The organism is Bacteroides sp. AF39-11AC (genome assembly GCF_003474285.1).
Taxonomy (GTDB): domain Bacteria; phylum Bacteroidota; class Bacteroidia; order Bacteroidales; family Bacteroidaceae; genus Bacteroides.
Genome location: NZ_QROH01000003.1, coordinates 288,358 through 346,028, shown reverse-complemented (window position 1 = coordinate 346,028; position 57,671 = coordinate 288,358). Strand labels below are relative to the sequence as shown.

Below are 57,671 nucleotides of genomic sequence, written 5' to 3'. Positions count from 1 at the left end.
CGTTATCAGTGGAGAACCATTGTTTCCTTCCTGCGCTTTTAGTTGGTGGATGTGACAGAAATTCGTAGAAGGTTTAAAATCTTTCGGAATACGGAATTTCCATTCCAAGCGTTGCCATTCGTCCCAGTTTCCATTCAATTTATACCAAGCAGCAGTTGTTTGTGTTTTCATTTCATTACGTTGACGGTCTTCCAATTTTCCGCGATCACCATCAAGTATCTCTGCATTGGCATGAATGATAAATTTAAAAACATATTGTTGTATGATTTTGTCGTATACAACCTCACAATGTATACCGTCATTGTGATCTTTGTCAGATGAATTGGGGTGTTCAGAATAATCCCAGCCGTAAGAACGCATATACTTATGAATCTCAGAATATTTTTTTCCAACTAATTGTTCCGCAGCCTGCATAGTTCCTTGCAATGTGTAATTGTTAGGTTCAGGCTCTGGAGTAGGGTCTGGCTTTGGAGCTGGAATAGACTGATCCGTATCTGGCTTATGATTCTCTTCTTTGGAACAAGCACTTATTCCGTATACGGCAATACAAAGTACGCACAACATCAGAAATAAATTAATATGTTTCATAGTTTTATCATTTATAAGATGTGACATTATCTTTTTAATAAATACTCATACCGACAAGGAACCCCCTTATCTGTTATCCCTTCAATAACTACAGTATAATAACTTGGCCGATCAGCAGTATAAAAATGAACATTGGCATTACCATTTTCATCAGTAAAAAGTTTTGGTTGCCAATAAATAGTAGTACGATTATCCGATACAGAAGATTGGCGTTCAATATCAGTTGTATATTTAGGACTATAAAAAGACTTATATCGATTGAAGCCAAGCAGGAAAGCTGTATCTCCCTGGGAAGTACTGGGAATTGCTAAATTACCGGTACGAGAGGTTAATACAATACATCCTCCGGAAATATTTTGAGATCCATCTTTCATTTTTTGAAGCTGCCTGTCAACTTCCAGTTCTTCCAATTCTTCTAAAGTAGCACCGCTTTCAAATGCCTCATTATATGCTGCCTCCAAATATTTCAGATTTTGAGTGATATTGACAGCTGCATCAATTTCCGGATCTATTTTATGTACACCAATAATATCTGCTGCATCGATAAGAGAAAGCACATTAAAGCCAACAGTCCTGTTATCTAACATAAAGCGTGCGGTACGGCCATAATCTATTTTTTCTTTCGGACGTAATGTATTTCGGTTATTTACATCATTAGACATTAAATGTTCTGGACGTTGAGAATATTTAGGATTAATATAGGGTCGATTATCGATAATTCGAAATCCTGGAACTTTCTTTACCAGATCAAGTGCTGTGCGTGCATCTTGTTGAGATAACATTTCTTCATCGTCCATTTTAAAAGAAGAAAAACGATCTTTCACCAGAGTTCTGGCATTGATTATGACTTCCGGAAGCCGTAACATTAAAACACCATCTTCTTTTACAAAGGGAGATTGCATCTCCTCAATATATTCAGTTTGGTGCTGATACTTTGTATTTATATAAGGGTGGGCATTAGTCGCTTCTGGAAAATAATCCCGGTCTATTTGAACATTGGCACGGAATATTTTTCCTTTCTCTATTACTTGTGCTTCCACTCTGGCTGTGTCTGCATAACTTAACTTATCAACAAGAAATACTCCATTACGATCTGTATATATTGAAGGATAAGGGCGCTTATTGACAAACACATTCACATGTTTTCCTGCAAGTGGCTTGTTGCGGATATCCAATACCTTACCGGAAACAAACTGTCCGACTTCCATAAAATACTGCGGATTCGTCTGCTGTTCTTTTAAAAGATCTTCCACATTAAATCGGCTCCAACCCTGTGTCAACATTAAATTATCCAGGCAAGCTTTTAGTCGCTGGGAATTATTTTTAAAATAATACCCAGGCGTTTCAATATATCCTTTTAAATCAGATGTTAACAGTAGATTAGAAAGAATGTTATCTCCTATCGAATCACATCCAATTGCATAATTATCAGTAACACTTAATGAAAAATTGCCTTTTATGGGTTGTCCTGACAGATCAGATAAATGAATGTCGAGAGAAACCGGAGAACGTGGACCATAAGATGATTTATCAGGAGTCAGTTTCCAAACAGAATTATTTTCCCGGCGAACGAAAGCAAGACGTTCACTATGCGGAAGATAGTTTCCATCCAATAGTGTAAGAGTCAGTATGCCTTCCGGAACGGATTGTAAACTGATAGCTCCTTGTTCTTTTTCGATAGGTTGTATAAATAGAAGAAATCCACGAATATGAGCTACTAAATACAAATTCTCTGAAAGCTTTTTCTGAGGAGTATGTAATATTGTATAGTGTATAACTCCATTACGTTCAGTAATAGATAAAGCAAGTCTATTCGCTTCTGGTTCCGGTAATGAGAATTCTTTTTTTATACCTTCTGTTGTACTAACAATTGCCTTATATTTTTCACCCATTGAAACTGGTAGCATAAAACTACCCATACCGGCATAGACACTCTTAAAATGAGTTATGGTATCGCCATTACTATTTAAAATGTCACCTGCTATCTCTACAGAATTCCCATTTATATCTATAGCTTTTATACCTATTTTTTGAGTACAACCTCCTATCAGGTTACCTCCTTCCGGAAAGAAATCAACTTGATAATCAAAAGCATCAGGAACGTAGAACGTATGCTTATATTTTAATTGTTTGTCTTCCAGTACAACATAGATATATTGTTCTATTTCTTCTTTTTCCGGAATGTCTATCTGTATTTCTCCATTTTTATTAGTTTGTTGCTGCCGAAATTTATTTTCATGTGTTTTAGTACGAACCATATAATGTACATAATTGCCTGCATAGACGCCATTGTCAGGCCTTTTGAATGTAATAATTGCCGTACGCCTTTTACCTTTCTGATCATATCGAATTTCGGGATACATAAAAGATGATTGCGAAGCTAATATTTTTAGATTCTTAGAAAAGTAAAAAGAAGAATCTTCATTTAGCATCCAATGAGTATATGCACGAAGATAATAATCACCCGCCTCCAATGTTTTAGGTAAGGTGAGATAATTTGCAAAGAGACCTTTATCTTGCTGAATTTTGATACGTTGCAAGACTTTATCTTTGCGATTTATAAGTTCTACATATACATAGTGGCTTCCATTTCCTGAAAAATGAGTAATGGCATTCACCAAATATGCTTTCAACCAAATAGTATCTCCTACAAAATAATATGGTTTATCTGTATGCAGATATACTTTTTCTTGCGGCAGATTGGTGATTTGCTTAAATGAACGAGCTACTTTATTCATATAAACAGTATCAATTTGCTGGGCATTGCATGTAAATATGCTAACAAAAAATATCACCCATATAGTTAGGAGATAACGTATTCGGCTGTTCCTCATAGTGGATATGTATTATGCTATTTTTTAATTGTAGTGATAACAATGACACCATTAGCTCCTTTCATGCCATAAGCTGCACCATCTTTCTGAATTTCCACTTTATCAATATCATTGATTGAGACTACTCCATCAACTTCACTGCTACTTTCATACAAAGTACCGTCTACAACAAATAAAGGTTCGTTATCCAAATCGAATGAACTTCCACCTCTGATTGTTATTTTATCTCCGTTTACAGTTACTCCCGGAATAGCTCCACCTTTGAATAAATCATAAATATTATTAGCTGATAGCTTCTGAATTTGCTCATGAGTCAGTACGTTGGAATTATAACTGGCACGAAGTATTTTGGTATATTCCCTTTTTTCGTCTTTTTGACCATCAAATAATATAAAGAATTTCTTCTCTATTTTAAGAGAAGCTTGTGACATTTTACCAATTGGAATAACAGCTTCCTCTTTTTTTGATATAGACACAACCAATGTATCTGTAGGTTTTAAACCGGAAAAGGAGAATACTCCCATTTCGTCAGTCTTCACACTCTCTGTAGTATTTTTCTTCCAAACCTTCATTCCTTTCAGAGGTCGTTGTTTAGCATTAACAATAACTCCTCTAAAATCTTGCCCTAGGGCAGTTAGTATAAACAGAGATGTACACAATGCGAGAAATAATCGTTTTTTCATAATCGTAAGAATTAAAAAAGTACCTTAGGGGTATAATGACTCCTAAGATACTTTTTGATTAATGAATATTATTTTAAAATACCAGTATTTGAAGCATAAGCATCATCAATATATAATACTGGAATTTCTTTTCCACCATTACCATTAGGAAGATAAAGTTCCCAGTTATTAATGGACATACGGCCTTCACAAGCATTTATACTACGGGCATTACTTAAAATGGTACTCTTCAAGACTTCCTGACCTGCTACATGGACAATGAGTGCCTCACTTTCGTCTACAGACATAGAAACTGTCTGATAAAGCTTAGCTGTAAATGTATTCATCGTATTCAGGTTATGATATTCGTTATACGTAGTTTTTTTACCTTCTGTAGATGTATATTGTACTATTAACTGTACGTTGTAATCGGAAGTTCCTTCCACCGTTACATCATCATTAGGTACGGCAGGATAAACCTCTCCACTTTTCAGTTTTCCCGGATACCACAATAAACGAATCTGATTAATATAAGCACCATTATTAGAAGCGTCAGAACTCAAATTCCAGCGATACTCCAACATAGGTTTGCCTGTCTTGGTTCCAACTTTAATCTCTTGCAGATTAGGAACATTAGATTCAAAACCGAGTTTCATACGAGTGCTAAACGGAGTATATAATGTATTATCACCAAAAGCACGACGCACATACCGATTCACTTCTGCTGCTGAATTAACTTTGGCCTGTAGATACTGGTTACCATCAGCTTCTTTCTTTAATGTACCGGTAGTATTACTTTGTAGAGACAAGGAATGAGGAGTTTTCTCAAACTTATCAAAGTAGTAACTGGAAACATACATTTTATGAGAACGCACTTGAGTTTCACCACCGATACTTGCACGACAAGTAATCGTATAAGTACCTGGAATACTCGGTGCCTTCCATGTCATTTCATTTAAACCTTGAGGCTGAGTCAATGTACCTGCATCACAATCCCACTCATAGTTAGTATGCCATAAGTCACTGGAGCGTACACACATCCATACTTTCACTTTCTGGTTACAATAGAACTCATCTCCATCTGCACTCAATGAGTCTATTTCGATAAAATCATCATCGCCGCAGCTTGCAAAGGAGAAAGCGCAAAGTAGGACAAGGAAAAATTGATAAATATATTTCATAATCGTAATCTTTTTAGGTTATTTCATATTCAATTGTTCTTTAGTAGGACGGTCCAACCAACTATCCAATACATGCATATATGATCCGTCAGAGTTGTACAAATTAGAAGTACGTGGTTTAATCGAAGATTTGTAATGACCATCAAAGTTGTTAAACACAATGTTAGGATTACGGTCTTTCAATAAATACATGTTTACTTTAGCTGTATCCGCAGGGGCTATTGTTTCAAACCAGGTAGGTTCTGCCGGCAGATTAGTAAAGGTATACTTACCTTGTACAATATGGTAAAGCAAAAACTCTTTTACTTGCTCTTTCGGATAAGCAGTCATACTTATGGGCGCATAAGATACCATTTCTCCAGTCTCATCATCGATATAAGTCAATTTATGAGTTTGAAAGTAACTTAAATCAGTGCTTGTTTCAGAATTAAAAGCTGTATTTGTAGGCAATAAGTAGGTAACGCCACTACGCTTAAATTCATTTTCAACTCCTGCATATAGAATAGCCTCTCCCAATAAAGAAAATATATCTGTGCGAGATTGAATAAATTCAAAAGCAGACATATCTATTTTATTACTGGGCATGCCTTCATTATAATCATAGTCATATGAATCTTGATAATCCAGTCCCAACAATTCACAGCTGATGAATAGGAAAGGAAGTACCAATAAGGCTAATGTTATTTTATAATATTTTAGTTTCATTATTCGCTTCATTTAAATAGTTCATAATTAACGTTCGGTATAGGGTGCATTTTGATCACCAACAAGTGCTTTATTGGACTCAAACTCACCATAGTAAATAGGCCAATATTTAGTACCTTCATGACCAAAACCAGTAACTGTTACATTAGCAGCTTCCTGACGTGCAGAATAGATAGGATCCATCACCTCTATTAAACGTCCTGTGCGCATCAAGTCGAACCAGCGATAACCTTCTCCAAAAAGCTCCAATTGTCTTTCATGCAAAATAAGGTTTTCCACTTCATTCGTATTATTGACACTGGAAACTTCTAACTTGGCATCTTTCAAATAGCCCACACGACTACGAATATCGTTGACAATACTTAATGCTTCATCTCCTCTATTTAATTTGTTCAAAGCCTCTGCACGAAGTAACATGATATTCGCCATACGCATCATTACCAATGCAAATTCGCTATCCGTTGTATTTTTGATTGCAAAGTATGATTTATATACTTGGTTAGCAGAATCATATTCACGTTCTGGATCAATATCACTATACTTGATGCATTTATTTACACTTTCTACACCGGCTGTATAACTGGCGTAAGTTAAAGGTACACGAGAAGCTTTATAGTATACTTTGACAGTATCAATTGTATTCCAGAAACGGGCATCAGAACCTTCGCCAGAACGTAAGCGATCAATGAATTCGTCAAAAATAGGTTGTGACATTCTATAACCATTATTGGTATTACTAGCACCCAAAAGTTGAGGCCAACCTCCAAGAGCACCATCTGTTTCATAATTCCATGCCATAGCAAAAACTACTTCTTTGGAACCTGAGGGATTGGTAAAGATGTTCTTCCATTCAACTTCTCCATTCGATAATGTCAGAGTCTTATGATCTATGAAATGATCTGAAGCTTTCAATGCCTCCTGATATTCATTGTACCACATGTATACTTCTGTCAATAAAGCATACATTGCATCTTTTCCTAAATAGAATTTGTCACTTGTATCAGAAATATTGAAATATCCAATAGCACTTTCTATATCAGACAATATTTGTTCTTTTACTTTCTCCAAAGAGGAACGGGGAACAGCTATGTTATTTAAAGAACCATCCCATGGCTCTGTTATGATAGGCATTTTACCCCAAGCACGGGTTCCCCAGAAATACAAGTAAGCGCGCATTGCATAGCATTGTCCAATATATGGGGCATATTCAGACTCCAGGATATTGGGAATAGTTGGATATTTCTGAATACCAATATTACATCTGGAGATACAAGTATAGAAAGGCTCCCAACTGGTATCTGAAATATTAGACATCAAAGCATTCATATAAATCTTTGAATCTTCATAAGTCGTACCTGTTACATTATCAGAACGAACATCACCGAAAAGTACTTGTCTTTTCGAAAGAGCACTTTGAAATGCATCATATATACCCGCATTCCAGTTTTTCATTTCAGCTTTGTCTTTGAAATAACTTGATGGAGATAAGTCTGATAAAGGTGACCGGTCCAAAAAGCTTTCACAACTTGTTAAAGCTAAAAGGCTTGCAAAAGCTAAAATAATATATTTCTTCATTTTCTTATCCTTTTAATTAAAATCCAACATTAAATCCGATACCAAATTCACGCTTGCGAGGATACTTGGAACTGTCCTTACCAGGTGTCAAAACACCGCCACTTAATTCAGGATCATAACCGGTATAATTTGTCCAAGTCAATAAGTTATTACCATAAATATATGCTTGTACAGAACGAAGCGGAGTCTTATTTAAAAATCTTTGATTTACATTATAACTTAAACGAACGGATTGTAAACGAATAAAAGTTGCATCTTCCAGGAATTGGTCACTCAAACTCATAGAATGATTATTGGTTTTACGTTGTCTGGAATTCAGTGCATACCAACCCGTAATCTCACCTGGATATTTCCATCCTTGCATAATATATTCAGGAGTCTGTTTATGAGTATTACCTCCCCATGAGCAATAGTAACGTTTCAAGTCATTCCAAACTTGACCGCCCCAACTAACATAGAAATTAAATGAAAGAGAGAAATCTTTGTAAGTAAGAGTATTTCCCCAAGAACCAAACCAATCCGGGGTAGCTTTACCTAATTCTGTCTGGTCATTAGAGTTAATTACATTATCCAATTCACCATTTTCGTTAGGCTTATTATACCATATGACATCACCACCGCCAGCTATCACACCATTCACCGTCATTTGAGCGACTTTACCAGTATATTCACTGCCATCAGAATTTAAATATTTCTCTAATGTCGGTTGACCATTCAAACCGATAATGACATTACCATCACCATCACGTTTAAAGACAGGAGTTAAACGAGTCTTATAGTCTTGAGTCCATGCATTGCTCGCATCATACTCATATACGCCCAAATTCTTGTAACCATAGAATAAACCTGCAGGTTTTCCTGCTGCAATCAACCAGGCACTGTTGATATAATCTTCACGAGCTAAATCCAGGATTTTATTATCATTTTTCCACCAGTTAACTGTTGTACTCCAACTAAAATCCCGTGTTCTGACCGGAGTGGTGGTGAGAGATAATTCAACACCTTTATTCTCAATACTTGCCAAGTTTACACGCATCTTATCATAACCGGTAGTACTTGGAAGATTATAATCAGAAAGCAGATCACTTGTTTTCTTTATATAATAATCAGCTACAAACATGATACGTCCATTTAAGAAGCTCAAATCCAAACCGATATTTGTCTGCTTGGTTTGTTCCCATTTCAAATCCGGATTACCATACTTAGATGCAGGGACTATACCTCCTACTGAATTATAATATTGAGAACCTGCGGTATAAACAGTCTGAGATTCATAACGACCAATCTTATCATTACCGGTAATACCATAACTGGCACGAACTTTTGCATCTGTAAGAACATTATTTGACCAACGCATAAATGGTTCATCCGAAATACGCCATGCAGCAGAAACTGATGGGAAAGATCCCCAACGATTATTCTTACCGAAACGTGAAGAACCGTCAAAACGAAGATTACCAGTTATGGTGTAGCGACTTTTCCAACTATATACAACACGTCCGAAAACACCAACCATAGCCTCATCCCAACCACTTGTATAGATATTTTTCACATCCTTTACTGTGGCAAGATTCATGTAATGAATATCTTCAGATAAGAAGAAAGAGCCAGCTATATTGTATTCTAATTGATTACTTACTTCAAAGCTACTACCAACCATTGCATTTAAAGAATGGTCTTTAGCAATTGTTTTATTAAAGTTCAAATACGCTTCACCTGCATATTTCCATGTCTGCTGACTTCTATCTGCACCCGTATTTTTTCCGTTATCACTTCCTTCCAGATACTTGGATGAGAATGTCAAGTTTCTATAAGATGTATAATCTGCTGAGATATCAGCATCTAATCTTAACCAAGGAGTAAATGTCCAGGTTACACCTTGATAGAAGTTTCCTCTATAAGTTGAACGCTCATCTAACTTTTGCTTTAACTCTGCAATAGGATTACGACGCCCGCCGGAAGAATAATAAGGAATTAATTCACCGTCCGGATACCAAATAATCATATCAGGGTCACGACGCATAGCATCCTGCAAGACTGATTCTTTTATATTGTTAACCTTATTATAGCTTAAACGAACACGAGTTGTAAATTTGATATTTTTCCATGGTTCATAATCAACATTAATGTTAGCTGTATATTTATCGTTTCCAGATTCCAATATAACACCTTTTTCACCAATATAATTTAAAGATGCACGGTACTTAAAACCTTTAGAACCACCACTAATCTGTACACTGGCATCATCACGCCCACCTGTGCGGAATAACAGATCTTGATAATAATAGTTTGTACTGTATTGCATACCAACGGAGTCGGTACGTGCAGAGAATTTTTCCAAAGTCTTAGATGGATTATCTAAGTCTGTGGCAGCCATACTCAAACGACTTTCAAAAGCATTAACCTGAGGAAGTTTACGTGCAACTGTATAAAAGGAATGTTGATAGCGTACATCAACACGTGGCTTACCGGATTCACCGGATTTAGTTGTAATCAATATTACACCATTGGCAGAACGGGCACCATAGATTGCGGAAGAAGCTGCATCTTTCATAACATCAATCTGTTTGATATCATTCGCAGAGATATCGTCGATGTTATCTACAACGACTCCGTCTACAACATACAATGGAGATACGCCTTCGTCACTAAAAGTGGAAGCACCACGAATAGATACAAATGACGAAGATCCGGGGGCTCCAGAATTTGAAACGATTTGCATACCAGGAGCTGCACCTTGTAATGCATCGAAGACATTCACGGAGTTTTTCTCTTCCAGAATTTTGGAATCTACTGAAGTCATTGAGCCTGTAATATGCTTTTTGTTCATTGAACCAAAGCCAACAATAACAACTTCATCTAAAGCTTGAGCATCTTCAGCCATTTCTATTCTCATTCTCTGACCACTCGCTTTATGTTCCACTGTCTTGTATCCCATAAAAGAGAAGACTAATGTGGCACCTTTATTACATTTGATGGAGAAGTTACCATCCAAATCCGTGATGCCACCAGTCGTTGCACCTTTTACTTGTACTGTTACACCAATCATCGGTTCATTATTCTGATCAACAATAACACCAGTCTGGGTTATAGATTGAGCCATCATATTAGTACTCAAAATCAATGCTGATAGAACTAATGATAATCGCCAGAATAGCGATTTGGACTTGTGTTCTTTCTTTTTCATTAAACTACTTTTTAAAATTAGACTTAAATTAACAAGGGATTTCACCTAAGATTCTTTTTGAGTTGTTCATAATAGATTGTTTTTACATAATATCAATACATCATTTTCAACTCTGTCTACGAAAAGCAGTTATCTATTTGATTTTGTGAAAAGAAAGGAATGGAAATGGCTTTTATCCGTCACTACGGAACATGCTATTTACATATATATATTTGTTTTATAGATCGAACCTTGTTAAGAGTATTGAGTTCTTTTTCCTTTCTTCAGCTTCAAAACTTGCGAGATAGTTTTCGGTAATGGCTAAATTGGAATGTCCAAGGCTTTCGGATATATAGGAAATGTTGACACCACTGCGCTTTAATACTGTTGCAAATGAATGACGCGCTGAATAGGTCGTGACACGTGGAATACCTGTCTTATGGGAAATTTTGTAAAGTATATGATTGCATTCGGTGACAACCTCCCTTACCAGTTTTACTCTTTCAAAAGGATTCTCTTTTCCGGTAGCAAAAGGAAAGATATAAGTTTCCGGTGACGTGGGTGGATTGCCCCATTTCTCTATTATCTTTTGCATCTCGGGCGTGATGACTGCATGGATAATCTTACTATGTTTGGTGTTTCGGGCTGTTTTTGCACGTATAAAGCAGATCTCACCATTGATAATATTGGAGTATTGCAGATATAATAAATCACGAAAATTGATACCATTACATAAATAAGAAAAGAACCACAGATCACGATAAATTTCAGTTTTCTGGGTGCCATCATTAAAAGTAATAATTTTCTTGATTTCTTTCAGGCTTAATGCCAATTTGCGTCCACATCCGGTAGGTACTTCATACTTCCCTTTTCCAAAAGGATACTGACTTTCCTTAATGATACCGTCTTTACGTGCTAAATTGAGAATACATTTTAAGTTTCTGAAGTAGAACCCCATACTGGAGTAGCTAATTCCTGATGCGGATAAGTGATGTTCAAAACGGTTTAGCCAATTGATGGTTATTTCATGAAAAGAAATGTGTTTCCCTGCAAACTGTTCTATTTTGTTTAATGAACCTTTATAAGAGAGATAAGTATTGGCCTGTCCATTTTCTTTCAACTCCTTCAACTTTTTATGGAATAAAGCATTGACTGAAAAATTAGAATATCTGCCTAAGCGCGCATTTAGAATGTCAAAATGAAATTCGCCTTGAAAAGATAGAAATTCGACTTGTTGCCTGATTAAAGAAAAACTGTTTTCGATGTTGCGCCGTATTTCGGATAAGTGGCGACTTTTGGTGTGTGGTAATACTTCCCAGTCACTGATGGAAACTTCTTGTCCGGTGGAGTAATATTTCTGTTTCCTGTTGTGGATAACTTGTACTTTTATGGGGAATAATCCATTCATTTTTTGTTTCCTTTTATCTAATACTGTGAGTACGGAAACTCCATCTTTAGAATATTTGTACATGGCTTTTTAAATTTGTTGATTATTAACTATGAATTGATATTGTATTTAGTAACATGCAATTTGCATACAAAGTTGATAAATAAAGGGCACATTAAAAGACATTTGAGATGGTATTAATAGAAACATAGATAATATTGATAATCGTCTATTTTTCTATTCCTTACTTTTGTAGTGCTAACAATTTAACAGAATAGTATGAAAAACAGATTTTTTATTTTATTGAGTTTTGTACTCATTATGGGACGGGATATTGTTTGTGCAAATACCTCAACAGTGCGTGAGCGCATAAACATTAATCGTGATTGGCGTTATCAGATAGATGATCCGGATGGGGCAGGTACTGCATTACATTACTCTCAACTGAAGCCTTATTTATTACCTTGTGCCAACGACTTTATTATATTTGGGAAGAGGTATCAGAGGCCGGAAGGCAATCCGGGAGAAAATATAGCCTATGTAAAATCTGATTTTGATGATAGTGGATGGAGACATCTGAATTTACCTCATGATTGGGCCATTGAAGGCCCTTTCAATATTGACTATAACGGTTCGACTGGAAAATTACCTTATTGGGGGATACGCTGGTATCGTAAAACACTGGAGTTATCGCAGGATGATGTCGGGAAACAAATCTATCTCGATATTGATGGGGCGATGTCATACGCTTCCGTGTGGTGTAACGGGCAATATGTGGGTGGGTGGCCTTATGGCTATGCTTCTTTTCGCCTTGACTTAACACCTTATATAAAGGCAGGACAAAAAAATGTATTGGCTATTCGATTGGATAATCCGGACGATACTTCACGTTGGTATCCGGGTAGTGGTATTTATCGGAATGTATGGTTAGTGAAAACGTCTCCTGTTCATGTGGAACAATGGGGAACTTTTGTGCGAAACCGACAGGTTGATTCAGAAAGTGCTGTTATGGAAATGGGAGTGAATATTGAGAATCATGCAAGAAAAGATGTTCAGGTTAAGTTGCAGACAAGTGTATATTTGCAAGGGAAAGATGGACGTCCTGTGGGGGAAGAAGTAACTCAAAGTATGACTAAGGATATTGCGATTAAAAAAGATAGCTGGTCGAGTGCCCGCTTTCAATTTAAAGTAGATAAGCCGAAGTTGTGGGATATTGATACTCCAAATTGCTATGTAGCGGTCAGCCGCGTGTTCATGGATGAAAAAGAAATGGATAGTTATGAAACTCCTTTTGGAATTCGTACAATTGAATTTACCCATGACCAAGGTTTCATGTTGAATGGACAAAAGGTAGCTATTAAAGGTGTGTGTATGCATCATGATTTGGGTGCTTTGGGCGCTGCTTTTAATGAAGTGGCTGCCGAAAGGCAGTTGCGTATCATGAAAGAGATGGGTGCAAATGCCATTCGTACTTCACATAACCCACCGGCACCGGAGTTGGTTGCTCTCTGTGACCGTATGGGACTGATGATGCAGCTTGAATTAGCTGATACCTGGCAAAAAGGGAAACGCAAGAATGATTATAATCTTCTTTTTGATGATTGGAGTGAAGCAGATATGCGCTCGTTGGTACGTCATTATCGTAATCATCCTTCTGTTATTATGTGGAGTATAGGTAATGAAATGCCTGATCAAACAACTGATCAGGGAATTATAATAGCTCGTAACCTGACAGCTTACTGTCATGATGAAGATCCTACACGGCCTACTTCTTTAGGGTGTAATAAGCGGGATGCTGTTTTCCGGGATATTGTGAATCAGGTAGATATATTTGGTCTGAACTATTTCCATAAAACTTATCCGGTTTTTAAAGAGCAGAATCCTACTCGCCGTTATCATGCCAGTGAAACTTCCTCTGCAACGAGTTCTCGTGGGGAATATTTCTTCCCTGTAACTACTGACGTTAACGATAGCCGTTCCGGCTTCCAGCTTTCATCATATGATATGACAACTATAGGATGGGGATGTGCTCCTGAGGTTCAATTTAAAATGAATGAAGAATATCCGTTTATGAGTGGTGAGTTTGTGTGGACTGGATTCGATTACTTGGGCGAACCTACTCCTTATAATAAAGACTTAACCAATTTGTTGAACTTCAGTGATCCGAATGAATTAGAAAAGGCTAGAAAGGAATTGGAAGAGTTAGGCAAAATAAAAACACCTTCTCGCAGTTCTTATTTTGGTATTGTCGATTTATGTGGTTTTCCGAAGGATCGTTATTACAATTATAAGAGCTATTGGCGTCCTGATGTGCCCACTGTGCATATATTGCCTCATTGGAACTGGGAAGAGCGGATTGGTGAAATAACTCCCGTTCATATTTATACTTCGGGAGATGCTGTTGAGCTGTTTTTGAATGGTAAGTCACTGGGGCGTAGAGAGAAAGCTCATTCGTATGACCGTTTGACCTGGGATGATGTACGTTATGAACCGGGAAGTTTGAAAGCCATAGCTTATAAGAACGGTCAGAAGTGGGCGGAAGAGCTTGTAGAGACCACTGGAAAACCAGCCGCTTTACAAGTAACGGCAGAGAAAACAGAGCTTAAAAGTGATGGTACTGATTTATCATTTATCCGTGTAGCTGTTGTGGACTCTCAAGGTCGTGTTGTGCCTCGTTCTAAGAATCATTTGAAGTTTTCTGTAACAGGGCCTGCTGAGATTATAGCTACAGATAATGGAGATGCAACAAGTTTATTACCATTCCAATTATCAGAAAGAGATGCTTATAACGGTTTGGCATTAGTCATTTTGCGTAGCCAGTATATGAAGCAGGGAAAAGTAGTACTTACAGTCGAATCTAAGGGGCTTCCGAAACAAAAGATTGCATTAAAGGTAGAATGATGTGTATGAGTATAAATTACAGTTTTAGAATTATTGTCATTGGTCTCTGCCTGTATTTGAGTGGATTAAATGTATCAGCACAAGTGCAAGTGAGAAATACGATATGGGACGGAGAGGACTTTTTCAGTACTCCTGCTTGTCGGGTAGTAAAAGAGGATTCTATACGTTCTCTTATATTCGAATCTGTTTCTTATAAAGGACAGGCCAAATCTGTTTTTGCCTATTATGCTACCCCTGCTATGCTACAAGGCAACAGCTCTCAGGAGAAAAAGTTACCGGGGATTATATTGGTACATGGCGGTGGTGGGACAGCTTTCCGGGAATGGGTTGTAATGTGGGCAAAGCGGGGGTATGCAGCCCTTGCTTTAGACACGCGTGGTAATGGTCCGGATAAAAAACACATTGATGGAGGTTTTGATGAGGATGGAAAGGAGACACCTTATTTTGATGTCACTTTACCTCAAAAAGAGCAGTGGGTATATCAGGCTGTCAGCGATATTTTCAATGCGCATTCTCTACTTCTGAGCTTCCCGGAAGTCGATGTGGAGCGTACTGCCATTACTGGTATAAGTTGGGGTGGGGTATTGACTTGCATTGCAGCTTCATTAGATTCTCGGTTTCGGGTAGCCGTTCCTGTCTACGGTTGTGGGGTTCTTTCTGAAAGTGGGCGAATGAAACAACAACTGGATGGTTTGCCTGATGAACAAAGAGAAATATGGCTGAAACAGTATGATCCATCCAACTATTTACCTCGGATGGAAAGACCGATACTGTTTGTAAATGGAACCAATGATGTGCATTTTTATTTGCCCTCCATGGCACAGAGTGCAGCATTGGCTTCTCAGTCCGGATTATTGATAAAACAAGGTTTGCGTCATAGCCACAAATATGGTTGGCAAAGTGAAGAAATAGCTGCATTTATAGGTCAATATCTTCGTGATATGGAGCCTTTAACCGAAATAATAGATGAGAAAGTGGAAGAAGGTATAGTATCAGGTGAGCTTACTTCTTCTATTCCGGTGGAGAAGGTCACTTTGCATTACACTACAGATACAGGGCAAGAGCGGGAAAAGTATCACTGGCAGACAATAGAAGGTAGTGTAGAGAAAAATAAATGGAAGATTCTTTTGCCAGTCGGTGTTACTACTTGGTATGTAAATGTAACTGATGTCCGGGGATACCAGACATCAGGTAGATTACATTGGTGATGGATTACTGATTCATTAATTCTGCAAGAGTCTTCATTTCACTTAGTTCAACGTTGTGCCAAGAGGTTCCGCAATCTATGGGGGAAACTGCTTGGCGCCGTTGAGCTTTTATTTGCTCAGCATTGAATGTCGTAATTTGGAATCCTTTTACATCGGGTGATTCATTATTTTTGAACTGACAGAAGTTATTGATAAATGTAATGCCGGGAAATATGGCAGAATTACTGATTTTGATATTGGGAACAGTATTCGGAGAATAAATTCGGTTATGAGCAAAACGTACATTCTGTGGCTCTTTATCTCCTCGTCCGTCTCCAAAGTTCAGTTCGGCACAATCAACAAAAGTATTAAAAGCAATGTCAATATCTGCTGCCCGATGATACGATTTAAGTTTTTCATCTTCATAATCTTCGGGTGTATTGGGGCGTTCATATACTCCCATGCGTAGTATGAAGGCGGCACCGGAGCCTTTTCCTGTTACACTTTCCACGTAATTATTGCTGACTGTATGTCCTTGATTGATAATGCGGATGCCCAAAGTAGCAGGCAGATGATTACCAATGATTACGTTGGAATCTATAATATTGTTGTGACCGTGACGACACACTAATCCGCCACGCGATTCGTAAAATAAGTTACGGCGTATGATGTTGAAACCGGATTTAATTGAAATAATCTCATTTTCTCCATCACAATGATAGAATATATTCTCTTCAATGATGCTGTAGGAAGGCAGTTGTGATGACCAGGAGTTACCCACGCGTATGATTTCCGCACCATTACCCCCGAAGGGTTTCCGATAACCAAATACATTATGATCTATCTGGTGGTGATTGTGATCTCCACCGTCTTCTACTGTAATTTGTATAACCAATCCACGGGCACGTTTATTGGCAAAATAACAGTGGTCTATACGATTATTGTTTCCATGCAGTCCAATCCAGTTTTCAGTTCCTCCCCCTGGTTTCTCTCCTTTGGCAGGGTCATTGCAATCATCAATGGCACATTGGGTAATCCGGCAATGAGTGGCTGGGTGTTCTTTATCCAGTTGAAATTCTATCATTTCAAAGTCAGATGCCCAAGCTTTATGAAAGTAGAGTCCCTCTAATTGTAGATAACTGCCTGCTATACGTATTTCTGTTGTTCCGGATATGATAGCCTTTCCGGTATTCGCTGCTTTCAGTATAATTGGATAATCTGCTGTTCCATTTCCTGTAAAACTAACCTTACCAAGATGGGAATAGGTTCCATCTTGTAAAAGCAGGGTATCACCAGGTTGTAAAGATCCGTCAGACATCTTGACCTTTAAACTTTCGATGTCGGTTGGTGTGAAGGTGTGTGTCACCGCCAAAACCGGACAAACGAGTATTACTGCAATAATAGTGGATGCAAATGATTTCTTATTCATGATATTTATATAATTTAGATAATACAAAAGAATAAAAAGCGGGTGTTCCACAACAACCGCTTTTCGATCAACAATCTACCTAAAAATGAGAAATAATACCTATTTACCAACTAACTATGAATTTAAAAAGCCTATGATTTATTCTATATTACAAGTATGATGTGATGTTTTAATAGCAGTTCTGATGTTATCCATTGGTGTTTGGGGCAAGATAGTGCAATCTGCCCCTAAAATAAATCGTTTCCCTTTCAAGGAATTCTTTAGTGCATATATTTCTTTTGCTACTTCATCAGAACTTCCTTCTAATATGGCGCCTTTACGATATAATCCTCCCATTGCAGGGCGCTTAAATAATTGTTCGCATGCTTGTAGACTGAAAGGCTGGTCGGCTACTTCACAGGGTGCATTAATTATTTGGCCCGGATATGACACAAAACGGGTTAAATCGTCATACTTGCCTTCGTAGTCACAGATATGGAGTATATTAAGCTGGGTTTGGGTATTACATTCCTGCATGACTCTTATGTCATATGGCTTAACGAAGGTTTCAAAGAATCCGGGAACTTCATAAAATTTAATTTCTCCCCCTTGTGTAGGTGTGTAAAACCCATCTACACCTATTTTTTTACACGCTTTTACGTAGCCGATAAGTGCTTCAGTAAAATATTCGAGTGCTTTTTTCACTCGTTTCGGTTCTGTTTTAGCATATGCTATCACAGTTTTAGCTCCTACGCTTTGTATCAGCATCTGGAATGGAGAATAAACAGTGGGTAATATCATCGCATTGTCACCGGCAATATCATAAATGTTTTTTACGACTTCTAATGTTGGAGTAAAGAAGTCTGAGGGAAGTGGCTTAATTAGTTCCCAATCTTCTGATTTCTCAATTCGAATACGTCCATATCCTTGTTCGAACTGGATTTTTACGAAATCCATGCCTGTAGAAAGAAAATAACGTAAATGTGCATCTGTAGCTTTTTCTCCGGTGCGTGCGTCTTTTCCGAAATGCATGAAAAATGCTGCCGGTACATATGATTCGTCCAATGTACCTGACAGGAATTGCTGCATTACTTCCCGCTTATTGGTGGGAATTTGTGCCTGAACTAATGTCGTGAAGCAAAACAATATAAATAGTACTCTTTTCATGGGATTCTGTTTTTCATTGAATTCGATAGAACAAAGGTACGCGTTAAGGTAATGCATGACTTAAAATATTGTTCCAATCATTATATATATTGTTTCAACCAGTCTGTTTTGATGTGAGAAATTTGATTTTTTGTTTTGTTAGTATGAAATTCTGGTGTGATATGTTCTAAAAGGGAATAAAAAAGAGGAGCCAAATTTCGTTTAGCTCCTCTCACATGAAATGTTTTGCTGATTATTTCTTCACTTGAATAATATCGTAGTTCAGGTCGCTGACAGCTTCCTGCAGACTATCGTTAACCAAACGTAAAGTGGTATCGTTCACTACTACGAAGTAGACGGGAGCGTCACCATCATTCGGTGTCAGTTTGTAGGCTGTCTTTTGTTTGTTGTCCACTGTCTTCTTGATGACTTGTTTCTTACCTTTGGAAGTGAAGCTCTTGTTCTTTCCTTGACCTTCCGCATCCAGATAAGTAGTAACCAGAGTATAACCGCTTTCTCCGTCAGGACCTACACTGTCCACGCTCAATACGTATTGGATACCCGGACCGTCGGCAGCAGGAAGAAGACCTTCGTATACGGCTACGGCAGAAGAATCATTCCCGGCAACTGTCAACACTCCTTCACCTATGGCGGAATCATTGTTCTGGGTTCCTTTTGATTGGCAGGATACCAATGCAGCAGCGATGGCTGCAATCATCATTACTTTTTTCATTGCTTTAATGGTTTAAGTTAATATATATAATGCAAATTCACACTATTCTTCCTCTTCTTTTTTGATAACGAGCAGTTTATCCACTCGTCCACGATCCATGTCCACAACTTCAAACTGTAGGTTCTTGTAGCTGAACAAGTCTCCTGCTTTGGGTACCCGCCCGATGAGGAACATGGCGAGACCGCTTAGTGTGGTAAAGTCTTCTTCTTTCAGATCATCATAGCTCAAGATACCCATCTCTTCCATAAAATCATCTACATTCATAGAAGCCTCGACGAGCATCGAACCATCTTGCCGGGTGACGATATCTTCTTCTTCCATTTCGTTTTCTTCAAGGATGTCTCCGAAGATACTTTCTGTCAAATCATGCAAGGTGATAATGCCTGCTGTGTTACCATACTCGTCTACAACAACTCCGAACTTATTTTTGTTCTTCTTAAATAGCTCTAAAACTTTCTTGGCATATAAACTTTCCGGAATAAACAGGGGCGGACGGGCAACATTGCGTAAATCGAAGGGGTGATCATTGCCAGACATCAGAATAATATCTTTGACGGACACTACTCCGATAATATCATCTTTTCCTTTCTCTACCAACAGATATTTACTAAAATGCTGTTCGCGGATGATGTGCAGAACTTCGTCACGTGTGTATGTGGGATATAGTACGACAAGATCACGGCGGTAAGTCATCAATTCATTAGCCCGCTTATCTGAGAAACGGAATACATCTCGCAACATTTCAGTTTCCTCCTTATCAATAACACCCTGTTCTGAACTTTGGTGCAGAATCATTTTTAATTCCTCCTGTGTCATAGGACGTTCTTCTCCATTGTTCAGGCCGATTAGTTTATTCACTACCTTGGTTGAGAAGCTGAGCAGGCAGACGAACGGATAAGATACTCTGGTCAGCAAAATCATGACCGGACTAAGTAGAGTTGCATATCGTTCCGGATTACTCAGTGCTATGGACTTGGGCACCAATTCACCGATGATGAGTGAAAGGTACGTAATGATTGCCACAGTTGTGATCATGGCAAGATCTTTTGCATAAGGAGCGACTCCTGGAATGGAGGCGAATAGCGGGGCTACATTGTCGGCAATGGCTACACCACCGAAGGCACCGGATACAATACCGATGAGCGTGATACCGATTTGAATGGTAGAAAGAAACTTCTCAGGCTCTTCCAACTGTTTCAGTACTCCTTTGGCTCTTTTGTTTCCCTTTCCCGCAAGGGTTTCGAGTCGTGCTTTGCTGGATGACACCAATGCTATTTCATACATGGCAAAAACGCCGTTCAGGACTAATAAAAATAGAATAATAATAAATTCCATATAGGTTTTTGAATAGTTTATACTGCAAACTTACTAATTTTTTGAATTTTATTACTAATATTGCCGCCTATTTATAGAGATTATTAAAGAATGAAAAACATGAAAAGAAAACAAATTTTGTTCAGCGTTTTATTGCTGTTTTCGGCTGTTGCAACACAGGCTGCACGAGTAGATACTATAATGGTGAAAAGTCCCTCCATGAATAAGGAGGTACAGGTAGTGTATGTACTTCCTGATAAAGCATTGGGAGAGAAAGCTGAGGCTTGCCCGGTAATTTATCTGTTGCATGGTTATGGTGGCAATGCACGTACCTGGGTAGGTGTTAAACCGGAGTTGCCTAAGATTGCGGATGAAAAAGGAATCATCTTTGTATGTCCTGATGGTAAAAACAGTTGGTACTGGGATAGTCCTAAGAATCCGGCTTACCGCTATGAAACTTTTGTTGCTTCAGAACTGGTGAATTATACAGATAAAAACTATTCCACAATTCCGGAGAAAAAAGGAAGGGCCATTACAGGGTTGAGTATGGGTGGACATGGTGCTTTGTGGGTTGCAATCCGTCATAAAGATGTATTTGGTGCCGGAGGAAGTACCAGTGGTGGAGTGGATATCCGTCCATTCCCAAAGAATTGGGAGATGAGCAAACAACTCGGTGAATACGAAGCCGACAGCGCTTTATGGGATCAGCATACTGTTATTACCCAGATTGATAAGATTACAGATGGAGAGTTGGCATTGATTATCGATTGTGGTGAAAAAGATTTCTTCCTGGAAGTAAATAAAGCATTGCATAAAGCTTTATTGGAAAAGAATATTAGTCATGACTTTATCACTCGTCCTGGTGCACATAACGGGCAATATTGGAATAACTCTATTGATTACCAAATTCTTTTCTTTGATAAATTTTTCAAGAAATAGTATTTCAAATTATTCGATTCTGTAATTTATGGTACGCTTGTAATCGTCTCCGTAACTCTTGGTCACCTCATCACAGGAAGTAACGATACCTCGTCTGTCAAATTCATATTTATAAGTCGTGGTTTCGTTACTTTCACTGTTATCCTCTGGTCTGAGGTTAGTAATCAGAGTATTGTATGCATCTCCCAAGAACTTCCCGTAAATGGCTACCGAGTGGAATGAAAGGGGATATAGATCTGTCAGGAATAGATACGGAATCTCTGAAGTGTTGGCAATTTCATTAGTGGTAGATGTGCTGGCTATATAAGTTTGTTCGGACTTGTTAACCTGCTGGGTGATGCGTAGTGTTCCATAGCTGCTATAATCTATGTTGATAGAAGAATAGGGCTGGTTTTCGTCTAACGTTTCTGTTATATTTTTCAGGAAGTATTTTCCCTCCGTATTAATTAGATAGTCGAAAGTATAAGAGCGTATTTTTCCATCCATTTCCTTACGTATGCAACTCACGGCATATCCATTATCGTCCAATGTATAAGTAGAAACAGTATTGATTTCATCTGTCACTACGGCCTGATGGTCCCCGTAAACAACACTTGTAGCATTTTCTATCTTGAAGGTTTCTCCTCCGGCTACAAAACTTTGTATGGCAGTGAAACTTATCACTCTACCGGCTTTATAAGCATAGGTTTGAGTGAGGGTAACCGGCGAAGTAGGCTCTTCTTTCTTAACTTCCGATAATTCTATTTTGGAAAAATGAGTTACGGGATATCCCGGATTATCGGGTATATCCGAATCGTCACTATCACTGCAAGCAGCCAATCCTCCTATGAATAGCAAGGCTACGAGAATATTCTTCTTCATTCTGAATTATTTAATGATAAGACCGCTACGGAAGGTGCGTTTTACTTTCACACTTTTCACAGCCTTCATTTGGGGTTCGGGCTCCGGTTCAGGGTCTGGCTCTGGCTCAGGTTCCGGAAGTACGATGCTACCATCGATAATTCCTAATGCTGCACTTAACATTTCTTCATTAGGATCACCTAAGGGCAATACTTTTGCAAAGTCTTGTAGAGAATTTACTGTATAGTCTGCAGTAAAACCAGTGGAATAATCAGCTTTGCCTTCGGAATTGAATACCTCGCATACAACGGGGCGAAGAATCCACTGGAACTTATCACTGGAGAAACTGGCTGTTGCTACGTTTTCTCCCTTGGTTGTGGCACCTACGAGTACTACGGTCATATAAGGTTTCAGACAGTTAATCAGCATTTCTGCGGCGCCTGCAGTAGTACTGCTTGTCAGGATATATACTTTCGATAGATTTAAATTACTACCTCCTTGCAAAAGCTGGTCGTCAAAAGTGAGTTCCCGGTCTTTGGACATCTGCTTTTGGCTGTATTCCAGTGAAGCGAGGGTACTGCCTAATTTATCTGCAGGTGCTAATATCGTTGCCAGAAGCTGTACACAATCCATTGCTCCACCGGCATTGTAGCGTAAGTCGAGAACGAACTCTTTTACATTGTTCTCTTTATAGTACTGGGAAAGTCGAAGCAATTCACTATTATCTTCTGTACTGAAACTATTGTATGCCAGATAACCTACACCGCCGGTGAGAACATCATAGGCGGGTATGGCAACGTCTTCCACGGGACGGGAAGCGGGCAGGTTGGCTTCACCATAGGAAGTAATGACACCTTCTGTTTCTCCTGCTTCATTTTCCTGTGTACTATATTCTCCCATTAATAACTTCCGGCTTTCACCTTCTTTCAGTAATTCCTCAGTTTTCTTGGTGATAAAGTCATCGTTGACTTTCATAATCCACTCACCCCGTTTTAAACCAACTTCGGCAGCAGGAGAACCGGGTATTACGTAGGTAATCAGTGCATTAAAAGCAGTATCATTACCAACTATACTATACAGCGTATAGTCGAAACCATAACTTGGCAATGGGGTAGCATACAGTGTATCTACGCTGGAGTATCCTTTATCGAGTGGAGATATTATTTTCTTCAAAAAAGCATCCGGTTCAAGGAAGTAATTCAGGTCCTTTGTGTTGGGGATGTCTTCAAACCACAGATATTCTTCTCTCATGACGCTGTCTATCCATAGATCACGTCCGGTCCATTTGTAATATTCCGGCCAACGGTCTACTCCACAAGAGAATAAGCTCGTCAATGCAAGGATTCCCAATAGTAGGAAAAGCTGTATATTCCTTCTTTTCATCTGTATCTATCGTTTGGTTTTCGTTGCAAATTTAGCGAATAGTTTGTTTATCTACCATAAATGTGGTATAAAATTCCCTATCTTATGTCATTGCCCATGTCAGAACATCCCATTATCTTTGCGCTCAATCAATTAATCCTAAAAAAATACAAAGACAATGGAAACAAAGAAATTGCATTTTGAGACGCTTCAACTCCATGTAGGACAAGAACAACCCGACCCGGCAACTGATGCGCGTGCCGTGCCCATTTACCAGACTACTTCGTATGTATTCCGCGACTCTGCCCATGCTGCCGCACGCTTTGGTTTGCAAGATCCGGGTAATATTTATGGCCGTTTGACTAACTCTACCCAAGGTGTGTTCGAAGCACGTGTGGCTGCTTTGGAAGGGGGCGTTGCCGGATTAGCAGTTGCTTCGGGGGCTGCTGCCGTGACTTATGCTTTAGAGAATATTACCCGTGCCGGAGATCATATTGTTTCAGCTAAAACCATCTATGGTGGTACATATAATCTGCTGGAACATACTCTGCCTGCCTACGGAGTGACTACTACTTTTGTAGATCCTGCTGATCTCTCGAACTTTGAGAAGGCTATACAGGAGAATACAAAGGCTGTATATATTGAAACTTTGGGTAACCCGAACTCCAACATTATTGATATTGAAGCTGTTGCCGAGATAGCACATCGTCATAAGATTCCATTGATCATTGATAACACATTCGGTACACCTTATCTGATACGGCCTATTGAGCATGGAGCAGACATTGTAGTACACTCTGCTACGAAGTTTATCGGTGGTCATGGTAGTTCCTTGGGTGGTGTGATTGTGGACGGCGGTAAGTTCGATTGGGCAGCTTCGGGCAAATTCCCTCAACTGACGGAGCCGGAGCCTTGCTACCATGGTATACGTTTTACCGAAGCTGCCGGTGCTGCGGCTTATGTTACACGTATTCGTGCTATCCTGCTTCGTGATACAGGGGCTACTATAAGTCCATTCAATGCTTTCATTTTATTGCAAGGATTGGAAACACTTTCCCTTCGCGTGGAACGTCATGTGGAGAATGCATTGAAGGTGGTTGATTTCTTGAAGAAACATCCTAAAGTGGCAGCAGTGAATCACCCGTCATTACCGGAACATCCGGATCATGCATTGTATCAAAGGTATTTCCCAAATGGCGCAAGTTCTATCTTTACTTTTGAAGTGAAGGGTGGGGTGAAAGAAGCGCAGACATTCATCGATAACTTGCAGATCTTCTCACTTCTGGCAAATGTAGCGGATGTTAAGTCGCTCGTTATCCATCCGGCCACTACTACACATTCGCAGTTGAATGAACAGGAGTTGGAAGAACAAGGAATTAAGCCGGGGACCGTACGCTTGTCTATCGGTACGGAGCATATTGCTGACTTGCTGGATGACTTGGCTCAGGCGTTTGATAAAATATAATTGGTTCATAACCGAAAAGTAATGAGTCTATTTCTCATTTTTTTTGTCGATTGTTTGTTCTGATTTATTGATATTGAGAAGAAAATTTGTAATTACTTGACTATCAGCTCTGTTGTAATGTCCCTATCTCAGTATAGGACTGAGGTATCCTAAGTATGGGACTGAGGTACCCTAAGTATAGGACTGAGATAGGCTAAGTATACGACTATACCTTGAAAATTTATTTATTGTAAGTAATTAGTACTCATATCAAATGCTTACTATAATCCTAAACTATTTGAATGAATATAGCTGTTTTATTATCAGGAGGTGTCGACAGTTCAGTTGTCGTACACCTTCTTTGTGAGCAAGGGTATCGGCCGTCTCTGTTTTATATTAAGATAGGAATGGACGGCACCGATTATATGGACTGCTCTGCTGAAGAAGACTGGGAGATGGCTACGGCTATCGCACATCGTTACGGATTGCCTTTGGAAATGGTAGATTTGCAGAAAGAATATTGGGAACAGGTTGCTGCTTATGCCATTGATAAAATCCGTCGTGGATTGACTCCTAATCCGGATGTGATGTGCAACCGCTTCATTAAATTCGGTTGCTTTGAGCAGAAGATAGGCAAAGAGTTTGATTTTACCGCTACCGGCCATTATGCCACTACGGTCCATAAAGATGATAAAGTATGGTTGGGTACAGCTGTTGATCCTGTAAAAGACCAGACAGACTTTCTTGCACAGATTGACTACCTGCAAGTATCCAAACTGATGTTCCCCCTTGGTGGATTGATGAAACAGGAAGTACGGGACATTGCCCGCATTGCAGGACTGCCTACTGCCCGTCGCCGTGACAGTCAGGGGATTTGTTTTCTGGGAAAGATCAATTACAATGACTTTGTTCGTCGTTTCCTTGGTGAACGGCAAGGAGATATTATAGAATTGGAGACTGGAAAGAAAATCGGTACACACCGGGGGTACTGGTTTCATACCATCGGGCAGCGCAAAGGATTGGGTTTAAGTGGTGGTCCTTGGTTTGTCATTCGGAAAGACGTTGAGGCAAATGTTCTTTATGTCTCACGGGGATATGACACCCAGTGGCAGTACGGGCGTGAATTTAAGATTCATGATTTTCATTTTATTACAGAAAATCCCTGGTTACATAATCAGGAAGTCGATGTGACTTTTAAAATCCGCCATACACCGGAATTTATGAAAGGAAAACTGATACGGGAAGGAGAACTCTACCGTATTGTATCTTCTGAAAATTTGCAGGGCATTGCTCCCGGACAATTCGGTGTCATATATGATGAAGCTTCCCGGATATGTATCGGTAGTGGAGAGATTGGCGTCTGAACAGTCTTTTTATATATAGTATTCCACTAAATCCACAATTCCTGCCTTCATGGCATATTTGGTAGCTTCGTGCACATTATTCACTCCTAATTTACGGAATATGTTTTTGCGGTGGCTGTTTACCGTATGGAAGCTGAGGTTCTTCTCCGCCGCAATTTCTTTCGTAGTCTTTCCCAGAGCGATTTCTTTCAGTACACTCCGTTCCGCTGGTGTCAGTAATTCATCTTTCAGCGTGGGGCGTGCGGGAGATGCACCGCTGCCGGACAGCAATAAATTACTGACATGATTACAGATGAAACGCTCTTTCCGCGAAGCACATTGCAATGCAGACAGTATTTCTTCTTTTGAACTATCCTTCAACACCACTCCGAAAGCCATACTGCTGAACAATACCTGCCGGAGAAATTCCATGCTCAATTCATCAGAGAAAAGGAGCCAGTCCGCTTCTTTAAAACGCTCATGCAGCACAATTAACTCGTCCGCACCTGAGAAATCAAATAACGTATAGTCCAGTATCACTACTGCTTGCGGATGCAGGCGCAATTGCTGAACTAATTCGGTTTTGTTATCTGCTTCCAGTAACAGAGCTGTGTCCTTCTGACTACTGAGTAGAAACATCATACCTGCTTTGGTGATGTCCTGATGGTCTGCGATGATAAATTCTCTCATATATGGATGCAAAAATATAAAAAACTCCGCTGCAAATGTACACATTTCTGGCAATTTGCAGCGGAGTGGAAATATATATATTGTAAAGGGCTTTACCAGGAACGTCCTTTAAAGATGCTGGATTGGTCTAATGGAACGAGGTTACCAGTCAGCGTCATCGTATTGGAGTTAAAGTTCGGGCTGATGGTTACGGTAGCATTGTTTCCACCGTTAGTCAGCGAAATGAAAATCTGTGCAGAGATACCGATACCCTGAATGCTAAACTGGCAGTTTACGTTGCCTTTCTTGTCGGTTGTAATCTGCATATCCGAGGTAGAACCATCTACTGTTACACCACCGATACCGTTAGGACCGGGATATACTGTGTTGAATGCTACCTGTACGGTACCACGTCCTTGATTTACCAGTACAAAGTTGGTGTTGGAGTTAACGAAAGCTGTCTGTCCGTTACGGAACATTACCTGGTCAGCTTCCAGTACGAATTGGTGGGCTTTCAATGCAGCAACGGCGTCATCATACGATACTGCGTCGGCTACTTGTTCTTCTGCTTTCAGGCGGGCGCGTTCAGCGTCTCTTTGAGCCTTACGGTCTGCGCGGCGTTCCGCTCTACTTTCTTGTGCATACATGGCGGTTGTTGCCGCACTCATCATCACTAATGCTACTAATGCAATAAACTTTTTCATAATTCTTTAATGTTTAGGTTTTACGATTCTTGTTCGTTTATTGCAAAACAACCTTTATTCGGGATTGTTCACGGGATGCTTCACTATTTTATATCCGATGGCTGCAACGAGGATGCTCATTAGCGGACTGATAATGTTGAAAAAGCAATAAGGAAGGTAGGTCAGCGTAGATACGTTCAATATCGTTGCCTGCGTCATTCCGCAGGTATTCCACGGTATCAGAGGGGATGTCACGGTAACGGCATCTTCCGTAGTACGGCTCAATAATCGGTTCTCATATCCTTTTTTCTCATAAATATTGCGAAACATGTTTCCGGTGAGGATAATACTGATATATTGGTCGGCGGTAGTGAGGTTGAGAAACAGTCCGGAACAAACAGTGGATGCTACAACACTGACTCTTCCTTTCATGAAACGTACAAAGACTGAAGTTATGCTACCCAGCATACCGCTTGCCGTCATGGCACCCCCGAAACACATGGCACAAAGAATCAGCCAGACCGTATTCATCATGCCGGCCATACCACGTGTAGAAACAAGGTCTGTCAGCATGTTATTGCCTGTATCCAGGCTGGTACTTCCGTAGAATGTCATCATTGTCCCTTTGAAGATATTGTTTTCTCCTGCAATTTCACGTAGTAAATCAGGTTGGAAAATGACGGCATATATACCTGCCAGCATAGTGGATATGAACAAGGTAATGATGGACGGAACTTTTCGTGCAATAAGTATTCCGGTTACTAAAGGAACAATCAGTAACCAGGGAGTGATTGTGAATGTATCTTTCAGTGACACGGCAAAGTCCTCCATGTGCGCAGTAGAGTTTGTTTCGATGACGAATCCCATTACTGTAAAGATGATCAGTGTGATAATCAGCGATGGAGTGGTGGTTATCAGCATATAGCGTATATGCTTGAATAAAGGTACGTCTGTTATGGATGAAGCAAGTATTGTAGTTTCCGACAATGGGGAGATTTTATCACCGAAATATGCTCCGGAGATAATGGCTCCTGCTATCCATCCTTCGTTGAACCCTTGTGCTTTGCCAATACCCATCAGTGCGATACCGATAGTGGCGATTGTTGTCCACGAGCTACCCGTCATAACAGAAATTAATGCGCAGATGATACAGGTTGATGCCAGGAAAAAATCAGGATGAATAATTTGCATGCCATAATATATAAGAGTAGGGACGATGCCGCTTATCATCCATGCTCCACTTAGTGCACCTATTATCAGCAAGATGATAATTGCTGTAGCAACTCCTGAAATATTATTTGTGATGGCGAGTTCGTAATCTTTCCAGGGGACACGGTAGAATGCTATGCCTATGAATACGCAAAAAGCGGTAGTGGTCAGTAGGGAAATCTGGCTGCCTCCTTCCAATGCATCACTTCCGAATGTATGTATGGTGGCGAATAACATTCCTACCAATAACACGATGGGCAGGAGGGAAACTAAGGGAGAGGGAATTTTTTTCAATGAACTCATTCTGTTTGTTATATCAGTTAAAACTTTGCAAAGTTACAACAAATCTGATAATTATGTTTTATCCCTGCTTTTCCGCCAATAAATATTATTATATCTTTGCGTTTGCTTGGAATAAAAATACAACTTTGCTGTTTAGTTAATCTTTATTATTGACATCGTATGAATAAGAAACAAATTGCCACAAATAAGAAAGTAGTTACCTTTGGTGAAGTAATGCTGAGGCTTACTGCTCCTGATTTCCTTCGTTTTTCACAAACCAATCAAATGATAGCCACTTACGGTGGCAGTGAAGCTAATGTGGCCGTTTCGTTGGCTAACTTTGGTATTCCTACAGAATTTGTAACCCGTTTGCCAGACAATGCTGTGGCGCGTGCTTGTATAGCTTCGCTCCGTGCTAACGGTTTAGGTACGGAAGGCATTGTTTTTGGTGGTAAACGCATGGGGCTTTATTTTTTGGAAAGTGGTGCGGCATTCCGTAATTCCAATGTGGTTTACGACCGTGAAGGCTCTTCTTTTGCTACCTTGCGTCCGGGTATGATTGATTGGGAAAAGATATTCTCTGATGCCGGTTGGTTTCATTGGTCGGGTATTGCTGCTGCTTTGTCACAAGATGGTGCCGATGCATGTCGTGAGGCTCTTGAAATAGCTGACCGTATGGGATTGACTATCTCCTGTGATCTGAATTTCCGTAAGAAACTTTGGAACTATGGGAGTTCTGCTGCCGAAGTCATGCAACCTTTAGTACAATATAGTGATGTTATTTTTGGTGCCGAACCGGAATATAAAGAGATACTTGGCATACAGCCTGTCGGTTTTAAAGCCGTAGATGCTGCGGATACTACGTTTGAAGCAAATCTTCCTGCCTTTCAAGAGTTCGGTCGTCGGGTGGTGGAACTTGTTCCTCGTTGCCAGAAGGCATTTTTGGAACTTCGTAATTCCATTACTTCCAATCATAATTTGCTGGCTGCTGTCCTCTATTCTGATAACACATTGAAGCATACAGGTATTTATGATATCGAATGCGAAGTGGACCGTGTGGGTGCCGGTGATGCTTTTGTCGGTGGCATGATTTATGGTCTCATAACGTATCCGGATAATGATCAGAAAGCATTGGAATATGCTCTGGCAGCTTCTGCATTAAAGAATACCGTATACGGTGATTTTAATCATGTGACGGTGGAGGAAGTAGAAAGCCTGATGCAAGGAAATACATCCGGAAGGGTATCACGATAAAAATAATACAATTAGATAACCTCTTTTGCAAGTGCCTCGGCAGTAGAGGCGTTTATCGATTCATCCAGCACATAGATACGATAAGAAAGACGCAATTCCTGATCGGGATACAAAGTAAATGACTGGTGTTTGGTTGGAGAGAAATTCCACATCAGGTCGCCCCGGGAATTATTGGCTTTATCATCCCATACCCGTATCGGTTCGGGATAGTTCAGATTGGAGGGGTAAGGAACAATCAGGATACAGGCATCGTCTTTGCCGGGTTTCTTTTGAAAGTAGCACCAACGGGCCAGTGATCCATCGGCATTGTTGCGGTCGAGCCCTTCGGATGTGAGCATCTCGGCTGTCTGCCCGTTCCAACTTTCGCATACACGGATACAAATGCCTCCATAGCGATAGCTTTCCAGTACTACCGGGGCAGAAGTGGCACAACGAAGCGTGGTGTGATAGTCAATGTAATATCCTCGTTGTTTGGTTTTTCCCATACGGATTTTCAGTTGCTCGGTCATCGCTATTTTTTCTTTCGTGGAGTCGGGATATGCCACATGGTCGAGTACGGCAGAAAAACCATCGGGTTGCACTTCAACGAATTGCCGAAAACGAACCGTACCTTGTTTCTTATAGAGATTCCAGAAGTCAATTTCATTTTCTTCGAATGTGGTTTTTGTCCAGGCATACCACAAGCCGAAATGGTGATAATGGTCGGATGGGGAACAATTAGTCAGTACCTCACCTTCCAATGTACGTAGAGGATGGATGAATCCGCTTCGTTTATAAACAGTATCTACGCCCTGTGGAGGATAAGTTACTGCATAATTGTAAGTAAACAAGTGTTTTCCATCCATTGTGTACTCCAATGCTCTATTTGTATCTACCACAGCAAACGGAGTGTGGGTAGAAGAGCATGAGCTGAAAAGCACGAAAAAACTTAAATGGAATAGAGATAAAATGATGTTCTTTGTTTCAGTGTATTTATACATAGCTATCAATGTTTTGTTGGCAGTGCAAATATATCAACTACAATGTTATAGAAGATTTTCTTTAGCACTGGGAGTATGCTGAAAAATAGGACCCACTATCTGGCAGTTATCCAATTCTTTACAGTCACCACAAGTATTAAATCCTTTTTCGTTTACGCATTTGCGGATTGCGCACATGTCGCTGCAATACATCGTTTTCACCCCATCCACACGGCAGCCCATGCAATTAATGGTATCTGCCGTAATCTCCGGTATGTTATTCAACTTACTCCACAGTTGGGCTGTTTTTTCTCTTAACTCATTGTCATCTCTGACAGTAGCTATGCGGGCATCGCAGCTTTCGCAATCTAATCCGCAACAAGCAATTAATTGTTTCATCATTAGGCTATGACTGTTGATATTTGGTTGATTGCAAATATAATGATTCTTATGCGGCTTAATCTCATTGAATACATTTTTTTTCGATATTCTTTGCTCCTTTCATTTTTTATATTTTACTTTGCACTACAAAGTACTTTTTATATATGAATAAGAATAAAGCAATAGAATCAGTAAATGAGATAAAGGAGTTGATGGAAAGATCTTCCAAGTTCGTATCTCTCAGTGGAATGACGGCTGTCTTGGCCGGAGTGTATGCATTAGCCGGTGCTTATGTGGCCGGTCAGTTATTAAGATCAGGAGATAATAGGGAAGGACTAATAATGGTTGCTTCACTGGTTTTGACTGTTTCAGTTGTTACCGCCTGTATCTTATCCTGGTATAAGGCCAAGAAGATGCAACAAAAGCTATTCAGTAAACTAACTTATCGTATTGCATGGAATTTTTCACTGCCATTGTTGACGGGCGGGTTGTTCTGTATAGCCTTACTGCTACATGAACATTACGGACTTGTATCTTCTGTAATGTTACTTTTCTATGGACTTTCTTTGGTTAATGTGTCTAAGTTCACTTACTCCAATGTAGCATGGTTAGGATATACTTTTCTTTGCCTGGGCATTGCAGACTGTTTCTTTGAAGGACATGGCTTGATGTTTTGGACAATTGGTTTTGGTGGATTCCATATTTTGTATGGCATGTTGTTTTATTTACAGTACGAAAGAAAAAAATAATAGATGATAGAAGCATTTCAAAATATAAATAAGGCATTTGAAAGTAAAGTTCGTCTGGGTATTATGGCAGTTCTCATGGTAAATGAAGATGCCGATTTCAATACTTTGAAGGAATTACTTTCACTGACGGACGGTAACTTGGCAAGCCATACGAGGGCTTTGGAAGAGTTGGGGTATATCGTTTGCCGGAAGAGTTTTATGGGCAGAAAGCCGAAAACATCTTTCCAAGCCACTAAGGAGGGGAAGAAAGCTTTCAAAACTCACATTGAAGCATTGGAGAATTTTCTGAAATCAACGTAGATGTTTGGCTTCACACAAAACCGGACAATACTAAATATCTTACTTAATACTATTCTATTATGAACAATTTGAATGACAATTTGAATGACAATTTGAATGAAGATTTCAATGGAGATTTTGCAAAGAATCTGAATGAAACAAAGAAACAGGCGAGCGGCTGTTTACGCCGTTTCTCCAAATCGATTAAAGTGGTAGTTATCGCTTTTCTAATTTTATTGCTGTTGATCCCGATGTTTATGATCGAAGATATGATTAGGGAACGTGGGCGGATACAGGCAGATGCTATTGAGGAAGTCGGCCAGAAGTGGAGTTTGGCACAGACTATTACAGGCCCTTATATTAACTTTCAATACCCCGTTACTCAGGAAGATAATGGAGTAAAGAAGGTTACTATGGGGAGTATAACATTGCTTCCTGATGAATTGTCAATAGATGGACAGTTGAGTACAGAAATTCTTCAGAGAGGAATTTATAAGGTAAATGTCTATCAGTCCGAATTACTGTTCAAGGGATTCTTTAGTTCGGAAGAACTCCGTAAGAGTAATGTCGACATGGATGTGCTTCAGTATAACAGAGCAGCTGTTTGCTTGAATCTAACAGATATGCGTGGTCTCAGTGAGCAGGTTAGTATAACACTGAATGATTCTGTATATACATTTGAGCCGGGAATGGATGGACGAGGTATTGAAAGTATGGGTGTTCATGCCATTGTCGACCTTTCCTCTCTGAAAGAAGACAGGAAATTGCCTTATGAAATGAAAATTAAATTGAAAGGTTCACAGTCTATCTACTTTACCCCATTGGGCAAAACTACCAAAGTGAATCTGAAGGCAAATTGGAATACTCCAAGTTTTGATGGTAATTATTTGCCCGAGAAACGGGAGATTACAGAGAAAGATTTCTCTGCACAGTGGCAGGTGTTGAATCTCAATCGGAATTATCCCCAGGTACTTGTCAATTATCAGAATGCCAGCGTTAAAGATATTCAAAACTCTAATTTTGGTGTCAACCTGAAAATGCCGGTAGAACAGTACCAACAGTCTATGCGCTCTACTAAATATGCTATTCTGATTATTCTACTTACTTTTACAGTAATATTCTTCACAGAGATAATGGAGAAAACCCGCATTCATGCCTTGCAATATTTGTTGGTGGGATTAGCTCTTTGTCTATTCTATAGTCTGTTATTATCCATGTCCGAGCATATTGGCTTTAATATGGCTTATTTGGTGGCATCGGTGCTTACTATTGCTTTGGTGGGTGGATACATGCTGGGGATTATAAAAAGAAAAAAAACGGCTTTCATTATGGTAGGTTTGCTAAGTGTTCTTTACATTTATGTTTTCATTCTTATCCAGTTAGAAACCTTTGCTTTGCTGGCCGGTAGTCTCGGATTGTTTGTGATACTGGCGATGGTGATGTATTTCTCTAAGAAGATTGACTGGTTTAATGAATAAATTCTTTGTAAATAAAAAGAGAGTATCCGTTTATGAGCTGGATACTCTCTTCATATATTCATTTGCCCCTCAGCTTCTATCTTCGGTCTCTGAGTATTTCTTTAGAAGTACTTATTTTTTATACCAATCTTTGTTCTTTTCTCCATTACTGGTTACCCATTCATCATAGCCGCTATATAACAGATTAATAGCTTTTCTTTCGTTGGCACTATCCAACAATTTGCTTAAATCACTTTCTGTAGCCCGACTCAGGAAGAATGCAAACGGGTAATTACCTTTACGTACATAGTAGATACTCTGAGATATTTGAGAAGCATCATCTCCCTGACCAAAATAGTCTTTGTTCATTTTAGATGTCGGTACTTCTAAAGGAACATGCATTTCCCATCGTAAACCGTCTTCTTCATTCTTAAAGATGAATGCCTGAGCTTCAGATTGTGTTGAAATGGGATCACTATAATTAACGGTTACTTTATATTCTGCTCCCATATTGTCTTTTACATTTTCAGTCAGGAGGTATATGTTTTCCTGAGGTTCATATGTAAATGTCGTTTCAGCAAAGTCTTTCTCACCTTCTTTACGAATAGAATAAGTGGTAGACTTAATATTTCCTTTAGTAAGTAGTCTGAATGCTAAACCATTTTTATTGGTAGCTACATTCTGGAATGTTTTGAATGTGAATGATTCGGAATATATTTGATTCTTTTCATTGAAGGTGTTGCCATAGTTATATCGCACAACTACATCATTCATGTCATAATCTCCCTGATTGGGCCAAAGATCCTCGAATGCGTATATACCTTTAAGGAAATCAATGCTTGTTTTATCATCATCAGGATTTGTCACGGGTATATCGGTAATAGCGTCTACCGGATTAGATTTCAAAGTAATAACTACATCGCTAAAGTTTTCATCAGTCATATAATCCTCAAAAGAAGTCAATATCCAGTCACCATATCTATAAACGGCAGTGCGTGGTTCATTAAAATTCACACCATCGGCATTTAAACTTAAACCACTTGAAGTGGCAGCACGGTATTTTTTGTATCCAGTGAAACCGCCAACATGATTATTCCAGCCGTTGGTGGCTAATACAAAACCTATCCTATAACCCTTGGGGAATGCCGTTGTTGCTCCTTCTTTACTTCCGCTTGCGATATTGGGATAATACATTAGTTGTACGGCGGTCAGTGGATCAATGCCTGCACTCTTTTTTGCTAAATTGAGATTGTTGGACCAATTGCCATCCTGAGTATTTGGGAATAACATGATTACATGAGCCTCATTTAGGTCTGCGGGTTGCTCCCCCTCTTTATAGTAGTAATATCCCAATGAACATGTCCAACAGGTATTTTGTCCCAAGAATGTAACTACTACTTCAGCATCTTTGTTAACATACATATCCGAGTAGCCACGATATTCTTGCGGACAAGTATTATGTGTGTTTATAATACGGGTGTGTGCAGTATATAAACCATCTTTCTTGGTTGCTGCCAATGTACCATTATACTTATAATTAATATCCCCGTTTTTATACATGTCGTAATCGCCTAACCAAGTCTTCCATACTTCATTCCCATTTTTATTACTTACCAGATAGCTATCATGTGATTCCTTGGTTGAGGTGATTGTACGCGTTTCAGTGGCTGAATTATCCGTTGCTTCAATATTGCCATTTACAATATTTGCTTCCATCAAGGTTTGTGCAAAGAAAGCAGGGGAATAGATATATACCTTTGTTAAGTAAGAAGGTAATTCTATCTTCCCTTTATAAGTACCGTCTTCTTTGGTGTAGGCTGCAAACAGATAATCTACATCCTGACGTTTGATATAAGTACCGTATTCACTTTCAGTGACAGGCATTTCATCATATACTTCAAAATACACATTTGATTGTACAGTACCATTTACGTAATTCACATTTAAGTTTACGTCCTTCTGTACAGTAGAGAAGGGGAAATTGTTGAATTCTTTTTCATCCTCCTTAGGACCCTTATAAACATCATTGTCTGTACAGCTGCTTAATACAAGTGCAGCGATTAAAGTAGTTCTTAATAATTTTTTCCACATATTATTTAGTGTTTATAGATAGTTTCGCGTTCCTTTTTCAGGTCTATGTGTAATCCTTACAAATGCAAGAGAAGACAGTGTTCGATTGACGTTTGTAGAAAATGACCATAATAAACAATTGCAAATATATTGTATAATAATTAGATATACAATAAAATAGCTAATTAATTGTTCGAAATTTCTTATTTCATAGTCAGATTTTACAATTTCAACATGAATCTAAATTTGTCTGAATTCATAGAGCAGAGCCTGTATTGTTCTTTTAGCTTGCTTTAATGCGAAAAGAAGATTACTAAAAATGCTCTGCAACCAATGCTCATTAGGTTTATAGAATAGGGAATATTCACTTGTTAATCTATACAAGTTACCATAAAATAAAAACTCCTGCAATCGCAAGGATTACAGGAGTTTATCTATATGAAGTAACTTAAATTACTTGCTCAAAGCCTGAGCTACGTCTACTGCACAAGCTACAGTACAACCTACCATAGGATTGTTACCGATACCCAGGAATCCCATCATTTCTACGTGAGCAGGAACAGATGAAGAACCAGCGAACTGAGCGTCTGAGTGCATACGGCCCATCGTGTCCGTCATGCCATAAGAAGCCGGACCGGCTGCCATGTTATCCGGGTGAAGAGTACGGCCTGTACCACCACCGGAAGCAACTGAGAAATAAGGCTTACCAGCAAGCATGCGCTCTTTCTTGTAAGTACCTGCAACCGGGTGTTGGAAACGAGTCGGGTTAGTAGAGTTACCAGTGATAGAAACGTCTACGCCTTCTTTCCACATAACAGCTACACCTTCACGTACATCGTCGCAACCATAGCATTTTACTTTGGCACGCTCGCCGTCAGAATAAGCGATTTCGCGAACAACTTTCAGTTCAGAAGTGTAGTAGTCGAATTGAGTTTGTACATAAGTAAAGCCATTGATACGAGAGATGATCTGTGCAGCGTCCTTACCCAAACCGTTCAGGATACAACGCAGAGGTTCTTTACGTACTTTGTCAGCTTTAGCAGCAATTTTGATAGCACCTTCTGCAGCAGCAAATGACTCGTGACCTGCCAAGAAAGCAAAACACTTAGTCTCTTCGCGCAACAACATAGCTGCCAGGTTACCATGACCGATACCAACCTTACGGTCGTCGGCTACAGAACCCGGGATACAGAAAGCTTGCAGACCGATGCCGATAGCTTCGGCAGCGTCAGCAGCATTCTTGCAACCTTTCTTGATAGCGATAGCTGCACCTACTACGTAAGCCCACTTTGCATTTTCGAAGCAGATAGGTTGAGTTTCTTCACACGTTTTATAAGGATCAAGTCCGGCAGCTTCGCAAATTGCGTTTGCTTCCTCGATGTCTTTGATGCCGTTAGCGTTCAAGGCAGCAATGATACCTTTGATACGACGGTCTTGACTTTCAAATTTTACTTCTCTAATCATAATTTCTTTCCTCCTTATATTATTCGTGACGTGGATCAATATGTTTAACTGCTCCCTGCTCAGGTGTTACGCGACCGTAAGTACCGGTAACCTTCTTCAATGCTTCGTTAGCATCTGTACCCTTCTTGATTTCATCCATGAATTTACCCATGTGAACGAATTCGTATCCGCAAATCTCGTCATTCTTATCCAAGAAGATATTCTTGATGTAACCTTCGGCCATTTCCAGGTAACGAGGACCTTTTGCCAAAGTACCGTACAGTGTACCTACCTGGCTACGCAGACCTTTACCCAAGTCTTCCAAACCTGCACCGATAATCAAACCACCTTCAGAGAAAGCAGACTGAGTACGTCCGTAAACGATTTGCAGGAAAAGTTCGCGCATTGCTGTATTGATAGCGTCGCAAACAAGGTCAGTATTCAATGCTTCGAGTACTGTTTTGCCCGGAAGGATTTCAGCAGCCATAGCAGCTGAGTGAGTCATACCGGAGCAGCCGATTGTTTCAACCAATGCTTCCTGAATGATACCTTCTTTTACGTTCAAAGTCAGTTTACAAGCACCTTGTTGAGGAGCACACCAACCTACACCATGTGTTAAACCTGAAATATCAACTATTTCTTTTGATTTTACCCATTTGCCTTCTTCGGGTATGGGAGCCGGTCCGTGGTTAGGACCCTTCTTTACAACACACATGTGTTCCACTTCGTGTGAATAAGTCATAATTAGCTCTTTTTTTAAGTTATATAAATTAAAAAACGTAATCCACTTTCTAAAATCGCTCGCAAAGTTACTTCTTTTCTTTGTTTATGCAAATCGAGTTATCTGACTTTTTTTATAAAAATAAATAATAATAGACAGTGTTTCTGTGTATTGCAATCTCCACATTACAATAAAATTAACGGGGACTTTTGAAACTGTATTTTTTCCCTCCTGATAGGATGTTAATAATGGCAGGCTGGGTGAGGGGGTATATAGCCTGTTCGTCAGAGCTTTGATAGGAAGCCATGATTCTGCCCGACAAGTCATAAATTTCGATGCATGCCCCTGCACAAAGTCCCTTAAGGACAATTTGCTTATCCTGCCGGAAACATTTTACCGCATCTGTTTTTGGGGCAGAAGGAGAAGAAATCCCCGTTGTAGTGCCATATAAACCGAAATCGTGGATGCTTGGGGAATTACTGCTGTTTTCGTAGCAGGCTTTCATCAAGTCGTCAACGAGGCTATTGATATAAAGTTCCAGATAAGAGTAACCGGTAGATGGTTCTATGTCTTTATAGGTTTTGCCGACGGGAAGATATTGGGTAGCCCAAGTGTCAGGAATACCGTCCCCATTGGAATCAGCAGGCTTTTCTTCATTATTGTACAGAGGCCATCCTTCCACATCGGCTTGTGAATCAATCAGTCCGTTACTACTGCCGTTGCTACCTTCATAAGTGTAATTCCCATTCTTAACTTCAGAGATGATCCGTTCATCGACGGCGTCACGCTTCAGGCTGGCGCCCACTTGTGCCAGTACTTTTTCATAAGCTTGTGTTGCAGCATGCGTACTAACGGATGCAACTTCAAATTCTGTCTTACTTTTAATACCGTCTTTACTACCTCCCGGCAATTCACCGTTACCCAGATGCGGATGAATGCCTTCCCAGTTATCTGCATTGGTTTCACCCACCAGTTTTTTCATGTCGTTACTCAACTTGGAGCAAGTATCGTCAAAGTAGTTACCATTCACATAAAAGCTTCCCCATATACCTGTAGGATTACTTTGTGTGCCATCATCGGCATTGGGCTGAAAGATACGGTTGACGATACTTTTCTTTGTGGCAGTAGAGGGACCCGGTTTATAATAATTGTTCACAAAGTTATATCGTCCGCCTTCTCCGGCATATCCTCCGTTGGTGGGGCCCCAGTTATAGAATACATTGTTGCGCAGATCGGTTAGTTCCTCTTCCCATCTTCCTACGGAGCGGCTGCCATCCAGACGAGGAGTGCGGCTACTGTGATGAGCCAGCAGATTATGGTGGAAACTTGCTCCCTCACCTCCCCAAATCGCTCCATATCCGTGGTTTCCTTTGACGTGTACCGATTTGGTTAGGCTTTCACTCAAGATACACCACTGCATAGTGAAATTCTTATTACTATAAAAAGAAGCACATTCGTCCGTACTCCAGCTCATACTGCAATGATCTATAATGATGTCCGAGGTATAACGTCCCCACATGGCATCGTCTTCTGTTTTTTTTTCGTTTCCCAGTCGGCAACGAATGAAGCGGATGATAATATTAGTGGCACATTGATCCTTTTTTTCTTCTTCTTTATATCCGGCAATGTGCAGGGTGTAGTTCTTGATACAAATACCATCTCCCGGAGCCGTTTGTCCGGCAATGGTAAGATCACCGTTTTTTATGACTAGCCTGCTTTCCAGTTCAATAATGCCCGATACATCAAAAACAATGGTGCGGGGAACTTTCATATCAATTCCTGCACGCAGTGATCCTTCACCGCTATCATTAAGGTTAGTGACGTGATATACGATTCCTCCACGTCCGCCGGTTACGGTATAGCGGGCAAAACCTTCGGCACCGGGAAAGGCGGGAGTGGTTTGAGCTTGTGCAAAAACGGCACATAAAAGCATGATAAATAGAAGTGTGTAGCTTTTCTTCATGGTTTTAAGATTAATATTCTGATGTTGCAAAAGTATGTCATTTTAGGACCCCGGATGTCGACAAATTCTTTTTCTATGTGGAAGTTTAGGTCTTACTGTGTCATTTTTTAATATATTTTTTCTATTTTCGCATTAGAATAGAGAAAAAAGAAAGCTGGTGGTTACAGAAACTTCTCATACACTCATTAGTATTAGGCTTAATGAACGGGAGTTCCATAATGTTTTTGATAAATATTATGTGGCACTTTGTTTGTTTGCAAACCAATATACAGAAAATGAAGAAGCTTCTGCTGACGTTGTACAAGATTCCTTTGCTAAGCTATGGCAAATCAGAGATGATTTTTTCTATCTACATCAAGTCAAAGCTTTCCTTTATACGGCTGTGCGCAATAAGGCGTTGAATGAATTGGAGCATTCTAAAGTCGTATTTGAATATGCTCAAAAAGTTATTGAAAAGAAAAAGGATTCTTTTTTTCATGATGCAGTAGTAGAGGAAGAGACATACCAGATTCTGGCAGAAGCCATAGATAAACTTCCCGATCAGATGCGGGCTATTATGCGATTGGCTATGGAAGGAAAAAAGAATGGTGAAATAGCCGGGCAATTAAATGTATCTGTTGAAACTGTACATACTCTTAAAAAGATTGCATACAAAAAGCTTCGCGTATATCTGAAAGAGTACTATTACTTTCTTATATTCTTTTATTTATAGACGTATACCTCGTCACTTATATTCCTATATATACCATTAGAGGAAAAACGAATTTCAGATCAATTTCTTACCAACTCCAGACCCTCTCCCTGTCTGCTCCATACCAACTCCATACCAAGTCCATCCGTATAGGTACGGAGCAAACACGGACTTGATACGGTTTGGGTCATGAGAGACAGGAAAAACAGAACAAATTATATTCTTCCCGCAAGGGTGTTGTTTTTCTTATTCCTTTGCGGATAGCTGGAATACGACCATTTCACTCTTCGTTCCTATTCTGAAAGGAGGTCCCCAAAGAGACAAGCCGCTGGAAACGTATATATGACTGTTTCCCCACTGGCGATAACCATGGCTTTGTTCGTAGATATGATCTGTAACCAGACTCATAGGCCATACTTGTCCACGATGGGTATGTCCGCTGAATTGTAGGTCGATGCCGGCTGCTTCACTTTCCGTCAGTTTATAAGGTTGATGGTCTAACAGGATAACAGGTTTGTTTTTATCTACATTTGCCATCAGCTCTTGTAATGAGCGGCGGGCGGTGTTCGATCGGTCGTCCCGTCCTATCAGTTGTATGCCATTGGGGAGTGTGACTATCGAATCGCGCAACAACTGTATGGGAGTGTCTTGTATAAATCGTGCACTTGCATTCATGCCACTGATATATTCGTGATTACCGGGAACCATGTAAATACCTAATGGTGCTTTTAATTCGGAGAGTTCCTCCATCATGTTTTCAGCATAAAGAGGTACTACACTGTTGTCAATCAAATCACCTCCGATAAGAATCAAATCCGGGTTTTGTTCGTTAATCATCTTCACGTATTGCTTCAGAGCCGCTTTCCCGGTCCCATTGCCCAGATGCAGGTCGCTCACGGCAATTATTTTAATCGCTTGCCTGTCACCGATCAGAGGCTTGTTGAGGGCGATGTTGACTATATTTGTTTTAGGATGGCGGTAATTATAGTATCCATATCCTAATAAGATGACTGTAAATACCAAAGAGAGGATGAAACCGTAGTTGAAGGGGACACGGCATAGTTTTAACAGATCGAATGCGAGTAGGAATAAGACCATATATAAGGTGAATATCAGCCAGCCGGTTCCAATTTCATACATCGTATGAGATAAGAAAACCGGCATTTTTATGTTGCGGGTCAGCATCGTCCCCACGATGGATAGAGCTGCGAGCCAAAACAAAATAGCCAATGGAATTTTGATTCCGACAGGAAGACCGGATAACGCTTGTGCACCTCTATGAAATACATAGGTGTTTCCGCCAAGATATACGGTGATGAGGATAATGAAGAATATTGGCATAAAATAGAAGTATTAAAATTTGGCAGCAAAAGTAATTTAATTCTTGATAAAGAAGGAATAAACTACTGATATAAAGCTAAAAATTGCATAATTTGACCATGGCTTTAATTTTTCTTTGAAAAAAGTGCTTTTTGATTCACCATGATTTTAATTATGCCTGTTTTATTATAAAAGACAACGAAAAAAGTTCAATTTATGATAAAACAGGATTTTCATATAGCTAATATTATAGCCAGGCACTTATCGGGTGAAATTACCTCTGAAGAAAGCGCTCAACTGGAGAAATGGCGAAAAGCAGATTTCACTCATGAAGCACTCTTTCAGAAAATTTGCAGTAAGGAGAATCTAAAAAAGCATGTGGAAAAAGGTGCGTCATTCAACACTGCAACTGGTTGGCTGGAAGTGCAAAAGCGTATCAGGAAAAGCAATAATCGGGAACGGATGATGAAAATATTCCGTTATGCCGCAGCTGTTTTAGTACCCGTCTTTTTTGTAGGCATTACACTGAAGTATACTGATCATGGCCATTCTTCCGATAAGTCCGTATTGATAGCCCAGCCCATACTGCCGGGGGCTGCTAAAGCGATATTGACTTTGGATAATGGGGAAACAATCAATCTGAATAAAGAAACAGCAGATGCTTTACGGAAAATAGAAGGAACACATATTCAGGTAGATTCGACCACTTTGAATTATCAATTGGCACAAAGCACCCCCGTCCTGGTAAAACCTGTATATAATAAGCTGGAAATTCCGCGTGGCGGTGAGTATGCGTTGGTGCTGAGTGACGGAACAAAGGTACATTTAAATTCAATGAGTAGCCTCCGTTTCCCGGTAGCATTTACTACGGGCAAGAGAGAAGTCGAACTGCAAGGTGAAGCTTATTTTGAAGTGAACAAAACCGGACAACCTTTTATAGTCAACGCCAATGGCATGCAAGTAGAAGTATTGGGTACAACTTTCAATATCTCCGCTTATCCCGATGAAGAGTACCGGACCACCCTGGTGAACGGATCAGTGAAGGTCAGTGCCGAAAAGGGTGAAAGCCTTATACTGAAACCATCGCAACAAGCCACCATTGCTTTAGGCAGTAATTCTATACAGGTGCGAACGGTAGATACCTCATTCTATACTTCATGGGTAAAGGGAAAGATCAATTTCAAAGACCAACGTTTGGAAGACATTATGAAAACGCTGTCCCGCTGGTATGATATGAATGTGGTTTATGAAAATGAAGGACTTAAGAATATACGTTTCGGCTGTAACCTGAACCGTTATGAAGAAATAACTCCTTTCGTCAAGTTGCTGGAAAAGACGGAAGAAGTGCATGTGAAAATCGAAGGTAATACAATAATATTCAATAATTAACCCAAAAATGATTGCTATGAACAAAAAAGAACACAAGAATCATGCTGAAAGAAGTAGTAGACGTTTATGGATAACGTTACTGTTTCTCTGTTTCACAGTTACCGGTTTTATGCAGGCTGCCAATGCAGTGTTTGCACAAACCACTGTCACTGCAACCTTTAAGAATGCCACCCTTGGCGAAGTGCTATGGGAAGTTCAGAGGCAAACGGATTTCACCTTTGTGTATAGCACAGAAGAGGTGAAAAAGGTAAAAGTAGAAAGGCTGATTGTGAATCATGAAAAGATTGCTGATGTGCTGGATAAATGCCTGAAAGGTAGTGGACTTACTTATACGGTTCACGACGGAGTCATTGCTATTAAGCCTGCTTCTAAGGTTGAAGAAGCGACAGTACCGCAGCAAAAGACAAAACTGAATGGTACTGTTGTAGACGAAACAGGTGAAGCCATTATTGGTGCCAATGTAATAGTGAAAGGTACTACCAACGGTTGTACTACAGATTTAGACGGTCATTTCTCTCTCGATGTAGATCATCTTCCTGTCACTTTGATGGTTTCTTATATCGGTTATACTCGCCAGGAAATCAAGGTAACTTCTGCTAAGACGATTAAAGTGGAAATGGTGCCGGACAATAACCTGATGGATGAGGTAGTCATTACAGGTTATGGTACCTTCAAGAAATCTGCTTATGCCGGTTCTGCTGCCAGTGTAAAGGGAGAGACTTTGAAAGATGTTCCCGCTATTTCTTTCAAAGACCTGCTCCAAGGTAATGCGCCGGGCGTACAGTTTACTTCTTCTTCCGGACAGCCGGGTGCGTCTTCTTCATTGAGAATTCGTGGTATGGGTTCTTTCAATGCCAGCAATTCCCCCCTTTATGTAATAGACGGAGTGCCGATGCGCTCAGGTACTATTAATACGATGAGTTCGGATGCCGGCCTCGATATTATGTCTACCATTAATAGCTCTGATATCGAAAGCGTTACGGTGATAAAAGATGCTGCCGCCGCTTCACTTTACGGTTCGCGTGCCGCAAATGGTGTCGTACTGATTACAACGAAGAAAGGTAAAGCAGGAAAACCTTCCATTTCGTTAAAGGCCGATTGGGGCAGTTCTGATTTTGCCATGGATTATCGTCCGATTATGGGTGGAGAAGAGCGTCGCCAGTATATCTATGACGGTTTGGTAGCCGGTCAGATTAAGAAAGGTAAGAGTGAGGCTGATGCAATGGCTTATGCCGATGGAGAAATAGATGACTATGCTCCGGTTCCCTGGTGCGGATATACGGATTGGGATGACGTTTTGTTCAAGAAAGGAAATCATCAGTCTTATGAAGCTTCTCTTTCAGGAGGTACGGATCGGTTCAAGTATTACTCTTCACTTTCTTATCTGAAGCAAGACGGTATTGCCATCAACTCAGGTCTGGAACGTATCAGCGGACGCCTGAATGTGGATTTCCAAGCTACCAGCAAGCTGAAATTGGGAGCCAATGTCTTGTTTGCTACGGTCAATCAGGATGTATATAGTGAAGGTACTTCTTATTCTTCTCCTTTCTACACCTCACGTAATGCTGTGGTACCTTCTGATCCTATATATAATGAAGACGGCAGCTGGAATCGCGACTTGATTCGTATTGGTGACCGTAACCCATTGTTGTCAGCAACTTATGATTATCAACGCGAATATGTGACCCGTGCATTCAATACCATTTATGGTGAATACGAATTTATCAAGGACCTGAAGTTTAAGTCTACTTTCAGTTATGACTATGTCATTACCAAAGGTAAAGACTGGAGCGATCCGCGTACTTCCAACGGTGATGATATCAACGGTGGTATGAGCAAGAAATATTATGAATACAACAAAATGGTATGGGCCAATCAGTTGAGCTATAAAACTTCGATTGCCAGAGATCATCATATCGATGCGCTGGTAGGTTACGAAATAGACGATCAATACCGCGATTACCTGTCAGGGTATGCCACTAACTTTGCGACTTATGATAAAAATCAAATCAGTAATGGTATGAAGACGGAATCGGTCGGCGGTAATGATACCCGTACACGTATGGTTTCCTACCTGACTCGTTTGAATTATGATTATAAGAATAAATACTATTTGGGTGGTAGCTTCCGTACGGATGGTAGTTCCCGTTTCCAAAGAGATAACCGTTGGGGTAGTTTCTGGTCAATATCCGGTGCTTGGCGTATTATTGAGGAAGAATTCATGTCTCCAACTAAGGATTGGTTGACTGATTTAAAGATTCGCGCATCTTATGGTGTGAATGGTACCCTTCCTTCCGATTACTTCGGATATATGGGATTGAGCAGCCTGACTAACGGTTATCTGGAACAACCGGGCATCATTCAGTCGCAACTCCGGAATGACGACTTGCAGTGGGAGACAAACTATAACCTGAATCTGGGCTTGGATTTTGCTTTGTGGAACCGTATCAACGTTACTTTGGAGTACTACACCCGTACCACCAAGAATCTGTTGATGGACCGTCCTATTTCTATGACTACCGGTTTCAGCAGTTACCTGATGAATATCGGTGAAGTAAAGAATAAAGGTGTGGAACTGGAAATCAGCTCAACCAACATCCAGACTAAGGATTTCTCATGGAATACAACATTCAATATTTCGCATAACAAGAATAAGATTGTAACCCTGGATGGCATGCAGACGGAAATAAAGAGTGGCTCTCAAATTCGTAAAGTAGGGAAATCATACCGTACTTTCTATATGATTGAATTTGCAGGTATCAATCCGGAAACCGGTGCTCCCCAATTCTATACAAACGATGTGGACGAAAATGGAAACTACATTAAAGACATCACCGAAGAAATCAATAAAGCTCATGCCATCGTTCTTGATAAACATGCAGAACCGAATGCTATAGGCGGTTTATCAAATTCGTTGCGCTATAAATGGTTCGATCTGAACTTTATGTTCTCTTATCAATTTGGCGGTTACTCTTATGACAACTGGGCACAGAAAACCGAACATGGTGGTAATGACCTGGAAGCTAACATTCCGTCCTATTATAAAGATAGTTGGAAGAAGCCGGGAGATGTTACAAAGTATGAGTTATTCTATGAGAAACCCTCTGTAGCAATGAATAAAGTAACGACTACCCGCCGTCTGCACAGCACTGATTTTATCCGCTTGAAGACACTGACATTCGGTTTCACCGTTCCGAAGGACTGGACACGGAAAATCGGTATCGAGAATGTACGTTTGTATGCATCGGCCAATAACCTCTGGACATGGGCGGCATACGACTATTACGATCCGGAAGCAGTGAGTGGCGGTACTGCCATTTGGGGGACTCCTCCTTTGAAGACTGTAACTTTTGGTATTAATGTAAATTTCTAACCCGATAAAAACGCAATATTATGAAACCATTAAAATATTTATTTATCAGTTCCATGTTGTTCGTCGCTACTTCTTGCGGCAACAGTTGGTTGGATTTGGAACCTTCCACTTCGGTAGATACTGAAACCAGCATTAAGATATTGTCGGATGTTGAGTTCACTCTGAATGGTATTTACAGCACAATGCAGAGTTCGGACGCTTACTCCGGACGCTTGGTATATTATGGAGATGTGACGGGTGATGATATGCAGGCTGTTAGTTCTACTAAGCGTGTAGCTAACTATTACCGCTTTAACTTTACCAAGGATGATAACCCAAGCAGTCATTGGTCTTATCTTTATTCCATTATCCAGAATTGTAATCTGATTTTGATGAACATTGATAAACTGGTGATTGATGAAGGAGACAAGGCATACCGGGATGATTTGAAAGGAGAGGCACTGGCCATCCGTGGTCTGGCATTGTTCGATCTGACCCGTATCTTCGGTTATCCGTATCTGAAAGATAAGGGGGCATCACTGGGTGTGCCCATAATAGAAGGTCTGTCCACTATTGATAGCAAGCCGGCACGCAACACTGTAGCTCAATGCTATACGAAGGTAATCGATGATCTTACCCAAAGTATTTCTTTATTGGGCGAAAAATTCAATAAGGGTAAAATAAACAAATGGGGGGCAATGGTACTTCTCAGTCGTGTTTATCTATACAAAGGTGAAAATGCCAATGCTTTGGAAATGGCGGAGAAAGCTATTGCAGGGGCAGAAAAGAATAAATACGCTTTGTGGACCAATGAAGATTACCCCACGGCTTGGGGAGAGGATGCTTCAGCCTCCAAACCGGGTGAAGTATTGTTCGAAATCGTAAATCTCACTACTGACAGCCCGGGTAAAGAAAGTATGGGGTATCTCAACTCTTATGACGGTTACGATGATATGTGTATCACTTGTTCTTTTTATCAGTTCCTGAAGGAAGACCCGAAGGATATACGTCTTAAGTTGCTGAGCTTCGATAAGAAATATTATGCTTATGTAAATAAGTATCAGCCGCAGCGTGAAGAGAATATTGAAGATGCCAATATTCCGTTGATCCGCCTTTCCGAGGCTTATCTGAATGCAGCCGAAGCCGCTGTAAAGGAGAATGATAATGACGCTGCTGTCAAGTATCTCGACCCGATTGTAAGGCGTGCTAATCCGGATAACACAGTGGTAGGACAGACTATCACTGTGGAGAGAGTACTGAACGAACGCCGTAAAGAACTGGTTGCCGAAGGACACCGCATGTATGACGTTATCAGAAATGGATTGACAGTGGAGCGTAAGGATGTAAAGGACAGTAATCTGAGTAAAACCAAGCATGACACGAAGTATATGACGTATGACTGGAATTTCTATATGATTGTACTTCCTATTCCCAAGAAGGAAATGGATGCCAATCCTAATATGGAACAGAATCCTGAATATGGTGGAAGATAATTTAAATAAATGATATATGACGAGTAAGACAAGTTTCATGAAGTGCTTTCTTATCGCATTTACTCTAATGTTCATCAGTTCCGGCCTAAACGCCGGAACTTTTGGTTCAGACGGTAAGAAGAAAGACAAAGAGAAAAAAGAAGAGTTATCGGCTGACGGGCCGTATGTGCTTTATCAGCCTGATGGTAAAACGCGTGTCATCAGTGTTGATAAGAAAGGGAAAATTACCGACACGACTTATGCTGCACTACCCGAAGATTTTACTCTGCATGTGGTAGATCATAAAGGACGGTTTCCGTTTGATGTGAAATTGCATCCAGTGAAACGTCCCGATTGGCAATATCGGCAACCGGAGAAAGTGTTTGTTATGTCCGACCCGCACGGTAGGTTGGATTGTGTTATTAGCTTGTTGCAGGGCAATGGGGTTATCGATAAAAACTATAATTGGAGCTTTGGTAATAATCACCTGATGGTTATCGGTGATATTTTCGATCGTGGAAAAGATGTACCGCAAATATTCTGGTTATTCTATAAGTTGGAAGATGAGGCTGCAAAAGCAGGTGGAACGGTTTCTTTCCTGTTAGGAAATCATGAGCCGTTGGTATTGGCCAATGACTTGCGCTATACGAAAGATAAATATAAAGTGCTGGCACAGAAATTGAATATGGATTACCCTAAACTTTTTGGACCTGATACGGAATTGGGTAAATGGTTAGGAACTCGTAATGCGATGCAGACCATTGGTAGCGACCTTTATGTTCATGCCGGGTTAGGCAAGAATTTCTATGACCGTAATTTAAGCATTCCTACCGTGAATGAAGAAATGAGCAAAGCCCTTTTTATGAATAAGAAAGAACGCAGGGCTCTTTCTCCATTGACCGCATTTCTGTATGGTAACGATGGCCCCATCTGGTATCGTGGCCTTGTGCGTACGGATGCCAAGTATCATCCAATGGTGCAGGATAGCCTGCAAATGGTGATGGAGCGCTATAAAGCCAAACACATTATCGTAGGGCATACCATCTTTAAGGATATTTCTACTTTTTATAATGGCAAGGTTATCGGTGTCAATGTAGACAATAAAGAAAATCAGAAGAAGAAACGTGGCCGTGCATTATTGATTGATAAGGATACCTACTTCGTGGTAGGTGATAAAGGCATCCTGCGGAAATTGTAGGAACACTTTTCATAGTTTTTAGTCTTCTTGTTATACCTTTATCTTTTAATTCCATATCTTTGTCGTAATAATTAGAAAAAGGCATAATAAGAAGACTATGATAGAAATTACTGATGCCGCCTTGCGCAAAGCAGCAGGCGAGGGGATGGATACTTTTATCCAGGTATTTACCGACAGATATAAAGAAGTAATAGGTGGTGAACTAACTGCTGAATCCATGCCGTTACTGACAGGTGAGCAGCACACTTTGCTTGCTTACCAGATATTTCGTGATGAAGTAATGGATGGCGGCTTCTGCCAGTTGATACAGAATGGGTATGGTAGTTATATTTTTGCTAATCCGTTTGCTAAAGTGATGCGTCTGTGGGGAGCAGAAGATTTTGGTAAACTGGTATATAGAGCTAAAAAGATTTATGATGCCCATCGTGAAGATCTGGAACGGGAGCGTACAGATGATGAATTTATGGCTATGTACGAGCAATATGAAGCTTTCGATGAACTGGAAGAAGAATTTTTGGAAAAAGAGGAAGGTATCACAGCTATGGTAGCCAGTTATGTAGATGAACATCTGGAACTGTTTGCTAAAATCGTCTGATAAGGGCGATTTTTTTATCCCTAAAAATTAATGCAAAAAACCAATGCGGGTTGTGTCTGAATCATTCCGTTGGGTAAGGTCATCTGGATGCTTGAGCTGCTAAGCGAGAATTCTATTGCTTGTTTAGCTCGTTTTTTATTGATATTTGCAAAAACGAAAAGCGGAATACTGGCAGCTGTTGCACTTGCACCGGTATAAAATACGGCTTTCCATGGCCGGGTGTTTTTGTAGAGAGGATTGTCGAAAGCTCCGCCTATCAGACCTGTTGCCATTCCGGCAAGCCCTATGCCTAATGCTGTGTATGCACCAATTCTGAACTGTCTGTGTTTTCTCCATAATTGTGGGTCGAGTTCTGTGCCGAGTGCAGTTGCAATAGCTTTCTGTCTATTTTTGACGGCAAATACAAAAAGAGGAATACTGCTTACGGTCAGTCCGGCTCCTGCACCGAGAATGATACCGAAACCTTCCCCATCTCCACCGGACTCATAGCTGGAAACGACGGCACCAACAAATCCTACAACCATCGTGGGAACACCTATGCCGAGTGTTGTCCATCCGCAGGCTTTTAATCTTTTATGCTTTTTCCAATATCTGGTTTGTTTATACTTGTCTTGTGAATTCATTTTGTCTTTTGCAATATAAATTGTTGTTGTGCTTAATGGGATATAATGCATTGATAAAGAATCTATATTTACTGCTTTGGAAGAGATCGTGAGGAACAACAATACAAAGAAGAAGATATATCGCATCGAATGCGAAGAATGACTTCCGTCTTCTTTCATTTCCGGTGTAACGGTTTCTTTTTGGGGGATAATGTAAGATTTAGAATGAGCCATAATCTTGGTATGAGTTTGATATAAAAAGTAAACCTCTTAACAGATGCCACTATGAATCATCGGAAACAAAGTTACTGAAATTTATTATTTAGCAGATGAGTTTTGCAGAAAAGATGTTGTAAAGCATGAGGATAGATCTAATAGTTTGAGTGGTGCTTAGATAATGATCGGTTCTTCTTTAAAGGGGCTATACGTTAAAGTCTAAAGATAAATCTTCTTCTCATAGCAATAAAAAGAATGAGGTAAAGTAATATTTTATTTTAACCTTGTCGCTTTTATCTATGATTGAGGATGTATATAGTAAGCATATTGCTCCGGCATAGGCTTCCTGTTGATAAAATGATGTTAATTTATAACTAAGTTGTGTCATCTTTTTTGTTTCTTTGTATTCATTTAATTTAGAAAAATGAATAAATATCTATTTCTGCTTTTTTTATTTCTTGGGGGAGGGGTTGCTTCATGCATACAGACTAGTAAGGATGTGGATTTATTGGAACGAGTTGAAAGGTATGTAGAAGTATATCCTGATAGTGCTATGCAATTCTTGAATCTGATACCATGCCCTGAACAGCTCCATGGCAAAGAAAGTGCTGACTATGCTTTATTGTTGACACAGGCTTTAGATAAGAATAATTTGGATAGTTTGCAATCTGACTCCTTAATTAGGATAGCTGTAGATTATTATAAAGAAGGTAATGATCCCGTGAAAGCTGGAAAGTCTTGCTATTATTATGGAAAAACAATGGTAATAAAGGGTCAGGAATCTGAGGCAATGGAAGCTTACTTGAAAGCATTGACATTCTTAAAAGAAACGAGAGAGTATAAATTGCAGGGATTAATATTTGAACATATCGGCTATTTAAATTTGGGGCAGGGGATGCATGAGCAGGCGATAAATAATTATCGGGAGTCTATTTATTATTATGAATTGGCTGGTGATAGTATTGGAGAGGTATATGGATGCAGGAATGTTGCTCGAACTTACTTTGCAAAACAGAATAACGATAGTGCCGATTGGTATGCAAATAGAGGATTGTTCTTGTTGTCTGATACTACAAATCAAGTGAGGTCTTCTCTTTTTCAGTTGTTAGGACTGATTGCTAAGGATAATAAACAGTATACAGAAGCTATAGATTATTTTGTCTCTGCAATCAAGTCGAGTAAGGATAAGAATGATGGTCTGCGTTATTATTTGTCTTTAGGACGTACCTACATGGATATGGGAAGGTTTGCTTTAGCTGAAAAGTGTTTCAACCATTGTAGAAATGCTGATGATGAATTTATTTTATCAGGTGCGTTAGGTTATTTGTGTCTTCTGAGAAGGGAAGAAGGAAATTATAAACAAGCATTTCTGTACCAAGAAAAGTCTGATTCATTATTGGAAATTGTGCGTAATGATGAATTACGGGAACAACTTTTGACTTTACAGAAGAAGTATGAAGCTGATAAGCTTATTTTAGAAAATAAACAGATAAAACTGGAAAAAGAGAAGCAAGCTTATTTTTATTTGGTTGTAGTGCTCTTGATAAGTGGAATGAGCTTTTATCTCATTAAAAAATATAAAAAGAAAATTTTACGGAATGTAGAAGCTTTAAGAAAAGATGAAAAGATTATAGAAGAGTATACTTGTAGGGTAACAGAGTTTGAACAGAAGGAAGAATGGGAGCAAAAGGCAAAGAAGGAAACAATTGGAAAATTGAATAGAAAGATTCTGGAATTGGCATCTGAAAATAAAAAAATACGTGATAATTCATGTGTTGAAGCATTATTCATATTAGGAGAATTGAAACAAGGTAGGTTGATTGCGGAAAAAATGTCAGCAACTGAACGCCAGAATATATTCGATTTTTTGGATTTGGTTTATGCTAACTTTATTTCCCGGATAAAAGCTGATTTTGATTTAACTAAAGGTGAATTGTTATTGGTAGCATTGATAAAGTTAGGCTTTTCAAATCAGCAGTTGATGATTGTCTTTGATTGTGAGATGAAGTCTGTTTATAAGAATAAGCAAAGACTAAAATCGCATTTATCATTGAAAAAAGACGATGATTTAGAGCAAATGATAGCGTTTTATGGGAAATAATATCTTGTTTTTGTCCTCTATAGATTTGGATAATTTGTTGATCAATAGTTGCTTAAATGCTATTTTCTTGTCCGCATACTCATTCTTGTTATTGGATTTTATAGCACTAACTTTGTTACTGAATTTTAAAAAGATAGGCTATGAAATTAAAATTGATTCTATGTTTATTAGGGGTGTTTTTCTTATTGAAGATAAATGCTGGTTCTCCGGTAGGTAATGATGGAGGCTTAGAGAAGGTTCTTATTCAAATGACCGGAAATGATGTTCCTTTTGACATTCTAACAAAAGGTAATTTAGGAGATCACCGTTCTGTACGGCCATTGATTCCAATTTATGTGATGTTAGATGGCAGTAGTTATTCTTTGGAAGTATGTTTTGAACAGGCTATAGGGGAGGTAGATATTACTATTTCTCAGAATGGTGTTGTGGCTTATTCTTCTTCAGAAGATATACAAGCTTCTATGCAAAAGACTGTTCAATTGAATTCTGGTGCTTCTGGTAATTTCCTTATAGAAATAGAAGGGAAAAATGGCGCTTATGTGTGTGGACAATTTGAATTATGATACATGATATAATTTGTTTAACCTAATAATGTGATGCTTATGAAAAAGATTAGTTTGTTATTAGTAGGATTGTTGGCAATGTTTTCTTGTGAACAAGAAGATTTGGAAGGGATTGTGAAAAGTGATGCGGAACAGGTACAGACGAGGGCGGCAACGTCTATTGCGGATTTTGATCCATTAACAGAATTGGCAAATATACCAGTGAATGTTATAAATGTAGGAGGTGCAAAATATAAATACTTGACGGTAGGTTCTACAGGAAATTTTGTTTGGCTGGCAGAAGTTGATGATGGAAGTATGAGACAAAGATGGTATTTAAAAAATGGTAATCTTATTCTTGTTGGGGGAAATTCTTCTATGCCTATTAATATGGGAGTTGCACCTAATGATAAAAAAGAATATCCTATTTTATTAGGAATGACAACGCCGTTTTTGCCAAGTTTTTCGCCTTTCATAAAATATGGTGATTATTACAATATTAGGGGAGTATTACCGGTTATTGGAGGCTTTGGTTCATATGAAGATGCTGGATATTTACAAGCAAAAGATGAGAATAGTAGTGATTTAAAGTACAGAAAGACTAATTCTTCTGCAATATCTCGATGGAAAGTTGTCCCTGTTGGAGAATATAGAATAGTAAATATGGAATATGTAGAAACATCTGGTGATTTTATAGATCGAAAAGACCAGTCTATTGATGGAGCTATTGTTCCAAATACTTCAGCTACTCAAGAAATAGAACATTCTATTTCTGTTTCAAGAACGGCGAGAGAGAAGAGTAACTTTACGGAAGCTGAAGGCGTTTCTACTCATGAGGGCAGTTCTTTTAATTTAAATTTGGGCTTAAAAGTGGGGATAGTTAATATAGGTTTTGGTGGAACGATTGATAATAGTACTACTAGCTCTCGTACAGTTACTTATGGTACAGAAGAAGAATATACGGTAAATGTTACTCAGACATTTAAAATCATTATTCCACCTATGACTACATATAGAATTGAAGTGTTAAAAATGTCATACAATGCATCAGTTACATATGTTGCTACTTTGGAGAAGATGGATGGTGATGATAAAGGTCGAAGATTTAAAATTAAAGGAAAATGGGATGGTATTGTGACTACTGATTTATATTATAATTTATATATAAAGGATACTAATGAATTAGTTGAATCAAAGATTATAAGTTGAAATATAAATAAATGTTAAATAAATATTGGTGTTTGCAGTATTTAGATTAATATTTCATTTACTCTTAAAAACAATGAAAAAATGGAGAGAGTGCGGTGTTACTCGATTCTTTTATCTAAATTTGCAAACTCTAATATTTATAGAACAATGAAAATGGCTAAGTTTAAACTCTGGATGGTTGCCCTGACCTTAATAATGGGTGTTTCGTTTACTTCTTGCATGGATAGTGACCCAACAGTGACGGATGTAACATTAGGACAAGTGACAGAAATATTTCCAAGTACTGTTATTACTGCTCCTTATGGCATTAAATTTACTGCAGTAAATTCTTTAGCAGATAAAAATTTAACTTATGGTGATTATGTACAATTTCAATACTCATATAATTCAGATGAACAACAGGTAGATAAAAATACGAAGAATATTAATGTAACGATTCCTTATATTGAAGTTATAAAGACTGGAAATGTAATAGTAGGCGATAGTAAAGGAGAAGAAGAGGAAAATGCTACTATCCTTCAGATAGGATATGGTTCCCAAAATGCATCTCAGGCTCAGTTTATATATTATGATAAGAACACTCTGGTTGTTCCTATATATTTCTTGGCTAAGAAAGAAAAAGATAGTCATTCTTGTTCTTTATACTGTAATGTCGAAGAAATCAAAGATACAGATACAGAGTTGAAATTCTATTTACGTCATTATTCTCAAGAAGAAGAAGTGGCAGAGCAAACAGGATATAATAGAATTTATAGAATAACAGAAGCTTTGTCTGCTTTTAAAGGTATAACGAAAAAACTTCCTGAAAAAGTTATTATCTATGCAAATGAGACTACTGATTTCAAAACAGATGATTTGGATAAGGCAAAATCAGAATTGACTCCTTACTCTGTAGAATACCCATATAAAGATTAATAATTGGATTACAAAGCATTATTCCATATAGCAATGTTACTGATTTCCTCTCCGGCCAAGGCCTGGGAGGAAATTCGTTTGGAAGAGGATAGGCGAAAAGTATTTACTGCTTTTGTCTATCCTATGATTGGTTTATGTGGATTGTCCGTCTTCATTGGCTCTTTGCTGGCGAAGGGGTGGGGCGGTCCCGAGAGTTTTCAATATGCCATGACGCAATGCTGCGCGGTGGCAGTATCCCTCTTTGGAGGATATTTCCTGGCGGCGTATCTCATAAATGGGTTGCGCGTCAAAATGTTTATGATGGACAGTGACATGCCCTTGACGCAACAGTTTGCGGGCTATGCGCTGGTTGTTCTTTTCTTGCTCCAGATTATTATCGGCATATTGCCGGACTTTAATATCATCGGATTGCTGTTGCAGTTCTATATTGTGTATGTGGTGTGGGAGGGGGCTTCCACGTTGATGGAAGTAGAAGAAAAAGACCGGTTACGGTTTACAATCATTTCTTCCATCCTACTGATTGCCTGTCCTATGCTCATACAGTTTATATTCAACAAGCTGACGATGGTGCTTAATTAACGTTTGAAATCATGAAACAAGCTCCTGTTAATATAAAAAATAAGCGCGCTACATTCGATTACGAATTGGTAGACACTTATACCGCGGGCATTGTGCTCACGGGTACGGAAATTAAATCGATCCGCATGGGTAAGGCAAGCCTTGTGGATACCTTCTGTTACTTTGCCAATGGCGAGTTGTGGGTGAAGAATATGCATATTTCAGAATACTTCTACGGTTCGTATAATAACCATTCGGCACGCAGGGAGCGCAAACTTTTACTTACTAAAAAAGAACTTGATAAACTGGCGCGTGGAGCAAAAGACCCCGGTTTTACAATGATTCCCATTCGTATGTTTATTAATGAAAAAGGACTTGCCAAAGTGGTGGTAGCCCTTGCCAAAGGTAAAAAGCAATACGACAAGCGCGAAGCGTTGAAAGAGAAAGATGATAAACGCGATATGGCGCGGATGTTTAAGAGATAATATCATTCTATCACTGAATACAAATGGTTTCTATTGAAAAGTTGGTGCGTGAGCGCATCCTTATTTTAGACGGTGCTATGGGCACCATGATACAACGGTACAACTTAACGGAGGAAGACTTCAGGGGGAAGCGCTTTGCTGACATCCCCGGGCAGATGAAAGGAAACAATGATCTGCTTTGTCTGACGCGCC

Annotated in this window: 47 protein-coding genes (2 of these 47 only partly in view); 22 read left to right on the top strand and 25 right to left on the bottom strand. The window is 39.5% G+C overall.

Going from position 1 to position 57,671, the window contains the following annotated elements; translation table 11 throughout:
• From DW036_RS07070 to DW036_RS07035, 8 genes are all read right to left on the bottom strand, one after another.
• On the bottom strand, positions 1–588 hold the 5' portion of the coding sequence (locus DW036_RS07070) for a hypothetical protein (protein WP_118463160.1). The gene continues 420 nt to the left of window position 1, outside the view; 588 of the gene's 1,008 nt are visible here — the first part of the coding sequence; its start codon is at positions 586–588; the stop codon falls past the left edge of the window.
• 26 nt (positions 589–614) lie between these two features.
• Entirely contained in the window at positions 615–3,326 is a 2,712-nt protein-coding gene (locus tag DW036_RS07065; protein ID WP_233560336.1) for a hypothetical protein, read from the bottom strand.
• A 113-nt stretch (positions 3,327–3,439) separates the two neighbouring features.
• Positions 3,440–4,105, bottom strand: a complete 666-nt coding sequence (locus tag DW036_RS07060; RefSeq protein WP_118462424.1) for a TonB-dependent receptor plug domain-containing protein — start codon at positions 4,103–4,105, stop codon at positions 3,440–3,442.
• A gap of 68 nt (positions 4,106–4,173) precedes the next feature.
• The gene (locus tag DW036_RS07055; RefSeq protein WP_118462422.1) at positions 4,174–5,265 is read right to left on the bottom strand and encodes a hypothetical protein; all 1,092 of its coding nucleotides are present in this window, start codon (positions 5,263–5,265) and stop codon (positions 4,174–4,176) included.
• A gap of 18 nt (positions 5,266–5,283) precedes the next feature.
• Positions 5,284–5,970, bottom strand: coding sequence for a fasciclin domain-containing protein (locus DW036_RS07050; protein ID WP_118462420.1), 687 nt, complete (start codon positions 5,968–5,970; stop codon positions 5,284–5,286).
• Positions 5,971–5,997: 27 nt separating this feature from the next.
• Positions 5,998–7,545 carry a RagB/SusD family nutrient uptake outer membrane protein gene (locus tag DW036_RS07045; RefSeq protein ID WP_118462419.1) on the bottom strand — a complete coding sequence of 516 codons (1,548 nt, stop codon included), beginning with the start codon at positions 7,543–7,545 and terminating at the stop codon, positions 5,998–6,000.
• A gap of 16 nt (positions 7,546–7,561) precedes the next feature.
• A complete protein-coding gene (locus DW036_RS07040; RefSeq protein ID WP_118462417.1) occupies positions 7,562–10,732 on the bottom strand; it encodes a TonB-dependent receptor in 3,171 nt (1,056 codons plus the stop codon).
• A gap of 217 nt (positions 10,733–10,949) precedes the next feature.
• A complete protein-coding gene (locus DW036_RS07035) occupies positions 10,950–12,182 on the bottom strand; it encodes a site-specific integrase (RefSeq protein WP_118462415.1) in 1,233 nt (410 codons plus the stop codon).
• A gap of 195 nt (positions 12,183–12,377) precedes the next feature.
• On the opposite strand from DW036_RS07035, the gene galB reads away from it, so the two are divergent.
• Positions 12,378–14,999, top strand: coding sequence for a beta-galactosidase GalB (gene galB / locus DW036_RS07030; protein WP_118462413.1), 2,622 nt, complete (start codon positions 12,378–12,380; stop codon positions 14,997–14,999).
• 5 nt (positions 15,000–15,004) lie between these two features.
• Entirely contained in the window at positions 15,005–16,207 is a 1,203-nt protein-coding gene (locus DW036_RS07025; RefSeq protein ID WP_118463157.1) for a S9 family peptidase, read from the top strand.
• 4 nt (positions 16,208–16,211) lie between these two features.
• Here the strand turns inward: DW036_RS07025 and DW036_RS07020 are convergent, their stop codons facing one another.
• From DW036_RS07020 to DW036_RS07005, 4 genes are all read right to left on the bottom strand, one after another.
• Positions 16,212–17,615, bottom strand: a complete 1,404-nt coding sequence (locus tag DW036_RS07020; RefSeq protein WP_118462411.1) for a polysaccharide lyase 6 family protein — start codon at positions 17,613–17,615, stop codon at positions 16,212–16,214.
• Positions 17,616–17,753: 138 nt separating this feature from the next.
• Entirely contained in the window at positions 17,754–18,761 is a 1,008-nt protein-coding gene (locus DW036_RS07015; protein ID WP_233560335.1) for a uroporphyrinogen decarboxylase family protein, read from the bottom strand.
• A 232-nt stretch (positions 18,762–18,993) separates the two neighbouring features.
• Positions 18,994–19,473 (bottom strand): copper resistance protein NlpE N-terminal domain-containing protein, encoded by a 480-nt coding sequence (locus DW036_RS07010; RefSeq protein ID WP_118462407.1) that lies wholly within the window; start codon positions 19,471–19,473, stop codon positions 18,994–18,996.
• A 42-nt stretch (positions 19,474–19,515) separates the two neighbouring features.
• On the bottom strand, positions 19,516–20,808 hold the full coding sequence (locus DW036_RS07005) for a hemolysin family protein (RefSeq protein ID WP_118462405.1): 1,293 nt from the start codon (positions 20,806–20,808) through the stop codon (positions 19,516–19,518).
• A gap of 99 nt (positions 20,809–20,907) precedes the next feature.
• Here DW036_RS07005 and DW036_RS07000 point away from each other — a divergent pair, with 99 nt between their 5' ends.
• Positions 20,908–21,726: an alpha/beta hydrolase family protein gene (locus tag DW036_RS07000; protein WP_118462403.1), complete on the top strand. Its 819-nt coding sequence runs from the start codon at positions 20,908–20,910 to the stop codon at positions 21,724–21,726.
• A gap of 9 nt (positions 21,727–21,735) precedes the next feature.
• On the opposite strand, the gene DW036_RS06995 is transcribed toward DW036_RS07000, so the two are convergent.
• A complete protein-coding gene (locus tag DW036_RS06995; RefSeq protein WP_118462401.1) occupies positions 21,736–22,587 on the bottom strand; it encodes a DUF4595 domain-containing protein in 852 nt (283 codons plus the stop codon).
• A 6-nt stretch (positions 22,588–22,593) separates the two neighbouring features.
• Positions 22,594–23,949 carry a S41 family peptidase gene (locus DW036_RS06990; protein WP_118462399.1) on the bottom strand — a complete coding sequence of 452 codons (1,356 nt, stop codon included), beginning with the start codon at positions 23,947–23,949 and terminating at the stop codon, positions 22,594–22,596.
• Between the two features lie 157 nt (positions 23,950–24,106).
• Between DW036_RS06990 and DW036_RS06985 the strand changes: the two genes are divergently transcribed.
• Both DW036_RS06985 and mnmA read left to right on the top strand, forming a co-directional pair.
• The gene (locus tag DW036_RS06985; RefSeq protein WP_118462397.1) at positions 24,107–25,393 is read left to right on the top strand and encodes an O-acetylhomoserine aminocarboxypropyltransferase/cysteine synthase family protein; all 1,287 of its coding nucleotides are present in this window, start codon (positions 24,107–24,109) and stop codon (positions 25,391–25,393) included.
• A 281-nt stretch (positions 25,394–25,674) separates the two neighbouring features.
• Positions 25,675–26,736 carry a tRNA 2-thiouridine(34) synthase MnmA gene (gene mnmA / locus DW036_RS06980; RefSeq protein WP_118462395.1) on the top strand — a complete coding sequence of 354 codons (1,062 nt, stop codon included), beginning with the start codon at positions 25,675–25,677 and terminating at the stop codon, positions 26,734–26,736.
• A gap of 9 nt (positions 26,737–26,745) precedes the next feature.
• Here mnmA and DW036_RS06975 read toward each other — a convergent pair whose 3' ends face one another.
• The 3 genes from DW036_RS06975 to nhaC all read right to left on the bottom strand — a co-directional run bounded on the left by DW036_RS06975 (position 26,746) and on the right by nhaC (position 29,570).
• Positions 26,746–27,405 (bottom strand): response regulator transcription factor, encoded by a 660-nt coding sequence (locus DW036_RS06975; protein ID WP_118463154.1) that lies wholly within the window; start codon positions 27,403–27,405, stop codon positions 26,746–26,748.
• 92 nt (positions 27,406–27,497) lie between these two features.
• Positions 27,498–28,088, bottom strand: a complete 591-nt coding sequence (locus tag DW036_RS06970) for a DUF4251 domain-containing protein (protein WP_118462393.1) — start codon at positions 28,086–28,088, stop codon at positions 27,498–27,500.
• A 54-nt stretch (positions 28,089–28,142) separates the two neighbouring features.
• Positions 28,143–29,570, bottom strand: a complete 1,428-nt coding sequence (nhaC, locus tag DW036_RS06965) for a Na+/H+ antiporter NhaC (RefSeq protein ID WP_118463151.1) — start codon at positions 29,568–29,570, stop codon at positions 28,143–28,145.
• Positions 29,571–29,738: 168 nt separating this feature from the next.
• On the opposite strand from nhaC, the gene DW036_RS06960 reads away from it, so the two are divergent.
• Entirely contained in the window at positions 29,739–30,812 is a 1,074-nt protein-coding gene (locus DW036_RS06960) for a sugar kinase (RefSeq protein WP_118462391.1), read from the top strand.
• 11 nt (positions 30,813–30,823) lie between these two features.
• Here the strand turns inward: DW036_RS06960 and DW036_RS06955 are convergent, their stop codons facing one another.
• Together DW036_RS06955 and DW036_RS06950 are read right to left on the bottom strand one after the other, a co-directional pair.
• Positions 30,824–31,792 carry a PmoA family protein gene (locus DW036_RS06955; protein ID WP_118462389.1) on the bottom strand — a complete coding sequence of 323 codons (969 nt, stop codon included), beginning with the start codon at positions 31,790–31,792 and terminating at the stop codon, positions 30,824–30,826.
• 45 nt (positions 31,793–31,837) lie between these two features.
• A complete protein-coding gene (locus tag DW036_RS06950) occupies positions 31,838–32,173 on the bottom strand; it encodes a DUF3795 domain-containing protein (RefSeq protein ID WP_187374566.1) in 336 nt (111 codons plus the stop codon).
• Positions 32,174–32,316: 143 nt separating this feature from the next.
• On the opposite strand from DW036_RS06950, the gene DW036_RS06945 reads away from it, so the two are divergent.
• Genes DW036_RS06945 through creD form a run of 3 tightly spaced genes read left to right on the top strand, consistent with a single transcriptional unit; the run spans position 32,317 to position 34,658 of the window.
• On the top strand, positions 32,317–32,901 hold the full coding sequence (locus DW036_RS06945) for a hypothetical protein (protein WP_118462387.1): 585 nt from the start codon (positions 32,317–32,319) through the stop codon (positions 32,899–32,901).
• A 3-nt stretch (positions 32,902–32,904) separates the two neighbouring features.
• Positions 32,905–33,201, top strand: a complete 297-nt coding sequence (locus DW036_RS06940; RefSeq protein WP_118462385.1) for a transcriptional regulator — start codon at positions 32,905–32,907, stop codon at positions 33,199–33,201.
• A gap of 59 nt (positions 33,202–33,260) precedes the next feature.
• Positions 33,261–34,658 carry a cell envelope integrity protein CreD gene (gene creD, locus DW036_RS06935; protein WP_233560334.1) on the top strand — a complete coding sequence of 466 codons (1,398 nt, stop codon included), beginning with the start codon at positions 33,261–33,263 and terminating at the stop codon, positions 34,656–34,658.
• A 111-nt stretch (positions 34,659–34,769) separates the two neighbouring features.
• Here creD and DW036_RS06930 read toward each other — a convergent pair whose 3' ends face one another.
• From DW036_RS06930 to DW036_RS06915, 4 genes are all read right to left on the bottom strand, one after another.
• A complete protein-coding gene (locus DW036_RS06930; RefSeq protein ID WP_118462383.1) occupies positions 34,770–36,728 on the bottom strand; it encodes an LruC domain-containing protein in 1,959 nt (652 codons plus the stop codon).
• Positions 36,729–37,160: 432 nt separating this feature from the next.
• On the bottom strand, positions 37,161–38,171 hold the full coding sequence (locus tag DW036_RS06925; RefSeq protein WP_118220745.1) for a GGGtGRT protein: 1,011 nt from the start codon (positions 38,169–38,171) through the stop codon (positions 37,161–37,163).
• 19 nt (positions 38,172–38,190) lie between these two features.
• Positions 38,191–38,892 (bottom strand): iron-sulfur cluster assembly scaffold protein, encoded by a 702-nt coding sequence (locus DW036_RS06920; RefSeq protein WP_007664170.1) that lies wholly within the window; start codon positions 38,890–38,892, stop codon positions 38,191–38,193.
• 175 nt (positions 38,893–39,067) lie between these two features.
• Positions 39,068–40,834 (bottom strand): pectate lyase, encoded by a 1,767-nt coding sequence (locus tag DW036_RS06915; RefSeq protein ID WP_118462381.1) that lies wholly within the window; start codon positions 40,832–40,834, stop codon positions 39,068–39,070.
• Positions 40,835–40,991: 157 nt separating this feature from the next.
• Here DW036_RS06915 and DW036_RS06910 point away from each other — a divergent pair, with 157 nt between their 5' ends.
• Positions 40,992–41,546, top strand: coding sequence for an RNA polymerase sigma-70 factor (locus tag DW036_RS06910; RefSeq protein ID WP_118462379.1), 555 nt, complete (start codon positions 40,992–40,994; stop codon positions 41,544–41,546).
• Positions 41,547–41,771: 225 nt separating this feature from the next.
• On the opposite strand, the gene DW036_RS06905 is transcribed toward DW036_RS06910, so the two are convergent.
• Positions 41,772–42,866 (bottom strand): metallophosphoesterase, encoded by a 1,095-nt coding sequence (locus DW036_RS06905; protein ID WP_118462377.1) that lies wholly within the window; start codon positions 42,864–42,866, stop codon positions 41,772–41,774.
• Between the two features lie 195 nt (positions 42,867–43,061).
• Between DW036_RS06905 and DW036_RS06900 the strand changes: the two genes are divergently transcribed.
• The 5 genes from DW036_RS06900 (at position 43,062) to DW036_RS06880 (ending at position 50,851) form a co-directional block, all read left to right on the top strand.
• Positions 43,062–44,234, top strand: coding sequence for a FecR family protein (locus DW036_RS06900; protein ID WP_118462375.1), 1,173 nt, complete (start codon positions 43,062–43,064; stop codon positions 44,232–44,234).
• Positions 44,235–44,250: 16 nt separating this feature from the next.
• On the top strand, positions 44,251–47,607 hold the full coding sequence (locus DW036_RS06895; RefSeq protein WP_187374565.1) for a TonB-dependent receptor: 3,357 nt from the start codon (positions 44,251–44,253) through the stop codon (positions 47,605–47,607).
• Between the two features lie 20 nt (positions 47,608–47,627).
• Entirely contained in the window at positions 47,628–49,079 is a 1,452-nt protein-coding gene (locus DW036_RS06890) for a RagB/SusD family nutrient uptake outer membrane protein (protein ID WP_118462371.1), read from the top strand.
• Positions 49,080–49,095: 16 nt separating this feature from the next.
• Positions 49,096–50,256, top strand: a complete 1,161-nt coding sequence (locus DW036_RS06885) for a metallophosphoesterase (RefSeq protein ID WP_118462369.1) — start codon at positions 49,096–49,098, stop codon at positions 50,254–50,256.
• 97 nt (positions 50,257–50,353) lie between these two features.
• Positions 50,354–50,851: a DMP19 family protein gene (locus DW036_RS06880; RefSeq protein WP_118462367.1), complete on the top strand. Its 498-nt coding sequence runs from the start codon at positions 50,354–50,356 to the stop codon at positions 50,849–50,851.
• Positions 50,852–50,871: 20 nt separating this feature from the next.
• Here DW036_RS06880 and DW036_RS06875 read toward each other — a convergent pair whose 3' ends face one another.
• Positions 50,872–51,687, bottom strand: a complete 816-nt coding sequence (locus tag DW036_RS06875; RefSeq protein WP_118462365.1) for a hypothetical protein — start codon at positions 51,685–51,687, stop codon at positions 50,872–50,874.
• Positions 51,688–52,093: 406 nt separating this feature from the next.
• On the opposite strand from DW036_RS06875, the gene DW036_RS06870 reads away from it, so the two are divergent.
• From DW036_RS06870 to metH, 7 genes are all read left to right on the top strand, one after another.
• A complete protein-coding gene (locus DW036_RS06870) occupies positions 52,094–53,770 on the top strand; it encodes a lipopolysaccharide assembly protein LapB (RefSeq protein WP_118462363.1) in 1,677 nt (558 codons plus the stop codon).
• Between the two features lie 140 nt (positions 53,771–53,910).
• Positions 53,911–54,333 (top strand): DUF3244 domain-containing protein, encoded by a 423-nt coding sequence (locus DW036_RS06865; protein ID WP_118462361.1) that lies wholly within the window; start codon positions 53,911–53,913, stop codon positions 54,331–54,333.
• Positions 54,334–54,372: 39 nt separating this feature from the next.
• Entirely contained in the window at positions 54,373–55,521 is a 1,149-nt protein-coding gene (locus DW036_RS06860) for a hypothetical protein (protein ID WP_147401439.1), read from the top strand.
• Between the two features lie 153 nt (positions 55,522–55,674).
• Positions 55,675–56,436, top strand: coding sequence for a hypothetical protein (locus DW036_RS06855; RefSeq protein ID WP_147401438.1), 762 nt, complete (start codon positions 55,675–55,677; stop codon positions 56,434–56,436).
• A gap of 33 nt (positions 56,437–56,469) precedes the next feature.
• Positions 56,470–57,015, top strand: a complete 546-nt coding sequence (locus DW036_RS06850) for a Yip1 family protein (RefSeq protein WP_118462356.1) — start codon at positions 56,470–56,472, stop codon at positions 57,013–57,015.
• 11 nt (positions 57,016–57,026) lie between these two features.
• On the top strand, positions 57,027–57,479 hold the full coding sequence (smpB, locus tag DW036_RS06845; RefSeq protein WP_022392213.1) for an SsrA-binding protein: 453 nt from the start codon (positions 57,027–57,029) through the stop codon (positions 57,477–57,479).
• Between the two features lie 23 nt (positions 57,480–57,502).
• Positions 57,503–57,671 carry the beginning of a methionine synthase gene (gene metH, locus DW036_RS06840; protein ID WP_118462354.1) on the top strand. 2,582 nt of this gene lie beyond the right edge of the window, so 169 of the gene's 2,751 nt are visible here — the first part of the coding sequence; it begins with the start codon at positions 57,503–57,505; the stop codon falls past the right edge of the window.

Bases quoted from the DNA above. Each gene is read 5' to 3' on its own strand.
- DW036_RS07015 (WP_233560335.1), bottom strand. From the start codon at position 18,761: ATGAAAAGAGTACTATTTATATTGTTTTGCTTCACGACATTAGTTCAG.
- DW036_RS06905 (WP_118462377.1), bottom strand. From the start codon at position 42,866: ATGCCAATATTCTTCATTATCCTCATCACCGTATATCTTGGCGGAAAC.
- DW036_RS06940 (WP_118462385.1), top strand. From the start codon at position 32,905: ATGATAGAAGCATTTCAAAATATAAATAAGGCATTTGAAAGTAAAGTT.
- DW036_RS06920 (WP_007664170.1), bottom strand. From the start codon at position 38,892: ATGACTTATTCACACGAAGTGGAACACATGTGTGTTGTAAAGAAGGGT.
- DW036_RS06985 (WP_118462397.1), top strand. From the start codon at position 24,107: ATGGAAACAAAGAAATTGCATTTTGAGACGCTTCAACTCCATGTAGGA.
- DW036_RS06885 (WP_118462369.1), top strand. From the start codon at position 49,096: ATGACGAGTAAGACAAGTTTCATGAAGTGCTTTCTTATCGCATTTACT.
- DW036_RS06870 (WP_118462363.1), top strand. From the start codon at position 52,094: ATGAATAAATATCTATTTCTGCTTTTTTTATTTCTTGGGGGAGGGGTT.
- DW036_RS07035 (WP_118462415.1), bottom strand. From the start codon at position 12,182: ATGTACAAATATTCTAAAGATGGAGTTTCCGTACTCACAGTATTAGAT.
- DW036_RS06850 (WP_118462356.1), top strand. From the start codon at position 56,470: ATGTTACTGATTTCCTCTCCGGCCAAGGCCTGGGAGGAAATTCGTTTG.
- DW036_RS06865 (WP_118462361.1), top strand. From the start codon at position 53,911: ATGAAATTAAAATTGATTCTATGTTTATTAGGGGTGTTTTTCTTATTG.
- DW036_RS06925 (WP_118220745.1), bottom strand. From the start codon at position 38,171: ATGATTAGAGAAGTAAAATTTGAAAGTCAAGACCGTCGTATCAAAGGT.
- DW036_RS06890 (WP_118462371.1), top strand. From the start codon at position 47,628: ATGAAACCATTAAAATATTTATTTATCAGTTCCATGTTGTTCGTCGCT.
- smpB (WP_022392213.1), top strand. From the start codon at position 57,027: ATGAAACAAGCTCCTGTTAATATAAAAAATAAGCGCGCTACATTCGAT.
- DW036_RS07065 (WP_233560336.1), bottom strand. From the start codon at position 3,326: ATGAATAAAGTAGCTCGTTCATTTAAGCAAATCACCAATCTGCCGCAA.
- DW036_RS06990 (WP_118462399.1), bottom strand. From the start codon at position 23,949: ATGAAAAGAAGGAATATACAGCTTTTCCTACTATTGGGAATCCTTGCA.
- DW036_RS06950 (WP_187374566.1), bottom strand. From the start codon at position 32,173: ATGATGAAACAATTAATTGCTTGTTGCGGATTAGATTGCGAAAGCTGC.
- DW036_RS06860 (WP_147401439.1), top strand. From the start codon at position 54,373: ATGAAAAAGATTAGTTTGTTATTAGTAGGATTGTTGGCAATGTTTTCT.
- DW036_RS07060 (WP_118462424.1), bottom strand. From the start codon at position 4,105: ATGAAAAAACGATTATTTCTCGCATTGTGTACATCTCTGTTTATACTA.
- DW036_RS07050 (WP_118462420.1), bottom strand. From the start codon at position 5,970: ATGAAACTAAAATATTATAAAATAACATTAGCCTTATTGGTACTTCCT.
- galB (WP_118462413.1), top strand. From the start codon at position 12,378: ATGAAAAACAGATTTTTTATTTTATTGAGTTTTGTACTCATTATGGGA.
- DW036_RS07045 (WP_118462419.1), bottom strand. From the start codon at position 7,545: ATGAAGAAATATATTATTTTAGCTTTTGCAAGCCTTTTAGCTTTAACA.
- DW036_RS06855 (WP_147401438.1), top strand. From the start codon at position 55,675: ATGGCTAAGTTTAAACTCTGGATGGTTGCCCTGACCTTAATAATGGGT.
- DW036_RS06880 (WP_118462367.1), top strand. From the start codon at position 50,354: ATGATAGAAATTACTGATGCCGCCTTGCGCAAAGCAGCAGGCGAGGGG.
- DW036_RS06945 (WP_118462387.1), top strand. From the start codon at position 32,317: ATGAATAAGAATAAAGCAATAGAATCAGTAAATGAGATAAAGGAGTTG.
- DW036_RS07005 (WP_118462405.1), bottom strand. From the start codon at position 20,808: ATGGAATTTATTATTATTCTATTTTTATTAGTCCTGAACGGCGTTTTT.
- DW036_RS06970 (WP_118462393.1), bottom strand. From the start codon at position 28,088: ATGAAAAAGTTTATTGCATTAGTAGCATTAGTGATGATGAGTGCGGCA.
- DW036_RS06995 (WP_118462401.1), bottom strand. From the start codon at position 22,587: ATGAAGAAGAATATTCTCGTAGCCTTGCTATTCATAGGAGGATTGGCT.
- DW036_RS06930 (WP_118462383.1), bottom strand. From the start codon at position 36,728: ATGTGGAAAAAATTATTAAGAACTACTTTAATCGCTGCACTTGTATTA.
- DW036_RS07040 (WP_118462417.1), bottom strand. From the start codon at position 10,732: ATGAAAAAGAAAGAACACAAGTCCAAATCGCTATTCTGGCGATTATCA.
- DW036_RS07055 (WP_118462422.1), bottom strand. From the start codon at position 5,265: ATGAAATATATTTATCAATTTTTCCTTGTCCTACTTTGCGCTTTCTCC.
- creD (WP_233560334.1), top strand. From the start codon at position 33,261: ATGAACAATTTGAATGACAATTTGAATGACAATTTGAATGAAGATTTC.
- mnmA (WP_118462395.1), top strand. From the start codon at position 25,675: ATGAATATAGCTGTTTTATTATCAGGAGGTGTCGACAGTTCAGTTGTC.
- DW036_RS06875 (WP_118462365.1), bottom strand. From the start codon at position 51,687: ATGGCTCATTCTAAATCTTACATTATCCCCCAAAAAGAAACCGTTACA.
- DW036_RS06900 (WP_118462375.1), top strand. From the start codon at position 43,062: ATGATAAAACAGGATTTTCATATAGCTAATATTATAGCCAGGCACTTA.
- DW036_RS06955 (WP_118462389.1), bottom strand. From the start codon at position 31,792: ATGTATAAATACACTGAAACAAAGAACATCATTTTATCTCTATTCCAT.
- DW036_RS06915 (WP_118462381.1), bottom strand. From the start codon at position 40,834: ATGAAGAAAAGCTACACACTTCTATTTATCATGCTTTTATGTGCCGTT.
- DW036_RS06960 (WP_118462391.1), top strand. From the start codon at position 29,739: ATGAATAAGAAACAAATTGCCACAAATAAGAAAGTAGTTACCTTTGGT.
- DW036_RS07000 (WP_118462403.1), top strand. From the start codon at position 20,908: ATGAAAAGAAAACAAATTTTGTTCAGCGTTTTATTGCTGTTTTCGGCT.
- DW036_RS07020 (WP_118462411.1), bottom strand. From the start codon at position 17,615: ATGAATAAGAAATCATTTGCATCCACTATTATTGCAGTAATACTCGTT.
- DW036_RS06975 (WP_118463154.1), bottom strand. From the start codon at position 27,405: ATGAGAGAATTTATCATCGCAGACCATCAGGACATCACCAAAGCAGGT.
- DW036_RS07010 (WP_118462407.1), bottom strand. From the start codon at position 19,473: ATGAAAAAAGTAATGATGATTGCAGCCATCGCTGCTGCATTGGTATCC.
- DW036_RS07025 (WP_118463157.1), top strand. From the start codon at position 15,005: ATGAGTATAAATTACAGTTTTAGAATTATTGTCATTGGTCTCTGCCTG.
- DW036_RS06895 (WP_187374565.1), top strand. From the start codon at position 44,251: ATGAACAAAAAAGAACACAAGAATCATGCTGAAAGAAGTAGTAGACGT.